Origin of the sequence: Lentzea sp. NPDC004782, from assembly GCF_040609115.1 — a bacterium.
Taxonomy (GTDB): Bacteria; Actinomycetota; Actinomycetes; order Mycobacteriales; family Pseudonocardiaceae; genus Lentzea.
In genome coordinates this window covers 8731-66401 of sequence record NZ_JBEXJN010000041.1, presented here as the reverse complement: position 1 = coordinate 66401, position 57671 = coordinate 8731, and the positions used below count along the sequence as shown (strand labels likewise).

Sequence of the window (57671 nt, the reverse complement as noted above, 5' to 3'; positions counted from 1 at the left end):
GCCGTTCGCTGGCCGGCGTGGGCCAGTTGGACAAGGCCGAGGAGACCGCGGCCGAGACCTTGCGGCTGTCAACGGACGTAGGTGACCTGTGGGGCATCTCCGTCGGCAACTGGGTGCTCGCCGTGGTGCGGCGTGAGCAGGGCTATCTCGAAGAAGCGCGCACACTCGCGGCCCGTGCGGTCTGCAACGCCGAACGCATCAACGACACGTCGCTGCTGCTGCGGTTCTCCACGGAGCTGGCGGACATCTGCCACGAACTGGGTGACGCGGTGGGCGAGGCCGAGGCGTTGCGGCGGTCGGTGGCGGCGTCGCGCACGGCCACCGAGACGTTGCAGGAAGGCCTCGGCCAGGCGTTGGAGCAACGCCGTGTCGCCGTTCAGGCGCAACGGCTCGCGGTGGCCGCGCAGGAGGCCGCGGCACGCGACCCGTTGACGGGCCTCGCGAACCGGCTGGGCCTGGAACGGGCCGCGCAGGCGTTGCTGGAGTCGACGGCGGCGCGCGGCCGGGTGCCGTGGCTGGTGCTGGTCGACGTGGACTGGTTCAAGGGCGTGAACGACGACGCCGGTCACGCCGCCGGTGACGCGGCGCTGCGCGAGATCGCGGCGTTGCTGCGGCGCGAGTGCCGGGCCGACGACCTGGTGGCGCGCTGGGCGGGCGACGAGTTCGTGGTGCTGCTCGGGGACACCGGGCCGAACATGGACGTGGGCCCGAACGTGGCCGAGCGGATCCGCGCGGCCGTCGACGGCCACGACTGGACGATGGTGCTGGGCGCGGTCCGCCGCCCGACGGTGAGCATCGGGGTGGCGGCGGGACCGGCCAAGCTGGACCAGCTGTTCGCGGCCGCGGACATGGCGCTCTACCGCGCCAAGCGCCACGGCCGGAACAGGGTCGAGGTCGAGCCGTCCGCGGACGAGGTCCGCGAGATCGTCTCCGGCAACTAGCTCTCGATGAAGGGCTCCTTCATCCACCTGACGTGGATGAAGGAGCCCTTCATCCACGTCAAGCGATCAGGCCGCCGCGGTAGGCCACCAAAGCGGCCTGCACGCGGTTGACCGCGCCGATCTTGCCGAGCACGGACGAGACGTAGCCCTTCACCGTCGCCTCCGACAGGTGCAGGGTGCCGCCGATCTCCGCGTTCGACATGCCCTGGCCGATCAGCACGAGCACCTCGCGCTCGCGTTCGGACAGGCTCGCCAGCAGCCTGCGTGCCGGCTCGGCCATCCGCTCGCCGTCCGCAACGGCTGCCAGCACCCGTGCCGCCACACCGGGGTCGAGAACCGCGCCACCGCGCGCGAGGTCGCGCACGGCCTTGACGAGCTGTTCCGGTTCGGTGTCCTTCAACAGGAAGCCGGACGCACCGAGTCTCAAGGCTTCCGAAACGTATTCGTCGACGTCGAACGTGGTCAGGATGCAGACGCGCGGAGAGTCCGGCAGGGTCCGCAGCCGCCGCAGCGCCGCGAGCCCGTCCGAGGTGCGCATCCGGATGTCGAGAAGGACCACGTGAGGACGGTGCTGGCGCGCCAGGTCGGCTACCAGGTGTCCGTCATCGCATTCCGCGACGACCTCGATGTCCCCGACGCTGCTCAGGATCATGCGAAGGCCGGAACGGACGAGATCCTCGTCGTCGGCCAGCAGAACCTTGATCACGACGCCTCCCGCATTGGCGTTCCGTGCTCCCACATGTGCGTGATCTTCGCGTACGCACGCCGAAGGTCACGTTAATTCTCAGTTATCTCATCATGTGGTAACGGTTTTTCGAGATGGCGGACGACGTTCACAGTTACCGGAATTGCGCGACGACTTCGCTGAGTAAGCATGTCACCAGGACTTAAGGGCGGCCGCCGGGACACTGAGTGACCAAACCCGAGAATCTCACTTAGTGGAATGTTGTACAAGAAAACAGATACGGCCGGACGAATCGATTGCGATTTTCGTTTCTGCCCATATGAGGGTGCGATGACCTTCTGAACCGATACAGGACCTTCGGGTAGGTCACGAAAACGCGAAGCTCTTTCGCAATAGCGTTACCGGGAAGTAACGTACGTCACAACAGACCCCTGCCCTGCTCGGAGAGGAGCTTCGCACCATGCGGAGAGCCAATCCGGTGACGTCCCTGCTGGCGACCGCCACCGTCACCGCCTCCCTACTTCTCGTCCCGTCCGCGGCCCAGGCCGAGGACGCGCGGACGTCCGCGTTCGCCGCGGACGACTACTGCCTCGGCCAGTGCGGCGACATCGTGCCGCCCGGCAACAACGGCAACGCGACCCTGGCCGACATCCTCGCGCACAAGGCGTTCGGCACCAGGCCCGCGCACTCGGCCGACCAGCTCGGGAAGTACGACGCGCTGTCCTCCGGCTACGGCGGCCTCACGAACGACCAGCTCGCGAACTTCTTCAACGACTCGTCGTTCGGCGTGCCGGCCGACCAGGTCGAGAGCACCGTCAAGCCCCGCGCGGACGTGACCATCGTGCGGGACAAGAAGATCGGCATGCCGCACATCACCGGCACCACCCGGTCCGGCACGATGTACGGCGCCGGCTTCGCGGCCGCGCAGGACCGGTTGTGGCTGATGGACCTGTTCCGCCACCTCGGCCGCGGCCAGCTCTCCGGTTTCGCCGGTGGCGCGCCGTCGAACCGGACGCTGGAGCAGAGCTTCTACAACCAGATCCCGTACACCGAGGCCGACCTGCAGAAGCAGATCGACACCGCGGCGGCGAAGAGCGGTGAACGCGGGCGTCAGGCGGTCGCCGACGTCAACGACTACATCGCCGGGATCAACGCCTACATCACGCAGTCGGTGTCGGCGCGCAACTTCCCCGGCGAGTACGTGCTGACCGGGCACGCCGACTCGATCACGAACTGGAACGACATCCAGCCGTTCAAGGCGACCGACATGGTCGCGATCGCCTCGGTCGTCGGCGGCCTGTTCGGCGCCGGCGGTGGCGGCGAGGTGCAGTCGGCGCTGGTGAAGCTGGCCGCGCAGAACAAGTACGGCGCTGCCGTCGGTGAGCAGGTGTGGCAGGCGTTCCGGGCGGAGAACGACCCGGAGGCCGTGCTCACCCTCCACAACGGACAGTCCTTCCCCTACTCGGCCTCTCCCGCCTCGCCGCAGGGCGTGGCTCTTCCGGACGCCGGCAGCATCACGCCGGAGCGGATGGTCTACGACGAGGTGGGCGGCACGGGCAGTTCCGTGGCTGTCGCCGCCTCGGGTGACGTGGCGAAGGCCCGCGGAATCTTCGAAGACGGTGTCCTGCCTGCCGATCTGCTGAACAAGAAGCACGGCATGTCCAACGCGCTGGCGGTGTCCGGTGCCTACACCGACTCCGGCAACCCGATCGCCGTGTGGGGTCCGCAGACCGGTTACTTCGCGCCGCAGCTGCTCATGCTGCAGGAGCTCAACGGTCCCGGCGTGCGGTCGCGCGGTGTCTCGTTCGCGGGCGTCTCGATGTACGTGCAGCTCGGCCGCGGTGTCGACTACTCGTGGAGCGCCACCTCGTCCGCCCAGGACATCACCGACACGTACGCCGTCGAACTGTGCAACGCGGACGGTTCTCCGGCGACGAAGGCTTCCACGTCCTACCTGTTCCACGGCTCGTGCCTGCCGATGGAACGCCTGGAGCGCAAGAACGCCTGGAAGCCGACGGTCGCCGACGGCACGCCGGCGGGCTCCTACACGTTGGTGATGTGGCGGACCAAGTACGGCCTGGTGACGAGCCGGGCCACGGTCGACGGCAAGGTCGTGGCGTACACGACGTTGCGCTCGACGTACATGCACGAGGTCGACTCGATCATCGGTTTCCAGGAGCTCAACGACCCGGCCGCGATCCGTTCGGCCGCGGACTTCCAGCGCGCGGCCAACGACATCGGTTACGCGTTCAACTGGTTCTACGCGGACTCCCGCGACGTCGCGTACTTCAACTCGGGCCTCAACCCGATGCGGCGGTCCACCGTGGACCCGAACCTGCCGACGTGGGGCCGTCCGGAGTACGAGTGGGTCAACTGGAACGGCGACGAGAACATCGCCTCGTACCTGCCGTTCGCCGGGCACCCGAACTCGATCAACCAGGACTACTACATCTCCTGGAACAACAAGCAGGCGAAGGACTTCACGTTCGGCGGCTTCGGCCACAGCGCCGTGCACCGCGGCAACCTGCTCGACGGTCGTGTGCGCGCTCTGGTCACTTCCGGCCAGAAGGTCACGCGTGCCTCGCTGGTGAAGGCGATGGCCGAGGCCGCGGTGGCCGACCTGCGCGCCGAGCAGGTGCTGCCCGAGCTCCTGCGGGTGCTGGAGTCCGCGCCGCTGGACGCGACGCTGGCGCCGGTCGTGCAGAAGCTGAAGGACTGGCAGCGCTCCGGCTCGTTGCGCAAGGAGACGGCGAAGGGCAGCAAGACCTACGCCAACGCCGACGCGATCAGGATTCTTGATGCCTGGTGGCCGCTCCTGGTGCAGGCCGAGTTCAAGCCGTCACTGGGCGACGGGCTGTACGACGCCCTGGTCAACGCCGTCCAGGTCGACGAGGCACCGTCCGATCAGCACGGCGCCGCGCCGCACAAGGGTTCGTCGTTCCAGTACGGCTGGTGGGGCTATGTGGACAAGGACCTGCGCCAGGTCCTGGGCGACCCGGTCCAGGGAGCCTTCCCGCAGACCTACTGCGGCGGCGGCACGTTGTCCGGTTGCCGCACGGCACTGGCCGACTCGCTGAAGCAGGCCGCGGCCAAGCCGGCCAACCAGGTCTACCCCGGTGACGCCGACTGCGCCGCGGGCGACCAGTGGTGCGCCGACACGATCATCCACCGCGCCATGGGCGGCATCACCCAGGACAAGATCAGCTGGCAGAACCGCCCGACGTTCCAGCAGGTCGTGCAGTTCCCGTCCCGCCGTGGCCAGAGCACCGCGAACCTGACCACCCGTGCGACCGCGTCCGCGTCGTCGCACGAGACGGGCTGGAACAACCTCCCGCCGCAGAACGTGCTGGACGGCAACCTGTCGACCCGCTGGGCCAGCGACTGGAGCGACGACCAATGGATCCAGGTCGATCTCGGCTCTGTGCAACAGGTCGGTCGCGTTGTGTTGCAATGGGAGTCGGCCTACGCGAGCGGCTACCGCATCGACGTTTCCAATGACGGCACGACTTGGCGGAACGTTTTCGCCACAAGTGCTGGCGACGGAGGCGAGGATGTCGTAGCGTTTGCACCACAGGACGCGAGATACCTCCGAATGACGGGTACCCAACGGGCCACGCGTTACGGATACTCCCTGTACGAGCTTGAGGTCTACAGCTTGTAGGCCTTCGAGATGAGGACGCCGATCCACCCCCAGGGGTCGGCGTCCTCAACTTATTCCGGCACCTTCACGCCCTGAACAGGTAGTTCCGCGCAGCCTGCGCGACCCTCGCCGTCGGCACCCACCGGTTGCCCTGCCAGGTGCTCATCCGGTACCCGCGCTCCGTCAGGAAGTCCGCGACGTCCTGAGCCCGGTACCCGAACCGCTCGACGTGCCGTTCCTCGATCTCCAGCAGCAACGCCGGCTTGAACCGCTCGATGGTCTCCGCGCCGCCCTCGAGCACCCGCAGCTCGGCCCCCTCGACGTCCGCCTTGACGAAGTCGAGCCGCGTGATCCCGTTGGCCTCGACGAAGTTGTCCAGCGTGTCCGTCTTCACCACCACGTCCAGGTGCTCGTCGAACTCCTCGTTGGACCCGAGCCCGTTGGCCCCCGCGGTGAGGAACGACCGCCCGGTGACGGGACTCCCGTGCCGCACCGGCACGCTCATGACCTCGCGCCCCTGCCCGTTCCCGAGCGCCACCGAGTGCCGCCGGATGTTGCGCCCCTCCCGCGGCCGCAGCACGTACGACAGCGCCGGATGCGCGAACACCAGCGGCTCCACGCTGTGCACAGTCCCTTGTGGACCGACAAGCCGCGACAACGTCACCGTGTACAGCCCCAAAGCCGCCCCGACGTCGACACAGACGTCCCCGGTCTTCACGATCTTCCCCAGCCCGATCAGCTCCGGCTCGGCGTAGGGCGTGAGCCGGGCGAGCGCCCGCAACCCGGCAACCACAGCGGCACTGCGAAGTTCGGTCAACATCCGCGTGAGCCTAGACGTGCCCGTTCGTGTGCTGCCCGTTCGTGTGCGGTTCCCCCGCCGGCAACCCGATCTGGTCAGCGAACTCCGCGGCCACGCGAGAGCCCCCGTAAACGCTCAGGGCCTTGGCCAGGTGCTGTCGAAGATCCTTCCGATGCGCGTCCTCGAGCTCCGGCAGAGCCCGCTCGACGCTGCTGACCAACGACTCGGCCCAGTGCTGCTCAGGTTCGAGCTGAGCGATCTTGACCAGCTCGGCGAGGTGCCCGGACAACTTGACCGCCTCCTCGACCTGGTACCCGTTGCGCTGCAACCACCAGATCGTGGCCGTGCCGACGTCCGTCAGCACCTCGTCCCGCAGATACCGGATCTCGGCCCGCTCCACGTCCCGCTCGGCCAACTTGAACGTGGAGTTCCGCAACAACTCGATGTGCTTGCGAGCCATCTCCAGATCACCGTCGTCGACGGCAACCCTCACCTGCTCGGCCCGCGCCCACACATGCGTACCCGGAACCTGCCGTTCAGCGGCGAGCTCATCCCCCAACTGATGCTGCAGGGCCGCGTGGTGCACCAACATCGCCTTGCCGCTGATCTCCCGGGCCCGCTGCAGAACGTGGTGGATGGCCGCACTCCGCGGCGAGTTGTGCCGCAACCCGGTGGCCAGGTCCAACCGCCACACCACCGTGAACTTGACCTGGAAGTCCAGCCCGTACACCGCACTGGGCAACGGCGTCTCGAACTCCTGCTGATGACTGCTCGGCGGCGGCACGAACGTGAAGTCCTCCGCACGGCGCGGCACCCGCCGACGCCACCAAGCCTTGAGGGAACCGAGCGGTCCAGGACGGAAGTCGGGCCAAGGTCTGCTCACGCCCTCTCCCTACCTGACGATTCTGCCCGGCAGAAGGTGGCCTGCCTCACTTCCCTCCAACGGCCGCAGGCGTCTCACCTGGCCCCTCACGGTGCGTGAGCGGGGGCGCTGGTCAACTCGGTGGCAGCTGCCCGCTAGACTGCTGTCGCCGGCCCTAGTAGCTCAGGGGATAGAGCATCGGTTTCCTAAACCGTGTGTCGCAGGTTCGAATCCTGCCTGGGGCACCACCTTTCGCCGGGTGAAACTGAGGGCTCTGACCAGTGAAAACAGGTCGGAGCCCTTGGTCTTGAGCCAGCACGCGACCGATCGCGGATAGGCTCGGACCGTGCACAGCAGTCGGCTGTTCGGGATCTTCATCGACACGCCTGTCGCGCAAGCCGGTGCGGCCGCGAGCTTCTGGTCCGCCGCGTTGGGTGTGCCGGCGCGGTCCGTGGCGGGCGAGGAGCAGTTCACGGCCCTGGACGGCGCCGTTCCCGGGTTGACCGTCGACGTCCAGGCGGTCGACGACGCGCCGCGCTACCACGTCGACATCGAGACCGACGACGTCGCGGCGGAGGTCGCCCGGCTGACGGCGCTGGGGGCCGAGCCGGTCTCGCAGTGGCTGGAGTGCCACACGCTGCGGGCGCCCGGCGGGCATCTGCTCTGCGTGGTGCCGGTGCACAGTGATCCCGAAACGTTTCTGAGGCTGGCTCGGGCATGGCCGTGACCCGCTCAAGCTCCTGACCGCACGTGCGCGATGTACGGCGAGTAGGCCGAGAGGTCGCGGTGCGGTTCGTAGGTGCTGAGGTAGTAGTAGTCGGCCACGATGTTGGCCTGTTGTTCGGTGTTGAAGTCGGCGAACGTTTTCCCGGGCAGGCCGTCGGTGCCGCCGTAGTCGTAGAGGCTCTTGGCGAAGAAGCCGGCCATGGCGGTGGGCAGCAGGCCGAGGACGCTGCGGCCGTGTTGGTACTGGTAGGCGTGGGTGAGTTCGTGGACGAGCCAGCGCTCGTAGTTCGCCTGGTGTTGTGGTGTGGTCAGGACGCCCTTGGGGAAGGTGACCAACCGCGGCAGGGTGCGGGCCACACCGAAGCTGCCGAGCAGGCCGCCTTCTGCCAGGTGCAGGGCGCTGATGTCCAGGGCGTCGCCGAACACCTGGCGGGCTATGTCGGCCTCGCGGGATTCGAGGCTGCGGCGGAACGCCATGGCGGTTCTCCTGGTCGGCGGGGTGCCCATCGTAGGGACCGGCAGAAGTACTGGCAGAAGATTTTGTTGTGCCCCAACGGTCATTGACTTCGGGAAACAAGGTTTCCTAATTTGCGGGCATGAGTGAGCCTCCGCGACGCAGGTCACAGTCGAACGGTCCACGTCTTCAGGAGCTCTACGAGGACGCCGCGCGGCGGTACTCGCGGCGTGGGCTCTTCCGGGTTGGTGCTGGTGGGGCGGTGCTGGCCGCCGGGCTGGTGGGGGCGGCGTCCACGCGGTTCGGAGTGCCGGAGGTGTTGCTCAGGAGTGAGAACGCCGGGGCGGCGGTCCGGCCGTTCGGGCGGCATCTCGCGTTCGGGCAGGACCCGTCGCGGCAGGTTGTGGTGTCGTGGCAGGTGCCGGGCAACATTCGGGAGCCGTACCTGCGGGTTGGGACGCGAGCCGGGGAGTACGGGGAGGCGATCAAGGCCGAGGTGCGGGCCCTGACCAGTGACCTGGCCTGGCAGGAGAAGGGGGCGCTCTTCACGGTTTCGCCGCACCTCGGGAAGGCCGTCACGCAGTACTACCTGCACGTGCGGCTGGACGATCTGGTGCCTGACACGACGTACTACTACGTCGTTGGTCATCAGAACTACGAGCCGACAGAGTTCGGCACGTTCAGGACGGCACCCACCACCAACAAACCGTTCAGCTTCACGGCGTTCGGGGACCAAGGGGTTGGCTACAACGCGTTGGCCACCAACAGTCTCATTGCGGATCTGGCGCCGCAGTTCCACCTCGCCATGGGGGACTTGAGCTACGCCAACGACGGCGAGGGCGGACGGCCCGCGACGGACGTCTACGACGCGCGGAAGTGGGACTCGTTCTTCGCGCAGAACGAGTTGGTCGCGGCGGAGATCCCGTGGATGGTGGCGTTGGGCAACCACGAGATGGAGAGCTGGTACGACCGGCACGGGTACGGCGGGATGCGGGCTCGGTTCACGATGCCCGACAACGCCTGGGACGGTTCGACCTGCATCTACTCGTGGCGGTACCTCAACGTCGGGCTGATCAGCCTGGACGGCAACGACATCTGCTACAACAGCGACGCCAACCTCGACTACACCGAGGGCAGGCAGCAGGTCTGGCTCAAGGCCCAGCTGGAGAAGTTCCGGAACGACCCCGAGATCGACTTCATCGTCGTCTACTGCCACCAGTGCACGTACTCGACGTCGGGGAACAACGGGGCCGAGGTCGGCGCGCAGAAGCGGTGGGCGCCGTTGTTCGACCAGTACCAGGTGGATCTGGTGCTCAACGGGCACAACCACGTCTACGAGCGCACGGATCCGATCCGGGCCGGCAAGGGCACCAGGAAGGCGGACATCCGCAGCACCGTCAACCCCGTCAAGGACGGCACCACCTACATCACCGCGGGTGGTGGTGGCGAGAGCATCAACAGCTGGGCGGATTCCAAGGTCGGCGATTCCTACTACGGCAACGTCAAGGACGCCACCGCGACCATGCGGGTCGACCAGGAGGACGGCGAGGAGAAGCTGGTCAAGGTGACCTGGTCGCGGGTTCGGTTCCGCGGGTACGGGCTCGTTGTCGTCGACGTCACGCCGAAAACCACCGGCGCACCTGCCGAGATGAAGGTCCGCGCGCTCACCGAGACGGGTGCGCTGATCGACGAGCTCACCCTCCGCCGCAGCTGAAAGGCCCTGCCATGGCTGAAACTTCACGACGGTCGCTGTTCAAGGCAGGCGCGCTTCTCACCGCCGCGGCGCCGGACGGGCGGAAGGCGCGGCCGGTCGGGCGGCACATCGCGTTCGGTGCCGATCCGGCCACGCAGGTGGTGATCTCCTGGCAGCAGCTGGAGAAGGTCAGCAGGCCGTACGTGCGGATCGCCTCCAGGGCGGGCGAGTTCGGGGCGCGGATCGCCGCGGAGGTGCGCACGCTCAAGACCGAAATCGGCTGGCAGGAAGGGGATCACAGCTTCCCGCCGCACGGGCCGGATCCGATGTACCAGTACTACCTGCACGTCAAGCTCGACGGGCTGAAGCCGGGCACGACGTACTTCTACGTTGTGGGACACGAGAACTGCGAACCCGGCGAGATCGCCCGGTTCCGCACCGCGCCGAGCACGAGCACGCCGTTCACGTTCACCGCGTTCGGGGACCAGGGGTACGGCTACAACGCGCGCAAGCTCACCAGCCTCGCCGCGGACCAGGGGCCCGCGTTCCACCTCGCGCTCGGCAACCTGAGCTACGCCATCCACAACGGCACGCCCAACGTCGAGGGCGGGCATCCCACCACGGACAAGTACGACGCCGCCAGGTGGAACTCGTTGTTCGCGCAGAACGAGTTCCTCGCGAAGAACGTGCCGTGGATGATCACCCTCGGCAACCGCGAGATGGAGAAGTGGTACTCCCCCAACGGCTACGGCGGCGTCAAGGCGCGGTTCACCATGCCGGACAACGCGTGGAACGGCTCGACCGGTGTCTACGCGTGGCGGTACCAGAACGTCGGCCTGGTCAGCCTGGACGGCAACGACATCTGCTACCGCAACACCGCGAACTTCGACCACACCGGGGGAAAGCAGCTCACCTGGCTGAACGGGCAGCTCGCGAGGTTCCGCAAGGACCCGTCGATCGACTTCATCGTCGTCTACCTGCACCACGCCACGTACTCGACGTCCGACGGCGGCGGGGCGGAGAGCGCCGCGCAGCAGAAGTGGGCGCCCGTGTTCGACAAGTACCAGGTCGACCTGGTGCTCAACGCGCACAACCGCGTCTACGAGCGCACCGACCCGATCAGGGCGGGCAGAGGCACGCCCAGAAAGCCGGGAAGCACGGTCAACCCGGCCAGGGACGGCACCACCTACATCACCGCGGGGGCCGGAGGCCAGGCGCTCGACAGGTTCTGCAAGGACGCACCGGAGTCCTATTTGGACCACGAGAACCCGGCCGACGCCACCATGCGGTGCTACAAGAAGAACAGCGCGAGCTCCACGGAAACCGAGGTCACCTGGTCACGGGTGCGCTACCGCGGCTATGGCATCACGGCCGTCGACGTCACCCCGAGGACCAACGGCACCCCGGCCAGGATGAAGGTCCGCGCGCTCGACGAGGACGGGGTGCTGATCGACGAGATCACCATCCAGCGCTAGACACGGCAGCCGCTGACCTGCAATGACAGGTCAGCGGCTGCTGTACGACGCCAAGTCAGTGGTGCAGGGGCGCCCTCGGCCCCAGGTAGAGGCCGCCGTTGACCTCCAGCACCTGCCCGGTGACCCACCTGCTGTCCGGCGTCGTGAAGAACGCGACCGCGTCGGCGATGTCGGCCGCGTCACCGACCCGGCCGAGCGCGACGATCTTCGTGACGCCCTCCGCGGCGCCTGGCACGTCGTCGAGCCAGGTGTTCATGTCGCTGCGGGTGATGCCCGGTGAGACGGTGTTCACCGTGATCCCCCTGTCCCCCAGGGTGTTCGCCAGCGAGCGACCCAGCGCGTTCAGCGCGCCCTTCGTCATGGCGTAGACCGCCTCCGGGATCGCGAACCAGGTGACGCCCGACGAGATGTTGATGATCCGGCTGCCGTCACGCAGCAGTGGCAGTGCTTTTTGGATGATGAAGAACGGCGCGCGTACGTTCACTTGGAAGACGCGGTCGAACTCGTCCGGCGTCGCGTCGATACCGGGGCCGAACACCGCGGCGTTGTTCACGAGCACGTCCAACGGCCGACCGGCGAGGCCCTCGGTCAGGCCGTCGATCAGCTGGTCGACGCCGTCCGGCCGGGACAGGTCGGCCTCCACCGGGAACGCCTGGCCGCCGGCCGCCTCGATGGCGGCGACGGTTTCCAGTGCCGCCGACTTGTTGCTGCCGTAGTGCACGGCCACGTGCGCACCGTCCGCGGCCAGGCGTTCGGCGATTGCCCGGCCGATGCCGCGGGAGGAGCCGGTCACCAGTGCTGTCTTGTCCATGTCGGTCCCCACAGTCGAGTTTGTAAGGGAACGTTCCCTTACAAAGCGGGTACGCTAGCGTGCGGCACGGGTCACGAGCAAGAGGAGAAACCGAGATGCGCCGGACGGCGGCCGAGACCAGGGAGCTCGTCCTCGACGTCGCCAGCCGCCTGTTCTACTGGCACGGCATCCGCGCCACCGGCGTGGACAAGATCGCGGCGGAGGCCGGGGTCTCCCCCAACGTGCTCTACCGCGCGTTCGCCACCAAGGACGACCTCGTCGCGGCTTACGTTGCGCGGTCGAGAGAACAGGCCGAAGCACGCTTCGACGCCGCCGTCGCGAAGGCCGGTTCCGACGCACGTGCGGGCATCCTCGCCATGTTCGACGCGCTCGCCGAGGACATCAGGCCCGAGGTGTTCCGGGGATGCGTCTGCATGATGACGCTCGCCGAGTTCCCCGACGAGGAGCTGCCCGCTCATCGGAGCGCGGTCGGCGCCAAGAGGTGGGTGCGCGAACGGTTCGGCGAACTGGCCGCGCGACTGGGGGTCGCGGAGCCCGAGGTGCTCGCCGACCAGTTGTCGATCATCTGGGAAGGCACGAACAGCACCGCGCAGGCGATGGGCGCGGACGGACCACCAGCCAGCACGCGGGCGCTGGTGACGGCGATCCTCGATCACCACGAAGGTCCACGCGAGGCGGTCACGCCACCAGCCGGGCTGGCAGGCCGGCGGCGATGACCGCGGCGGGGTCGTCGAACTTGACCGCCCGCGAGAAGCGGTCGCCGTCGACCTCCAGCACGAGCAGACCGTCGGCCAGCAGGTCGCCGGACGCGCAACGCCGGTAGCTCGCCGCGGCCGGCTGGCCGTTGCAGCGGGTCGGCACCAGCCGGACGAGCCCCGCGGCGTCGGAAGCACGGCGCTCCAGGAACGGCAGGCACACCCTCACTCCCTGGAACCAGACGGGGTGCGGCACGGCTTCGAGCCGGAAGTCGTCGTGGATGACGGCACGGATGGCGGCGGCGTCCGCGGCCTCGAACGCCGCGATGTAGCGCTCCAGCAGCGCACGCTCCAGCTCCACCGGCGCCGGAGCCGGCACGTGCAGGTCCTCCTCGTCGAGCCGTTTGCGGGCCCGCTGCAGGAGGCTCTTCACCGCCGGAACGCTGACGCCGAGCGTCTCCGCGATCTCCGCGGCCGACCAGGAGAGCACCTCCCGCAGCAACAACGCCGCGCGTTGCCGCACCGGCAGGTGCTGCAGCGCCGCGATCAACGCGAGGCGCACCGACTCGCGCCGCACGACCACCTCACCCGGATCGCCGAGCAGGGCGTCGGGGAGCGGTTCGAGCCACGGGACGGACGCGTCGCTGAAGACGTGGGCGTCCGGATCGCTCGACGGAGCACCCAGCCCGGCGGGCAGCACGCGCCGGCTGCGGTGGTTCAGCGCGGTGATGCAGGTGTTGGTCGCGATCCGGTAGAGCCAGGTCTTCAACGACGAGCGTGCCTCGAAGCTCGAGAGCGCACGCGTGGCGCGCAGGTACGTCTCCTGGACGACGTCCTCGGCGTCGGAGTGCGAGCCGGTCATCCGGTAGCAGTGCGCGACCAGGCCGGGGCGCAGCCGGTCGAACTCGGCCGGCCAGCTGCTGATCGGCGAGATCGCCTCTGCGGACACGGCACACTCCTCTGTCGAACCGGGCTACGGGTTGGACTCCGCGCGGAGCGAAGAGGAATCGGCCGACAACCGCGCGAGCGCATCACCGAAGCCCCCCTGCCGGTAGAAGCGGGGGCCGTACGACACCCGTGCCACCCCCAGCGCCGCCAGCGCGGCCAGGTCTAGCGAGTCGGTGGTGTTGCCGTTGACCGGCCCGGGCACCTCGCCGACGAGTCGCCGCAGGGCATCGCCGGCACCGATCGGGTAGACGCAGTCCGCGCCCGCCCGGAGGTAGCGACGGCCGCGCCGGACCGCCTCGGCCAGCGGATCCCGGATCCCGCTCGACGGCAGGAAGACGTCAATCCGCGCGTTGACGACGATCGGCACCCCGATTTCGTCCGCGGCCGCCCGCACCTGTGCGAGCCGGTCCGCCTGCGCCTCGGCGTCCACGAGACCTCCGGCGCGGTGATCGGTGTCCTCGATGTTGCAGCCGACGACACCGGCGTCCACCAGCGCCTCCACCAACTGGTGCGGCTCCAGGCCGTAACCCGCCTCCGCGTCCACGGTCACCGGAACGGGCACAGCGGCCGCGATCCGGGCGGCGGCCGCGAACATCTCCCGCCACGGCGCCTTCTCCCCGTCGTCGAAGCCGAGCACGTCCGCCACGGCGGCGCTCGAGGTCGCGATCACCGGAAACCCTGCCTCGGCGACCTGCACCGCGCTGGCCTCGTCCCACGCGTTCGGCAGCACGAGCATCGGCCTTCGGTGGAGCGCTCGCAGCAGATCGGCCTGCGTCTTCAGATCGGACATCGAACTACCCCTTCCGACGTTCACGAAGACGTAGACCTCGCCAGGAGGCAGGAGGAATCGGTCTAGCGGCGGCGGTACCGGAGCTCGTTCAGGACGGCGCCGCCCACTGTCTGCGTCTTCGCGACGCCGTCCGCGGTGAAGCCGAGGCGCTCGTAGAAGCGGCGGGCCCGCTTGTTGTCCTCCAGCACCCACACGATCACGTCCGGTTCGTCACCGAGGGCGGCGCGCGCCAACGGCTCGGCCAGGCCGCGCCCCCACGCGGACGGCAGGGAGTAGATCGCGCACAGCTCGAAGGATGCGTCGTCGTCACGGGACGGTCCGGCGGAGGCGAAACCGACCACGTCATCGCCGTCCAGCGCCACCCAGACGCCACCATCCGGGATGACGCGTTCCCACATCGCCGTGCGGTCGTCCACGGAGAGGTTGTCGAGCACCTCGTCCGGGATCAGGCCGCGGTAGGCGCTCTGCCAGGACCGGACGTGCACCGACGCCACCGCGGCGGCGTCGGAGAGGACTGCGGGACGGATCGTCATGTCATCCCCAATGGCATGATCAGGTGTATGCGGATCATCGTCGACGCGGACCCCGGCATCGATGACGCCCTTGCTTTGTACTACCTCCGCGCGCACCCGGACACCGAAATAGCCGCCATCGGCACGGTGCACGGCAACGTGCCGGTCGAGGTCGCCACGGCCAACGCCCTCAGGCTCACCGAACGGCTGAACCTCCAGGTGCCCGTGGCCATGGGTGCGGCGAGACCGCTCGCGCAGCCGCTCATGACCGCGGAGGACGTGCACGGCCACGACGGGCTCGGCGGGCACGCCGGAGACGCTCCCACGACCACCCACGTGCAGCAGAGCGCGGCCGAGCAGCTGGCGAACCTGGCGCGCGAGGAACCCGGACAGCTCAGCCTGCTGGCCATCGGCCCGCTCACCAACGTGGCGCTGGCGCTGCAGATCGAGCCACGTCTGCCGGAGCTGCTCGACAAGGTCGTGGTCATGGGCGGCGCGCTCAACGTGCCCGGCAACATCACGAGCTACGCCGAGGCCAACTTCTGGCACGACCCCGAGGCCGCGGACCTCGTCCTGCAGGCGGGCTTCGAGGACCTCACGATCGTCGGCCTGGACGTCACGATGGCGAACCACGTACCGGGCGAGTGGCTGGAAACGCTCCCGCAGGACAACTACGCGCGGCGGTTCCTGCGGTTCTACGCGGACTTCTACGAGAGCTTCCTGGGCAAGGCCGGGTTCGTCCCGCACGACCCGCTCGCGGCGGCGATCATGCTGCAGCCGGACCTCGCCGGCTACGCCGAGGACCGGTTCGCGATCGAGCTCACCGGCCGTTACACCCGCGGCGCACTGGTCGCCGACCAGCGGTTCCTCGCGGAGGGCAGCCCGTTCGGCCGGGACATCGCGACCGAGCGCACCAAGGCCAAGTACGCCGTCACGGCCGACAAGGACCTCTTCCTCGACCAGCTGAGGCGCGCTGTGACACAACCATGACGAACCACCGACGCGATCCGGACAAACGACCGGGACCGTCGGAGGTATGAACGTCCACTTGAAACGGTGGCTCGCGGTCTCGGGGGCCGCCGTGGCCGTCGCGGCGGGCGTCGTGGTCGGGGGTTCCTACTGGCGGCTGGAGAGCAATCTCACGACCGTCGACCTCGCCAAGGAGATCACCCACCCCAGACCTCCGTCGACGCCCGGCCGCCCGCTGAACATCCTGCTGATCGGCAAGGACGACGGGCGGTCCGACACCGCCATGGTCGTGCAGCTCAACGCCGCGGGCGACCAGGCACGCGTCGTCAGCATCCCGCGCGACACGATGGTGCCCAGGCCGCAGTGCGGGAACAACCCGCCGGCTGCCATCGCCATGTTCAACAGTGCCTTCGCCACGGGCGGTGCGGCGTGCACGGTGGCCACGGTCGAGCAGATGAGCGGCATCCGGATCGACCATTTCATCCAGATCGACTTCAACGGTTTCCGCGACGTCATCGACCGGCTCGGCGGCATCGACCTCACCGTGCCCGAGCCGATCGACGACGAGAAGAGCGGGCTGCACGTGCCGGCCGGGCCGGTCGAACTCGACGGAACGCAGGCGCTCGCATTCGTCCGCACGCGCTACAGCATCGGTGACGGCAGCGACCTGAACCGCATCAAGAACCAGCAGCTGTTCATGCGCGCGTTGAGCGAGAAACTGGCCAACGAGAACTGGCTGGCGAGCCCGCAGAAAACGTTCCAGCTCGCCGACATCCTGACGAAGTCGATCGTGACGGACGAGGAAATCGGGTCGATCGCGAAATTGTCCGACCTCGCGGGAAAACTCACCGCGTTGAAACCGGAGAGCATCACCTACGTGACGCTGCCGACGGAGACGTACCTGCCCGACCCGAACCGCGTTCAGCCCAAGCAACCGGAGGCGGACGCGCTGTGGAAGGCCGCCTGACCTAGCAGGCCGCGCCCTGCCATTCGCTCGGCGACGGCGACGGCCACGGCTGAGGAGACCCCCAAAACTCCTCAGCCGTGGAAGCTTCACCCCAGTTGGCCACTACCACTGTGACGGTCTCCCGGTCTCGTGAAGGACGTGGAGTCGAGGTTGTCAGACCACCTCGTTAGGGTGGGCTGTGGACGGCCTGTCCGGTGCGTGCGTCGCAGCTCAGACGGGCGGTCGGAGTTTTCCGGTCCGGACGAGGTGGAGGCCGCTTGGGACCCCGTGGCGTCTTCGCGGAGCGCTTCGCGCTGCTCTACGCGGAGGCAGGTGACCCACCGCTGAAGCGAGTCACGGAGTCGGTCGCCCGTGCCCGCCGGACGGACGAACAGGGCAGACCGGTTCGCGTACCGGCTCAGCGCGTCAGCGACTGGCGGCGCGGGCGCAACGTGCCCGCCCGGTTCAGCGGGCTGAGCGCGGTCCTGGAGATCCTCGTCGGCGAGGCGCGCAAGCGGAAGCCCCAACCGGTGATCGACGGTCTGTACGACCTCGACGCGTGGCGCACCCTCTGGGAGGAGGCGCTCGCCAGTCCGGTCACCGACGCGATCGCCGACCGGGAAACACCTCCTCAGGAAGACAGCGCGGTCTGCCCGTACATGGGTCTGAGCGCATTCGGGCCGCAGGACGCGAATTGGTTCTTCGGACGGGAAAGGGCGACGAACGCCCTTCTCTCCCGAATCGACGAGAACGGCATCACGATGCTCGTCGGCGCGTCCGGCGCCGGCAAGTCGAGTTTGATGAAGGCGGGTGTTCTGCCGCGCATCGGCAAAGACGCCGTCATCATTTCTCCCGGCACGGACCCGTTGAAGGAACTGGCGCTGCAGGTGCCGGACCTGATTCCCGTGCTGGAGGCCGCCGCCGACTCGGAGGCGCTCGTCGAGTTCGCGCACGAGGTGCAGGTCGCGGTGGGCGACCGGGTGGTGATCGTCGACCAGTTCGAGGAGGCGTTCACGCTCGGCGGCGACGAGAACCGGCTGCGGATCTTCGTGCAGGCCCTGCACGCGGCGGCGGAGAAGACCCCGGTCCTGCTGGGCGTGCGGGCCGACTTCTACGCCCGCTGCCTCGACTTCCCCGAGCTCGCCGAGGCGCTGCAGAACCGGCAGATGGTGCTCGGCGCGATGACCGCGGCCGAGCTGCGCGACGCCGTGACGAACCCGGCCAAGGCGGCGGGCCTGCAGCTCGAAGCGGGCCTGGTCGAGCTGATGCTGCGCGACCTGGGCGCCCACAACCGCCGAGGCAAGGACGCCTACGACGCGGGCGCGCTCCCGCTGCTCAGCCACGCCCTGCTGGTCACCTGGCAGCGCAGGCAGGCCGGTCGGCTGACCATCGCGGGCTACCGCGCGGCCGGCGGCATCCAGGGCGCCGTCGCCGCCACGGCCGAACGCGCCTGGTCCGATCTCGACGAACCGGGCAAGGCCGCCGCACGGCAGCTGCTCCTGCGCCTGGTCCGGGTCGGTGACGACACCCAGGACACCCGCCGCCGGTCCAGCCGCCGCAACCTGCTGGAGGCCAGCGAGAACCTCCCCGCCACCGAACGCGCGCTCGAAGTCCTCACCCGCGCCCGCCTGGTCACCGTCGACGCCGGCAGCGTGGAGATCACGCACGAGGCGTTGCTGCAGGCCTGGCCGCGGCTGCGCAGCTGGATCGACGAGGACCGCGCGGGCAACCTCGCCCGGCAGAAGCTGGAGGAGGACGCCACGACGTGGGCGGCGACCGAACGCGACTCGTCGTTGCTCTACCGCGGCGCACGGCTGGAAGGCGCACGGCAGCAGCAGAACGTCACGGCGATCGCCAAGGAGTTCGTGCGCGCGTCGGAGCGCCAGCACCGCAAGAGCGTCTGGCTGCGCCGCAGCGCCGTCGCACTGGTGTCGGTGTTCGCGCTGATCGCGGCGGGTGCGGCGGTGATCGCCGTGCAGCAGCGCAACGACGCCCAGTACCGCCAGGTCGTCGCGGAGGCCGACCGGCTCACCACGTCCGACCCGTCGCTGTCGGCCCAGTTCCTGGCGGTCGCGCACCGCATGCGCCCGGACGACGAGGCGGTGAACGCCAAGCTGCTCGCCAGCCAGCAGCTCCCGCTGGCCACCCCGCTCTCCGGCCACACCGGCGCGGTCTACCTGACGACGTTCAGCCCGGACGGCACCCTGCTGGCCACGGCGAGCTACGACCGCACCGCGCGGCTCTGGGACGTCAGGGACCGCAGCCACCCCAGGCAGATCGCGGTCATCACGGGCCACCGCGACTGGCTCAGCTCCGCGGTCTTCTCCCCCGACGGCAAGGTCCTCGCGACCACGGGACAGGACGCGACGATCCGGTTCTGGGACGTGACCGACCCGAGCTCACCCAAGGCGATCAAGACGCTGGAGACCGGCAACGGCCCCACCTACCTGCTGGAGTTCAGCCCGGACGGCACGCTGCTCGCGGCGGCGAACGAGGACAGGTCGGCCCGGCTCTGGGACGTCCGCGACCCGGCGAACCCCAAACCCGCCGGCGAACCGCTGCGCGAGCACACCGCCGCGGTCCGTTCGCTCGCGTTCAGCCCGGACGGCAGGACGCTGGCCACCACCGGCGACGACCAGACGATCCGGCTGTGGGACGTCGCCACCAGGACGAGAGTCGGCAAGCCGATGACCGGCCACACCGCCGGCATCCACACCGTGGCGTTCAGCCCGGACGGCAAGCTGCTCGCGAGCGGCGCCGACGACAAGATCGTGCGGCTGTGGGACCCCGCCACGCAGAACCCGGTGGGGCAACCGCTCGGCGGGCACACCGGACCGGTGTGGTCGGTGAAGTTCAGCCCGGACGGTCTCGTGCTCGCCTCCGGTGCCGCCGACGCCACCGTGCGGCTGTGGAACCTCAGCAACCCGGCCGCGCCGAGCCTGCTCGGCCGCCCGCTCTCGGCACGCGGCGCCAACCTCTTCGCGATCGGCTTCAGCCCGGACGGGGGCGCGCTCGCGACCGGTTCGCTGGAGAACGCCGTGCAGCTGTGGTCACTGCCGCGCTCGATGCTGCTCGGCCACAGCCTGCACGTGCCGACGCCCGCGTTCAGCGCGGACGGCAAGCTGATCGCGACCGGCTCGAGCGACAAGACCGTGCGGCTGTGGGACGTGTCGGACCGGGGTCACCCGAAGCAGGCCGGGCCGCCGCTGCTCGGGCACGAGCGCACCGTCAGCACCCCGGCGTTCCGGCCGGACGGCAAGGTGCTCGCCACGGCCGCCGGTGACAGAACCGTGCGGTTGTGGGACATCGCCGATCCAGCGCACGCGAAACCGCTGGGCGAACCGCTCGTGCTGCCGAACCGGTTCGCGGCGGTGGTGGTGTTCCGCCAGGACGGCCAGGTGCTGCTGACCAACGACGACGACGAGTCGGTGCGGTTCTGGGACGTGCGCGACCCCGCCCGGCCGGTGCCGATCGGCGAGCCGCTGACCGGCCACGACGGCTACGTCAACGACGCGGAGTTCAGCCCGGACGGCCGCACGCTCGCCACCGCGAGCAGTGACCGGACGGTCCGCCTGTGGGACGTGAGCGACCTGGCCAGGCCGAGGCTGCTCGGCAAGCCGATCGACGACCCGCAGATCGTGAACCGGGCGACGTTCACCCCGGACGGCAAGACGCTGATCGTCGCCGGCCAGAACAGGGTGATCCGGTTCTTCGACGTGCGCGACCTGGAGCACCCGGTGCAGATCAGCGAGCTGCACGGGCACACCGGCACGATCAGCACGCTCTCGGTCAGCGCGGACGGACGGATGCTCGCGACCAGCAGCGCGGACCGGACGTTCCGGCTGTGGGACATCACCGACCCGGCCAAGCCGGCCGACCTCGGCCAGCAGATCACCGGCGACTGGGCGGCCGAACCGTTCGTCCAGTTCGCACCGCAGGGCCGGATGCTCGCCACCGGCAACGCGGACGGGGTCGTGCGGCTGTGGGACCTCGACGTCGGGCGCCAGGTCGACCGGATCTGCGACGCCACGCGGAACGTGCTCACGCGTGAGCTGTGGGCGGAACGCGTGCCGCAGCTGACGTTCCAGGACCCGTGCGCGCAGCGCTGATCACTCCCAAGTGGAGAGAAGCGGCTCACCGGCTGCACCCCATCGGTTACTGTCCGCGCCATGCGTCTTCTTGCTCGGGTCGGCAGCTTGCGCGCGGTTGTCGCGGTGACCGTGGGGTTCATCGCGCTCAACATGCTTCTCGTGGTGCTCGGGAACGTCACGGACTACGGCACCAACGAAGCCTTCGTGAAACACGTCCTCGCCATGGACACCACGTTCGGCAAGGAACTGAAGTGGCGGGCGATCACCAGCCCCGCCGTCGTCACGATCGTCTACGTCGCGATCATCGTGTGGGAGGCCGTCTCCGCGGTCCTGCTGACCGCGGGCACCATCGCCTACCTCCGCGACCGGGAGGACAGCGCGCGCAAGTTCGCGTCCGCCGGTCTGCTGATGATCGTGGCGCTGTTCCTCGGCGGCTTCATCACCGTCGGCGGTGAGTGGTTCGCGATGTGGCAGTCGAAGGACTGGAACGGCATCACCGCCGCCCTGCGCATGGTCACCATCGCGGGCTTCGCGCTGATCCTCGTGCACCTCAACCCGCGTCGGGCCACTCCGTAGTCGGCTCGACGCAGAACACCGGCCCGACCCCGGCGTCGGCGCCGAGCTCGTTCCACCAGTCCAGCTGCTCAGCGTCCTCGATCGTGTCGACCACCACGAGCCCACCGGCCTCGTGCACGAACACGACGAGGTCGCTGAGCACGTGCGACACCAGCTCATCGGGCTTCTGCGCGCGCCCCTTCACCCGCACGGCCGTGACGCCGAGCTCGCGCACCAGCTCGATCTCCGCCGTGGACCCGGTGAAGTCCCGCGCCCCGATGTGAACCCCCATGTCCGACAGCAGGTCCAGGTTGTCGGCAGCCTCGCTGTCCTCCGACGCGAGCACGTGCACCGGAAAGCCAAGCAACAGCCGCGCGGCCGGCAGCCCGGTGTCCGCCAGCACCCGCCGCACGTCCCGCACCAGGTCCGGACTGTTGGCCATGCCCGCGGTCAGGCACACCGCGAGGATCTCGTCGTGCCCGCAGGCCGTCTCGGCGGCCCGCCGCAACATCCACTCGCCGAGCGGCAACATCAACCCGGTGTGCTCGGCCATCGACACGCACTTCTCGTGCGGGATCAGCCCGACGTCCCGGTGCCGCCAGTTCAGCTCGGCCTCGACGCAGATCCGGCCGGACCCGTCGAGCTTCATCACGGGGTTGAACACGACGTCGATCTCGCCGCTCTCCCACGCCCCCGGCATGACCGCGGCGAGCGCGAACTCCTCCTGCTCCCGCTTGTCCTGCGTGGCGTCGTGCAGCCCCCACTGCCGCCGCCCGCTGCGCTTGGCCCGCCGAAGCGTCATGTCCGACGCCCTGAGCACCTCGGCCGGGTGCTCCCCGGGAGTCAATCGGGGCAACACGCCGATGGTCGCCGACACCGCCACCCCGTGATCACCGAAGTAGACCGGTTCGGCCAGTTCGTGCTCGATCATCCGAATCGTCGTGTCGACGTCCGGCGTCTCGGGCCCGTTCTCCACGAGCACCGCGAACTCGTCGCCCTCGAGCCGAGCGACCATGGCCTTCTCACTGGCGAAGACCGCGGACAGCCGCTCGGCCACGAGCTTCAGCACCTTGTCGCCGATCTCGCGCCCGAGCCCGTCCGTGATCACCGCGAACGCGTCCAGATCGAGGTGGTACAGCGTCACCCCGTGCTCGATGTCGCTGTGCAGCAACGACTCCAGCCGCGTCGTCAGGTACTGCCGGTTCGGCAGCCCGGTCAGCGCGTCGTGCAACGACTGGTACTGCAGCCGCCCGCCGAGCAACGTCAGCTGGCTGTCGTCGTCGATCATCACGACGAAGTGCTTCGGGTTGTCCTCCGCGTCCTTCTGCACCGTGGCCGCGAGCAGCACCCGGAAGTGCTCACCGTCCCGGTCGATCAACCGGGGCCGCTCCTCGACCCGCCGCATCCGCCCGTACTTCAGTCCCGCCAGCGCGTCGTTGACGAGCGGCAGGTCGGCGGGAGCGATGAGGTCCGTGAGCGTCATCCCGGCAACGTCATCCCGCCGGAGGATGTTGCACAGCGCCGCGTTGGCCCGCTCCAGCTCCCCGTCCAGACTCACCATGGCGATCCCGGTGGACGAGTGCGCGAAGATGTCCTCGAACCGCTCCTCGCTGGCCTGCAGATCCAACTGCACCGCACGGTTCGCCCTGAGCAGCGCCTGACTGACGCTCTCCTGCTGCTCCAGCACGAACGCCTGGATGGCACCGGTGTACGCCGCCGACACGGCCCCGATGACCAGCGCCGCCGTGTGCGCGTCGGCCCCCTCCTGCGCCACGAAGGCCGCCAGAACCTCAACCGACTTCCGCAGACTCTCGGCACCAACGCAGTGGATCTCCACCAGCCTGGTGCCCACCTGACCAGCCGCAGCCGGATCCTGGGCCAACGCCTCAGCCACCAGGTTCAACAGCTCACGCAGCTCTTCGGTCAGCTTCGCCGCCGACAGCGGTATGTACGCAGTGCGACTGACCTTGATCGCCCAGTCGCGCGCCAGTTCGTCACGCCCCATCGGGCGTGACGGTCTCGCGTCGTCCTGGCTCGGCAATCGATCCACCTAAGACCTGCTCGGCGAGCAACGGTGCGGAAGCCTACCGCCAGCAAACCACACCGTCCCAATGCGCGGGGCTCTTCGCCCCAACGGGCGTACAGGGATCTCGCAGCGTCACAACCTTTACTCGCTCAATCGGAGCAATTTTCCCACGAGAAGGCGCACTCGAGGTGCCCACGATCGGGGCACAGGCGCCAACCGGTCTCGACGGTGCGGCAGGCGGCTCGTTCTCGCCCTATCCCCCGACGATGTGCCGCAACTGAGCCAGCAGATCCGACCGGGACGTACTCCCCAACCGCTGCCGCATCCGGGCCATGTGGTGCTCAACGGTCTTGGCCGAGATGAACAACCGATCGCCGACCTGCTTGTACGTCATCCCTTCCAGAACCAGCCGAGCCACCTCCCTCTCCCGATCACTCAGCTTCCCGGCGTCCTCGACCGCCCCGGCGGGCTCGCTCTCCCCAGCACGCCGCGAAGAAACCGCCCGCCCCTGCAACAACCGGGCGCAGTCGAGCAACCGGACCATCGCCTGCCGGTCAGCCGTCCGAATCGCGGCCTGCCCGGCCAGCCGAGCCGCGTCCCACCACAACCCGACGGCGTGCAGGCTGCGGGCAGCCATCTCGACCCGGTCCGGATCGACCTTCCCCGCCACCACGTCGAGCCAGCACTCGGCGGCAACGGAGACGATCCCGCAGTACCGCGAGTGCTCCCGGCTCGACGCCAGCGCCGCAGCATGCTCCTCGGCCGCGGCGGTGTTCTCGTCGATGATCGCCGCGTGCAGCAGGCTCCAGTGCAGCTGGGTGGTCCACAACGGCGGATTTCCCAGCGACTTCAACAGCCCCAGCGCCTGCCTCAGGTGCGGCGCCAACCGGTCCTGGTCCCGCAGCCGAGCCGCGGCCGCGGCGAACTCTCCCAACGGCAGCAACGAAAACAGGTCGACCGGATGCCGGAGCACGGCCTCGCAAGCCTGCTCCCACGTGCGCCGCAGGGTGGCGAGGTCGCTGTTGCGCCGGGCCACCCCGACTTCCAGGGCGACCGCGAAGATCCAGTCGCGTGGCTCGAAGGCCCCGCGCACCGACATCAACCCTTCGCGGGCGACGGCGAGGTTGCCCCGCAACATGTGCAGCCAGGACTGCAGCAACCGGTGCCGCACCGACATCAGCACACCACCGGTCGCGGACTCGACCGCGCGGTCCAGCACCGACTCGGCGACGTTGGGTTCGCCGCAGTGCACGGCCACCAGAGCGGCCAAGGCGGCCGGGCTGTCCGGCAGCAGCACCGCTCCGCCGGCGGGTTCGAGCATCGACGAGGCACGCACCAAAGTGGACAGAGCGGCGGTTTCGGCGCCGTAGACCGACTGCCGGACTCCCTGCAGCATCAGGGAAGCGGCCCCGCCGAGCATCGTCGGCGGCTGCGGCGGTGCCTCGTCGAACCGGTGCCCGGTGCCGATCAGCCCGATCCCGGCGAAGGCGGCGGCGTACGGCGTGGCGGCCCAGCGGAACAGTTCGGTACTCCTGGCCAGCTGGCCCCGGTGCGCCAGGGCGACCGCCGCGACCTCGGCGGCCGTCCGCCGGTGCGACGAGTCGGGAGCGCTGATCACCTGGTCGGCCAGGCGCAACGCGGCGTCCAGGTCTCCGGACATCGCGGCGGCCGTGGCCCAGGAAGCAGCGGTCTCGGCAGAGGGTGCCCCACCACCGGTGGAAGCCGCGAACAACCGGGCGGCCAGCGCGGGATCGGAGGCGAGCGCCTCACGGGCAGCAGCCGCGAAGATCGGTCCGCCGATGCCGGTGTCCAGCAACGGCCGCACCAGCTCCAGAACCGGTCCGCCGCGTTCCAGCTGCAGTTGGGCCAGCTTCTGCCGCACCGCGATCCGACGCTCGGCACGCGTCAGTGCCCCGACCGCCCGGTGCGCCAACGGCAGCAAGGTGCCGTCCTCGGCGAGCATCCCGGTGGCCCGCGCGGCCTCGATGATGTCGCTGACCTCGTCGAAGTCCTTGTCCAGCAAGGCCGACAGCAGGTCCAGCCGCTGAGCCGCGCCGGCCTCGGCGGCCAGCAGGAACTTCTGCAGGTCCGCGTCCAGCCAGTCGAGCTCCGAGCGGAACGCGGACAGCACCTCGGCCGAGACCTCGGACACCGCCCCGAGCCGTTCCACGAACGCCGGTACGCCACCGGTCTGCGCGAAGACGAAGTCCACCACGGGTTTGGGTGCGTGCAGGAACTCGCGGACCTGCTCACGCGAGAACGGCGCCAGCGGCACGACCACCGCGCCACGGGTCAGCTCGGCCAGTGCCGAACGCCGCGGCCACGGCCGGTAGGCCAGCACCAGCAACGGTTCCGCGGCCAGCGCGCGCAGGGAGGCGTCGTCCAGCAGGTGCGCGTCGTCGACCACGCGCACCGCGGAGTTGGTGATCTCCTCCAGCACGGCTGTCTTGCCGTGACCACCGGGCGCCGCGACGACAACGCGCAGGCGGGTGCCCTCGGCGGCGTCGTTGATCCGGTCGAGAACACCTCGCACGGAAGTGTCCAGCACCAACCTGGCTCGCGTGGGCACGCTCAACGGCCATCCTCATCGAGTTTGTCGGACTTGTCGGATCGGGAGCCGGACCGGCGGCCGACGGGGTTCAGCGCGTTCGCCACGCGCTTCACCCGGCGCGGCGGCAGCTCCAGCGGGGACACGTCCACCGGCGGACGCGGCGGCGGCGCGGTGAACTCGTCGTCGTCCGGACTGGTGATCTCGCCGACCGGGAACCGCAGCGACGCCTCGCGGGTGTGGACCAGCACGGACGTGTCGAACGGCTCCGGCTCGGCTTCGGGACCGAGGACGACCAGTCGCGCGGCCACGGCGGCGCCCTTCGCGACCGAGAGCTCCGGTGCGGCCTCGGCCAGCACGCGGCAGTCGACCGCGGACGACAGCGCGTCGCCGATCATCGGCATCCGGCAGCCACCGCCGACGAGCAGCACCGCATCGGGCCGAACAGCGCCCAGCGCGCGCATGAAGGTGCTCACCAGGTGATCGACGGAAGGCCGGATCTCCTCGGCGAACTCGTCGCGGGTGATCTCGACGCCGCTGATTACGACCGACGGTCCGAACGTCCGCTTGGCCGCCTCGCACTCGGCGACCGACACGACACCGTCCTTGCCGAGCCGGCTGCGGACCAGTGCGGCCAGCAGGTCGTCGAAGTCGGCGCCGGTGTGGTGGTCGACGCCCTCGACGTGGTTGACCAGCTCGAACGTGCGGCCCTGCGTGCGCCGCACCACCGAGGCGGAGAACGCGTGGCTGCCGAGCGAGAACACGGCCAACGACGAGTCCGGCACCACGCGCGAGCGCACGGCGTGGTTCTCCGCGGCCGCGAGCGGTTCCGGCACGAGCGTCACGTCGTGCACCCCGACCGCACGCAGCGCGCCGTAGAGCTGCCCGCGCCGATAGGGGCCCCACCCGGCCGGGTGACTGACGGCCACGTGACGAGGCTGTTCACCCTCCCGGGCGACCACCTCACCGATGACCCACATGATCAGCAACGCGGTGAGCTCCTCGGCCGGACAGGTCTCCGGACCCAGCGAGAACGGCACCGCGTCACCGACTCTGCGGGCGAAACCGGTGGCCGTCCAGCCGACGGCGCCGAGCTCGCCCACCGAGAACGTCCCGGCGTCCGTGAGCTGCAGAAACGACGGCACGACCAGGGCGACCTCGGCCTCCCTGGCACCGTCGAGGCGGCACACGGCAGCAGTCGTGCGGGTGGTCCCGACATCGACTCCGAGTACGTACGCCAAGTCTCTTCCCTCACCTGTTCGCAGGAGCGACCAGTACCTACACGGGTGAACGAGAGGCACTCAAGCAGTGCCCCTAATCCCCTAGGGGGTCAACGAGCGTCACCCGTTCAGGGAACGGGGATCTACTGGGAGTGATCCCCGATGTTGGGGAGGGACCCGCTCTCATAGTTTTTCGGCACACACCGATTGATACGTGCTTCAACAGGAGAGTCCCTCAGATGATCGAGTCGACCAGCACGCTCCACGACTTCGTGCTCAACCTCCTCAGCGACCCGGCCCTCAAGGCCGCGTTCGCCCACGACGCCCAGGGCACGCTGGAGCAGGCCGGCCTGGCCGACATCACCGCCGTGGACGTGCAGGAGGTCATCCCGCTGGTCCTCGACCTGGTTCCCGCCGTCGACGGTCTGCCCACCGTCGAGGGTCTCGACCTGGCGCTCCCGACGGACTCGCTGCTCGCCCAGGGCCCGCTCGGCGCCATCAGCCAGCTGCAGGCGGTCACGTCTCAGCTGACCTCGTCGGGCGTGAACCTCAGCGACCTGCACACCTCGACCGCCAGCGTGCTCGCGGTCGACGAGCACGGCCTCAACCTGGCCGCGGCCAACAAGACCCTCGGCGCGCTCACCTCGTCCAGCGTGGGCCTCGGCGGCGACTTCTCCGCCGTCAACGACGTGACCTCCGTCCTCGACCACACGGCGTCCCCGGTCACCGGTGCCGCCCTCGACGTGGCCGACACCGCGACCTCCACGGTCGACGGCACGCTGGCGACCGCCGGCCACGCCGTTCCCGGTGCCGACGGCCTCCTCGGCCACCTCGGCGGCGTGACCGGCCTGGCCCACGACTCGCTGGGCGTGCTCGGTGGCGCGGACGCCGGCCTCGGCTCCCTCAACGTCTCCGGCCTGAACCACATCACCGACGGCCACGTCGGCGTGCAGTCCATCGACACCGTCAACCAGGTCACGCACACCGCGACCGGCACCGTCGACACCGTCACCGGCGTGACCCACACCGCGACCGGCCTGGTCGACCACACCGCCGGCGTCGGCAACGTGGTCAACACCGTCACCGACGTCGCGCACCACGCGCCGGTGGTCGGCGACCTCGACCTGCACGGCCTGCTCGGCTGAGCCACCCTCCCCATCGCGGACCGGCCCTGTCTCACGTGGACAGGGCCGGTTCGGCGTCTACCAGGCAAAACCGGCATCGCGGTCCACGCGGTGAGCAACGTCACCGCCGCCGCGAACAGCCCCGTCTTCCCCGAACGGAACCGGTCTTGCGTTCGAGACTTTCACCCAAGGGGGTGAACACGGCACTATGAGTCAGGTGATGGCACCGCCCTGGCTCGACGTGCTCGACGACACGATCGACGCCTGCGTCACGCACCGGAGGCCCGACCTCGAGGCCCGGCTGCGCGAAAAGCGGGCTCAGCAGCTCGACCCCAAGTTGCGCGTTCTCGTCGTAGGCGAGTCCAAGCAGGGCAAGAGCCAGCTGGTCAACGCTCTGCTCAACGCCCCCGTCTGCGCGGTGGGCGACGACATCACGACCACCGTGCCCACGTTCGTGCAGCACGCCGAGACCCCGTCGGCCGCGCTGGTCCGCAACGCCTCCGCGCGCGGGTCGATCTTCCACACGCCGACCGAGCGCATCGCGGTCCCGATCGAGCAGGTGACCAAGCAGGTCTCCACCGCCCACTCGCAGCACGTCGTGCGCGCCGAGATCGGCATCCCGCGCGCGTTGCTCGACAACGGGCTGGTCCTGATCGACACCCCCGGAGTGGGTGACACCCGATCAGCGCACACCGCCAGCACGTTCGCGACGCTGATGCAGGCCGACGCCGTACTGCTGGTCTCCGACGCCACCGGTGAGCTCACCGCCGCGGAGATGGCGCTGCTCAAGAAGGTCATGGAGGCCTGCCCGAACGTCACCGTGGTCGTCACCAAGATCGACCTGGTGCCGGCCTGGCGCAGCGTCGTGGAGCGCAACAAGGCCCTGCTCGCCCGCGCCGGCATTCCGGCCAAGCTCATCCCGGTGTCGTCGGCGCTGCGGCTGCGGGCGGCGAAGACCGGCGACCAGCGGCTCAACACCGAGTCCGGTTTCCCCGAGCTGCTGGCCTGCGTGCAACGCGACATCGTGGCGAGCGCCGACCTGCTGGCCCGCCGTGCCGTCGCCGTCGTCGCCTCCAGCGCGATCTCCCAGCTCGTCACGCCGTTGCGGGAAGAGCTGACGGCCCACGACTCGTCGCACACGGCGGCCACGATCTCGACGCTGCAGGAAGCTCAGCGACGCGTCGACGAGCTGCGGCGCCGGTCCGCCCGTTGGCAGAACGTGCTCAACGACGAGATGGCCGACCTGATCTCCGACGTCGAGTACGACCTGCGCGACCGCACCCGCAAGATCCTGCGCGAGGTCGACAAGACCTACGACGAGGCCGATCCCGCGATCGGCTGGGACAAGTTCGAGCAGTGGCTGGAGGACAACCTCAACGAGGCCGCCACCACGAACTTCGCCTGGCTGATGGAACGCGCGGAGTGGGTGGCCGCGAAGGTCGCCAAGAACTTCCCCGTCTACCGCGAGGACCTGATCCCCGGTTCGGTGCTGCCGGACGACCTGCTGGAGCCGGTCGGCAAGCTGGACAAGCCGAAGATCGAGCCGTTCTCCGTGCCGCAGAAGCTCTTCACCGGTCTGCGCGGCTCGTACGGCGGCGTGCTGATGTTCGGCCTGGTCACCTCGCTGGCCGGGCTGCCGCTGATCAACGTGGTCTCGCTCGGCGCCGGTGCCCTGTTCGGCGGAAAGTCCATTTTGGACGAAAGTGACCAGAGGCTGAAGCGCCGCCAGGCCGCCGCGAAGGCCGCCGCGCAACGGCACGTGGACGACTTCTTCATCAAGTTCTCCAAGGACGTCCGCGACGCCGGCCGGCACATCCAGCGCTCGCTGCGCAACCACTTCAGCACCCTCGCCGAGGAGCTGCAGGAGACGTTGCTGGAGTCGGCCCGCAGCGCCAAGCGCGCGGTGCAGGACGACCAGACCGAGCGCGAACGCCGGTTGCGGGAGGGCCGCAAGGAGCTGGACAAGCTGATCACGCTCTACAAGCGGGTGCAGGCACTCGGAGGCCCGGCGATGGAGCTCACCGCGTGACCCTGGACCGCGTCGTCTGGTCGATGCTGCAGGAGGCGCTGGCCGTCTACCGCGACAGCCCGCGCGCCACCGGCTGGTTGCGCTCCCACGTCGAGCGCTACACCGAACCGGTCCGCATCGCCGTCGCCGGGCGTTCCCGCATCGGCAAGTCCACTGTGGTCAGTGCGCTGATCGGCGACGAGTTCGCACCGTTGAGCTCCTTCGTCTGGTACCGCAGCGGCACTGAACCGAGGGCGCACGTGTTCTCCGGTCCCGGCCGCCCGCACGAGGTCGCGGTGAGCAGGCGGGGCGGCAGGCACCACGTCGAGATCGGCCAGTTCGACCGCGCCGACCGCGTCGTCGTCGAGTGGCCCGCACGGACGTTGCGGGACGTCGTGCTGATCGACACTCCGTCCGAGGCCACGCCGGAGCAGGTGCTGGGCGAGGCGGACGCGTTGCTCTACCTGATGCGGCACGTGCAGGACGACGACCTGAAGTTCCTGCAGGCGGCCAACGACCACCCGATCGCCAGGGTCTCCAACGTGCACACGGTCGCGGTGCTCGCCCGCGCCGACGAGATCGGCGCGGGGCGGATCGACGCGTTGTCGTCGGCCAAGCAGATCGCCCGCCGCTACCGCCGTGACGTGGCCGTGCAACCGTTGTGCCAGAACGTGGTCTCGGTCGCCGGGCTGCTGGCCGTGGCCGCGAAGACGTTGCGCGAGGACGAGTTCGCGGCGCTTCGCGTGCTGGCTTCGCTCGGCCGCGAGGAGCTCGAGGACCACCTGCTGTCGGCGGACCGGTTCGTCGGCGAGCAGTTCCCGGTGCCGATGGAACCGGCCGTGCGGCAGGCCTTGCTCGAACGGTTCGGCATCTTCGGCGTCCGGCTGATCACCGCGCTGATCCGCCAGGGCTTCGACACGCAGGTCAAGCTCACCGGCCAGCTCGTGCAGCGCAGCGGCCTGGGCGAGCTGCGCGACTCGATCGCGATCCACTTCACCGAGCGCCGCGAGATCCTCAAGGCGCGGTCGGCGTTGCTGGCGCTGGACGTGCTGTTCCGGATGGAGCCGCGGCAGAACGCCCGCAAGCTGATGGCCGACCTGGAACGGGTCGTCGCCTCCGCGCACGACTTCCGCGAGCTGCGGCTCGTGGCGGCGTTGCAGGCCGGGCGCACGAAACTGCCGGCCGAGCTGCAGGCCGAGGCGTTGCGGCTGGCCGGCGCCGAGGGCACCACCCCGTTGGCGCGCCTGGGTTTCGACTACGAGGCCGATGTGCGCGAGCAGCGGGAGGCGTTGCTCGACGCGCTGGTGCGGTGGCAGGCGCAGGCCGCCGACGTGCACGCACCGAACGACCACCGCCGGGCCGCGCAGGTCGTCGTGCGCACCTGTGAGGGGCTCCTTCCGCAGCTGCGCTGAGGCACCATGGATCACATGGAACTCGTGCGTTGGGCAGACGAGCACTTCGAGCACCTGCTGCGCTGGGCGACCGATCCCCGGATGACGAGGTACGTCGGCAACGGGAAGCCCTGGACCCCGGAGTACGTGGCCGAACGACACGAACAGGCGTTGCGGCACTGGGAAGAACACGGCTTCGGTCTGCACGCGGTCGTGGAGGACGGCGTGGTCGTCGGGATCGGCCAGCTGGTCGCCCGCCGCCCGGACGAGATGGAGATCGGCTACTGGGTCGACGCCGACCACTGGGGCCGCGGACTGGCCAGCCGGATCGCCGCGGAGCTGCGGGACAAGGCCCTCGCCGTCAAACCCCGCGTGTTCGCGGGGCATCAGGCCGAGAACGTCGCGTCCGGACGCGTGCTGGAGAAGGCCGGGTTCAGGTACGCCACGAGCAAGTACGCGTTCGGCAGGCTCCAGCACGGCTACACGTTGGGAGAGGGCATGACCGACCAGGGCGTGCTGCGCTACAGCGCGTTCACGAAGGACCCGGCGGGCGGCAACCCGGCCGGTGTCGTGCTCGACGCGACCGGCCTGTCCGACGACGAGATGCTCGCCATCGCCGCGAAGGTCGGCTACTCCGAGACGGCGTTCGTGCTGCCGCGGGACGGGCGCGCGTTCGACGTCCGGTACTTCAGCCCCGAGGCCGAGGTGCCGTTCTGCGGCCACGCGACCATCGCCACGTCGGTCGCCCTGGCGGAACGGATCGGGGACGGGCCGCTGACGTTCCACACGCCGGCCGGGGAGATCAACGTGGAGACCACCGCCGGCACCGCGAGCCTGACGAGCGTGCCGACCAGCACGTCCGAGGCGGACCCGGAACTCGTCGGCAAGGCGCTGGAAGCGTTGGGGTACGAGGAGATCGGTGAAGGTCCGGTGCACGTCGGCTTCGGCGGCGCCCGGCACCTGCTGATCCCGCTGAAGTCCCGCGAACAGCTCGCGCACCTCGACTACGACTTCAACGCGTTGCGCGACCTGATGCTGGCGCACGACCTGACGACCGTGCACCTGTTCTGGCGCGAGTCCGCCGACCTCGTGCACGCCCGCGACCCGTTCCCGGTCGGCGGCGTGGTGGAGGACGCCGCGACGGGCGCTGCCGCCGCCGCGTTCGGCGGCTACCTGCGCGACCTCGAAGGACCGCAACGGTTCGTCATCAGCCAGGGCGAGGACATGGGCAGGCCGTCCCGGCTGGAGGTCGACGCCACGCGCGAGGACCGCCGGGTGACCGTCACGGGCGCGGCGGTCGTCATCCCTTGACGGGGTTCGACGCTGCTGCCGCGGAGCGCAGGGTGCGCGGCAGCAGCGTCGAACCGAAGGGGTGCGCACCCTCCCGCGCCGGACCTCTGGCGCTGCCGCAAGCGCCGGGCCGGATGACTGACATCACTATGGCCCGATCGAAGGGTGGCGGCGCATTCAGAACGGGGATACAAGGTCTTTATGCCCGAGCTGGAGCTCCGCCACCTCCGCGCGGTTCGCACCATCGCCGAGGAAGGCAGCGTGACCAGGGCCGCGACGCGGCTCGGACTGACCCAACCCGCGCTCAGCGCCCAGCTGCGCACCGTCGAGAGACTGGTCGGCGGCCAGCTGTTCGACCGGTCGCGCAACGGCTGCGAGCCCACGGACCTGGGCAGACGGGTGCTGGGCACGGCACGGCTCGTGCTCGACGAGATGGCTCAGCTGATCAGCACCACGAAGGAGACGAACCGGCGCGGACCGTTGTTCCTGGGCTGCATCCCGATCCTGTACTTCGCGAAGATCGTGGAGAACCTGCGGCAGCTCAACGCCGATGTGCGCGCGGAAGTGCGGCCGTCGTCGTCGGAGATCGTGGACATGCTCGAAGCGGGCCAGGTGCACGTGGCGTTGTTCGAGTTCTTCGACGGCATGCACGCGCGCGACCTCGCCGGCATCGAGCTCCGCAAGCTCGTGACCGAACCGGCGTTCGTCGCGCTGTCGGAGACCGACCCGCTGGCCGACCAGGAGGAGATCGACCTGGCCCAGCTCGCCGACCGCGACTGGGTGACCCCGCCCAAGCAGCACATCGGCAGCCGCACGCAGCTGTTCCAGGCCTGCGCGGACGCCGGGTTCGTGCCGCGGCTGACCCACCACACCGGCGAGGCGAGCATGGCCCGCGGGCTGGTGGCGGGCGGTTGCGTGTCGTTCGCCGCGGCGCCGTCCCGCACCGGGGAGGGCATCGTGATCAGGCGGCTGCGCGGGATGCCGCTGATGACGGACATCTTCGTGGCGACGCGGCGGGACTCGCCGGTGGCGGGGCGGGCGCACGAGGTGTTCGCGTGCGCCGCCGACGCCTACCGGTCGGTGCTCGACCGCAACCCGGAGTACCGCAAGTGGTGGGACGCGCACCCCGAGGCGCATCCCGAGTTCAACTAGATCGAGCACCCGGCACGCGCGGGGACGCTACGACCACGCCGGAGACTCGCCGGAGTGTCGACAGGTAGACATCGGGTCAGTCACTCGAATGCGCAGTGAATGATCTCACTAACCCCCTAGGAAATCCTGCTAGACATCGGATGGGTCACGATTAGGGGGCGCAATCTGGCCCCTCGCCCTGGCACAATGGACCAATGGCCCAACCGTTTACCGACGAAAGCCATCCGGCGGAGCCCTATCCGGGCACACGTCCAGACCACTGTTTCGTTCACGTCGACGAAACGGGCTGGCCAGTGCGACCGGACCTCAGGATGGAGTCGGGCTGGCGGGTTGAGCCGGAGAACATCGATCTAGACCAATGGCTGGCGAACCGCGGCGAACCGCCGCTGGCGGCCCGAATGCCGGTGCTCGGCTACGGTTCGAACGCCAACCCCAGCAAGGTCACCTGGCTCCGCGAGGAGCTCGGACTCGAAGGCCCCGCGGTCGTGCTGCGCGCACGGTGCGAGGGCCTTTCTGCGGTCTGGGCCGCGGGCATGCGCGCGCGTGACGGCCAACGCCCCGCGACCCTCGCGGCGGCACCCGGCCACGTCGAGGAGCACTCCGTCTGGTTCGCCACGCCCGAGCAGCTGCGCGTCCTGGACCGCTGCGAGGGCCGCGGACTGCGCTATCGCCTCGTACGCCTGCACACGGGCCGTGTGGTGCTCTACAACGGCGGTGTCGTCGACAGCGTGCTCGCCTACACCGCGGGTTCCAAGAAGCGGATGCCCATCCTCGTCAACGGCCGTATGGTCCGGTGCGAGGACGTCTCGCAGCGACACGCCCTCGTGCTGGGCGGGAGGCCTGCCTTGACCGACGGACTGGACGTGACCGAGGTGCACGGCGACCCGTCGGCCGACGACTGGCCCGAGCTGCTGTTCGTCTACGGCACGCTCCAGCCGGGCGCAAGCGCTTGGCACCTGATGGAGCCGCACGTCGTGGAGTCCGAGGAGACCCACCTGCCCGGTACGTTGTTCGACACCGGCCTGGGCTACCCCGCACTGCGTCCCGGCGTCGGCCTGGGCGTGCCCGGTTTCGTGCTGCGGCTGCGGTCGCCCGAGGAGGCACTGCCGCTGCTCGACGAGTACGAGGGCGACGACTACCGGCGCGTGCGCGTGGTGCTGCCGGACGGCCGGATCGCCTGGACGTACCTGTGGACCGCGGCGGTGAAGGGCATGTCGGTGCTGCCCAACGGGTGGGGCGTCAACCAGGTCAGGTGAACTTCCATGCCGGGCACGGGACTCACGAGAGGCTGACGGCGTGCGGAAGCTGACCTTTGCCATGAACGTGTCCCTGGACGGTTACATCGCCGGGCCCGGCGGCGAACTCAGTCGGAGCGCGCCGAGCGACGAGCTGTTCCAGTGGTGGTCCGACCGGGTGGCGGCGACGAGCCTGGCGCTGTACGGGCGCAAGCTGTGGGAAGCGATGAGCTCTCACTGGCCGACTGCCGCCGAGCAGCCCGGCGTGACACCGGCACACGTCGAGTACGCCCACCGCTGGCAGGCCATGCCGAAGGTGGTGTTCTCCTCCACGATCGGCACGGTCGGCTGGAACGCCCGCCTGGTCACCGGCGACGCGGTCACGGAGATCACCCGGCTCAGGGCCGAGGACGGCGAGCCCATGGACATCGGCGGCGCCACCCTCGCCGGGGCGGCGACGAGGGCCGGGCTGATCGACGAGTACGTGCTGGTCACCGCGCCGGTCCTGGTGGGCGGCGGCACGCCGTTCTTCACGACCCTGGACGACCGGGTGAACCTGAACCTGGTGGAGACCAGGAAGTTTCCCGACGGCGTGATCCTGACGAGGTACGAGACCAGGCGCTGAGTGCCCGGCAACCCATCTCCAGCCCATCGAGTGAATTACCGGCACGTTGTGTGGCCGAGTTGATATTTGGGCACATCCTTCGGTGGTAGGAGGTGCACCCATGACTCGACGGTTGACGATCGCTTGCGGCCTGCTGGTGCTGGCTTCCGCGACGGCCTGCGGCGGCAGAACCTCGGACACCGGCACCCAGACGATGCCGACGTCGACCCCGCCGTCGTCGACCTCCAGTTCCACCGCCGCCCCCGCCAACTCCGGGGCCGCCGCTCCGGCCGTGAAGCGCTGCGACTCGTCCACGCTGAAGGGCCAGGTCGAACCCACCGACGCCGGCGCGGGCAACCGGTACGGCAAGTTCGTCGTCACGAACGCCGGCACCGTGCCGTGCACGTTGAACGGTTACAGCGGTTTCCAGCTGGAGAACGCGTCCGGCGCGGTGCCGACGAAGCTGGAGCGCAAGGCCGATCCGGGTCCCGCCGCACTGACGCTGGCGCCGGGCGGCAAGGCCTCCGCGAACCTGCACTGGGGCGTAGTGCCGTCGGGCAACGAGCCCGTCGACGGACCGTGCCAGCCCGAGCCGTCGAAGGCCGCGGCCATCCCACCGGACGAGACGGTGCCGCTGACCGTGCCGTGGACGTTCGGACCTGTGTGTTCCGGTGGCCGGATCGAGATCAGCGCGTTCTACGCTTCCTAGATGGACGCACCCGGATGGCTCGCCGTGCTGACCCACGGCGAGCGCATCGCCTTTGCCTTGCACACCACGGGAGTTCCGACCGTGGTGACCGAGGACGTGGCGTCGGCGGTGCGGGACGCCCGGCTGCCGGTCGTCCTCATCGGACACTTCACCGGCGCGCCCGCCGCGGTGCGGTACGCCCAGACGCGGGCGGGCATCGCGGCGCTCGTGCTGGTGTCGCCGGTGCTCGGCATGTGGGACGGCGCGTCCGACGAGCTGGCCGAGCTGATGGACGAGGTCAACTTCGGCCCGGCGCTCGGCGACCTGCCGACGTTGTGGCTGCACGGTGCGGACGACGAGATCGTGCCGATCTCGGACACGCGGGCGGGAACGGACCGGATCCGCGGGTCGGCGTTCGAGGAGCAGATCGTCGAGGGGCTGCTGACCGACGGGGAGGCCGTCACGCGGGTGCTGGCGTTCGTGCGGAAGGTCGTCTGACACCATTTCGGGCGTGGACGACCTCGTGCTGCTGATCACCGTGGTGGTCGAGGCGGCGGACGAGCAACAGGCGCGTGCCGCGTGCGACGCGCTCATCAGCCGTACCGGGGCACAGGTCGTGGACGCCCGCGACTGCTCGGACGAGGAGCCGGGGTGCTGGGCGGTCGTGATCACCGAGCCGAGTGCGGAGAAGGCCACCCACAACGTGTCGGCGGCGCTGGCGCGGGCGGTTCGCACGTTCGTGCGCGGGCTGGGCGACGGGTTTCCGACGCCACGGGTGGCGTGCGAGCCGCCGACGGCCTGGACCGTGCTGGACGACCCCGAGTTGATCAGCGGACTCGTGCCGGGTGCCGAGCGCGTCCTGGTCGAGGCGTGGGCCGGAGATGACCCGTTCGGTGCAGGCACTCCGCGTGACAACTCACCCGCGAGGCCGTCTTGATTCACCCGGCCGGTCGGCAGGTGTCCACAACGGGGTGTAGGCGGCTTTGTGAGGGTCGCTACACGTGTGGTCAAGGGGCCAGGGCCGCGCCTAACTGATCATTAAATCAAGGCCCGTTCGAGTGGATTCAGGCATCCACCCAGTTAGCCGATCTTCGCTCTCAACTGTGAAAATCACGCCACAATCTCTACTGAGGGTGGTTGTACGACCGCTCTGTTCCGGGAGGGTTCGGGAGCCGACATGGCCAGCATCGAAGAGGTCCGTGCCGCAATTGCCCAGGCGATCGACAAGGCGAGCCAAAGCCAGTCGGCCCTCCAACAGGCGGCTGAGCTCGCCGAGGACGCGCAGCAACTGCTGACATCGGTCACACAGGGCTCCGTGCAGGCGGACGTCGAGACGACGAACGCCCAGTTCGCCCAGGTCGTGTCCGGTGTGAGCGAGCTGCAGAACTACCTCGGCGCGGGCATTTCCGGGGCCGAGGGCATCAACAGCAGGCTTTGATGGCATCCATCGCCGAGGTTCGTGCCGCGCTCGAGCAGGCGAGCGAGATCCTGCGTGAGTCGTACCGCAGTGTGCGTTCCGCGCAGGAGGGCCTCGACGAGGCCGTCGCGATCCTCGCCGAGTCGAGCGAGAACCACCACGAGTCGCTGCTTCCACCGGAGTTCGTGCGTGCCAAGGAAAGATTCCCCGATCAGTTGGAGCTGATGGTGGGAACCCTTGAGCGCATCCAACGACTCACCGTGGAGCTGTGATGAGCAGGCGGGACGATCGTCGACGGAGGATCGAGGAAGCCTTCGCGGAGTTCCAGCGCGCCGTTTCGGCCGCGCTGGGCTCCGTGGCGCGCGAGCACCGGGCGCTCGCCACCGAGCACGCGAAGGACATGTTCGAGTTCACGGTGCGCGGCATGGGCATCGACAGAGCGATCCGCGACGCCGCGCTCGCGAACGTGACCCCGTTCCTGGTGGTCGACGAGAAGCGCGAGCAGAACCCGCGGCAGGCGCCGCTCTCGATGGCCCAGTTCGCGGAGCGGCTCGCCCAGATCAAGCACGACTGGCAGCAGTCGTACCACCAGTGGACGTCCTCGGGTCCGGACCAGCTGACCGCGCTGGTGAAGTCGGTCGCCGCCGGACCCGCGTCGTGGCCGCACGAGTCGTGGCTCGGCACGCCGGGCACGCACGACGGCAGCGAGGGCGTGCCGGAGCTGTGGCGGATCGGCACGGGCGTGGTGACGTCCGCGCCGGAGGCCCAGCCGTTCCCGGTGGCGGTGCCGCTGCTGGACCAGGCGCACCTGCACATCTCGTCCACTCCGGACAGTCGCCAGCTCGCGGACACGCTGGTGGAGAACCTGTTGCTGCGGGTGCTGTCGCACTTCCAGCCGGGTCTGGTGCACGTGCACGTGTGGGACGTCGGGCAGCTGACGGGGTCGTTGCCGGGGCTGTACCCGTTGACCCGCGCCAACCTGCTGACCGTGCACGACCCGGCGCGGTTGCACGAGCTGCTGAACGAGCTGTCCGAGCACATCCGCCAGGTGCACACCAAGGTTCTGGTGGACGGGCATCTGAGCGTGCGTTCTGTCAGCGGTGAGGGCAGGCGCACCGAGCCGTGGCGGATCGCCGTGCTGTTCGGCAACCGCAAGGCGTTGAAGGAAGAGCACCAGCAGCAGCTGCAACGCGTGGCGCGCAACGGGTTGGCGTGCGGGGTGCAGCTGTTCATCGTCGACATCCCGATCACGATCAACTCGCCGGTCGAGACGGTGGCGTTGCGCGGCGACGGCACGGCGTTCTGCACGATGACCGGCAAGCAGGTGACGGTGACGCTGGACCCCGCTCTGCCGCGCACGCTCGTGCCGCGTGCGTGTGCCGCCATCGCGGAGAAGCGCGAGGAACGCCGGACGCGCATGAGCACGTTCGGCGACCTGCTGCCCGAGCGGCTGTGGACCGAGACCTCGGCGGCTGGAGTCGTTGCGCCCGTTGGGTTCGACGACGGTGAGCCGGTCTGCGTGCACCTGGGCGACACCTCGCCGCACGCGCTGGTCGGCGGCCCGTCCGGTTCCGGCAAGACGAACTTCCTGTACGCGATGCTCGGCTCGTTGTGCGCGCGGTACTCGCCGGACGAGCTGGAGCTGTACCTGCTGGACTTCAAGGAAGGCGTGTCGTTCGCGCAGTTCGCGCCGGGCCGCAAGGACCCGTCGTGGCTGCCGCACGCGCGACTGGTCGGCGTGAACGTCAACACCGACCGCGAGTTCGGTGTCGCGCTGCTGAAGTTCCTGGCCGACGAGATGCGCCGGCGTGCGGACGCGGCCAAGCAGCACGAGGTCACCAAGCTCGAACACCTGCGCGCGGAGGACCCGAACGGCCGGTGGCCGCGGATCGTCGCCGTGATCGACGAGTTCCAGTACCTCTTCGGCGAACGCGACCAGGTCACCGCCGCCGCGACCCAGCTGCTGGAGGACGTGGCCAGGCGCGGTCGCTCGCAGGGCATCCACCTGGTGCTGTCGTCGCAGGACGTCTCGGGCATCGAGGGGTTCTGGGGCAAGTCGGCGATCTTCGAGCAGTTCACCGTCCGCATCGCACTGCCCAAGGCCCGCCGGGTGCTCGCCGAGCCGCAGAACGACGCCGCCGTCGAACTGCCGCGCTGGCACGCGGTGATCAACCACGAGTCGGGTGTGAAGCCGGGCAACGAGATCTGCCGGGTGCCGGACTCGACGTCCAAGGGCACGATGGACTTCCTGCAGAACGAGCTGTGGCGCCGCAGTCCCGGCGAGGCCCCCGGTCTCTTCGACGGAAGCAAAGTGCCCTTTCTCGACGCGCTGCCGGACTTCCTCGAACTGCGGCCGGGCGACGCTTCGCCTACCGTGCTGCTGGGACAGGTGATCGACGTCGCGGGCAGCGCGGCACGGGTGCGGTTCGCCCGCACGCCGGGCCGCAACATCGCGGTCATCGGCTCCGTGGTCCAGGACGCGGCCGCCGTGCTCGGCGGAGCGGCCGCGTCACTGGGCAGGCAGCACGAGCCGCACGAGGCCGCGTTCACGCTGGCGTGCCTGGTCGACGAGGCCATGCCCTCCGTGCTGCACCTGGCGAAACGCCTGAGTGCGGACGGCCACGACGCCTCGGTGATCGGCATCGACGGCATCCGCGAGCTGCTGGACCGCACCGCGGCCCGGTTGCAGTCGATCAACACCGGCACGTCCGACACGCCGCCGTCACCGCACTACCTGGTGCTCTACGGCGTCGACGCGGCGCACACGCTGCTGGAGCAGAAGGATCCGGCGACGCGCGCGTCCGGTGTGGACAGCCTGCGCACGGTTCTCAAGCACGGCCCGGAGAACCGCACGCACGTGCTGGGCTGGTGGCGCGGTGTCACGAGGCTCAAGGCGAGCCTCCCGCCGGGTGTGTACGACGACATCGGCGCCTGGGTGGCGTTCGACGTCCAGGGCAAGGAGCTGCTGTCGCTCGGACCTGAACAGGTCATGGCCTGGTCGCCGCGACCGCGCCGCGGCCTGTTCTTCGACCGGTTCGAGCACTCGCGACCGCAGGTGATCATCCCGTTCGACACAGGAGAAGCCTGATGAACCCGATGATGACGACCAGGTTCGAGTCGGTCCCGTCGCAGCGTCAGAGCGAGGAGGTGATCGAGGTGCCGGCGTTGCCAGAGAACGTTTCTGCCGTTGAGCGCTACAAGGAGATCATCGCCATCGCCACGGACGCCGCGGCCCGCCAGCGCAAGCTGGACGAGGTGCGGTGCGCCGAGCTCGCCGAGCGGATCGCCGCCACCCAGCAGGAGATCGCCGAGGTCCGCGACCGCGAGAGGGTCGTCCGCATGGGCGCCGCCCTGCACTGGGAGCAGGCCGTCGAACAGCTGTGGAACGAGCGCTGGCTGCAGATGGTCACGCCGCCGCTGCCCGACGAGTCCGTTCCGCCGCGTCCCCAGAGCGAGTACAACCGGGCGATGGACGTCGCGTACCAGGCGCTGGAGGACTCGCTGGCCAAGCGAACCCTGTTGCGCCGCAAGCAGAAGGACTGAGTGCGCCGCTTACGCACCACCGCCGACGTCCTGGACGCCTCCGCCGACCCGCTGATCAGGTGGGCGGCGCAGGCGCTGTCGGCGGGTGGGGCGGCCTGGGAACACCGAGGCGCCGTGGCCGTTCACGCGCCCGCGTTGACCCGTCGCCGCCGGCTCGTGCTGTCCGGCCCGGTGGAAGGAGTCGCGTCTCTGCTGGCCGCGCACGGCCGCGGCGTGGAGCTGCGGCCGCTGTTGGACCGGCCGCTGGCCCACGAGGTCGCCGCCCTCATGCCCACACCGTGGGTGGAGGACAAGCCGTTCGGCTGGATGGACCGCTCGGGCAGCCTGGACCTCCCGGACGACGCGGAGTGGCTGTCCACGACGGACGGCGTCACGCCGCTGCTGCGCGCGGCCTTACCTGAATCGTGGGCCTGGCCAGGCGAGACAGGCGTCCGCCGGTGGGCGGGCGTGCACGTCGGCGACACCCTGGTCGCCACCGCGGCCGAAGCCTGGTCGTCCGCCGATGTCGGTTTCATGATGGGCGTGGCCGTCCATCCGTCTCACGTGGGCAAGGGCCTGGGCCGGCGCGTCTGCCAGTTCGTCACGTCGTCGCTGCTCACCCTCTACGGCACGTGCGCGCTCTTCGTGGAGAACTACAACGCTCCGGCCATCGCCCTTTACCGCAAGCTCGGCTTCGCGTACCGGGACATCACCACCCTTCTTCCTGCGGTCTAGCTCACAACCCGGAACACTCCTCCACGGACGGCTGTTGAACCGGATAATTGATCCGCAAATCTTGGATGGAGATGGTTCGACCATGACCAGCACCGCGCTCGAAGTCCGGCTCGCCGCCCGCCCCAACGGCTGGCCGACGGAAGACACCTTCGAGATCGCCGAGGTCGACATCCCCACCCCCGGCGAGGGCCAGATCCTCGTCCGCAACGTGTTCATGAGCGTCGACCCGTACATGCGCGGCCGGATGAACGACGTGAAGTCCTACGTCCCGCCGTTCCAGGTGGGCCAGCCGCTCGACGGCGGCGCGGTCGGCGAGATCGTCGCGGTCGGCGAGGGCGTCTCCGGCCTGGCCGTCGGCGACAGCGTCCTGCACGGCCTGGGCTGGCGCGAGTACGCCGTCGTCGCCGCCACCCACGCGGTGAAGGTCGACCCGTCCATCGCTCCCCTCTCCGCCTACCTCGGCGTCCTGGGCATGCCTGGTCTCACCGCCTACGCGGGCCTGCTGGCCACCGCCGAGTTCAAGGAGGGCGACGTCGTCTTCGTCTCGGGCGCGGCCGGTGCCGTGGGCCAGCTCGTGGGCCAGATCGCCCGCCTGAAGGGCGCCTCGCGCGTCATCGGCTCCGCCGGCTCCCCCGAGAAGGTCAAGTACCTGGTCGAGGAGCTCGGTTTCGACGCCGCCTTCAACTACAAGGACGGCCCCGTCGCCGAGCAGCTCGCCGCGGCGGCCCCCGACGGCATCGACGTCTACTTCGACAACGTGGGTGGCGAGCACCTCGAAGCCGCCATCTCGTCCCTGAACGTCCACGGCCGGGTCGCGATCTGCGGCGCCATCGCCCAGTACAACGACACCGAGCCGCCCGCCGCCCCGCGCAACCTGGTCCAGGTCATCGCCAAGCGCCTGACCCTGCGCGGCCTGCTGGTCGGCGACCACAAGGACCTGCAGCAGCAGTTCGTGACCGAGGTCGGCGCCTGGATCGCCTCCGGTCAGCTGAAGTACTCGGAGACCGTGATCGAGGGCGGCGCGCGCCAGGCCCCGTCCGCGTTCCTGGGCATGCTGCGCGGCGACAACACCGGCAAGATGCTCGTGCGCTTCTGAGCTGCGCAACGCGGGGGCCTTTCGTTACCCATGAGGTAACGAAAGGCCCCCGCGTTTCCGTCAGAGCAGCTTGCCGGGGTTCAGGATGCCGGTGGGGTCCAGCTGGGCCTTCACGGCTCGCAGGACGTCGAGGCCGATCGAGCCGATCTCGCGTTCCAGCCAGGGCTGGTGATCGCGACCCACCGCGTGGTGGTGGGTGATCGTGCCGAGCCGTGAGATGGCATCCGACGCGGCGACCTTGGCTCGTTGCCACTGGCCCACCGGATCCGCGAGATCTCGTGGAACGAGCACGGTGAAGTACAGCGAGGCCCCCGTCTCGTAGGCGTGCGAGATGTGGCACATGATCACCGGGTCGCCCAGTTCCCCGGCCAGTGCCGACCGCACCGCGTCCCGCAGCTCGGACACGCGTGACCAGTGCGTGGCGGTTTCCAGCGTCTCGACGCACACCCCGGCGTCCAACAGCGCGTCCCGCTGCCGCGGTCCGTTGAACCGTCCGTGCACCCAGGCAGCCCCCATGGCCCGACCGAGCCGGACGACCTTCTTGCCGCTCAACGCGCTCATGGTGGCCGACCGGGACCGGCACTCCCACCCGAGGATCACCAGGCACGGCCGCTTGATCCCCCGCAGCCGCAGGTACTTCTTCACCGTCGCGGCCCTGGGTCCCGCCAGCTCCAGCGCCACCTCGGTTTCGTCCACATCGGACAGCCGGGTGACGTCGGCCGGCACCCCGTCCTGGGCCAGGGTCCGCACGAGGTCGACCCCGGCTTCCCAGCCGTCCACGACGAACCCCTCGTACCGGGGCGCGTACGGCTTGGGCCGCACCCGCACGGACACCTCGGTGATCACCCCGAAGAGCCCTTCGCTGCCCAGCACCAGCTGCTTGAGGTCAGGGCCGGCGGCCGAGGCCGGCGCGGTCCCGACCACCCACTCCCCCACCGGCGTGGCCATCCTGACCGACTCCACCATGTCCTCGAACCGGCCATAACCGGAGGAGGCCTGGCCGGCGGACCGCGTGGCCGCGAACCCACCGATGGTGGCCCGTTCGAACGACTGCGGCACGTGCCCGAGCGTGAAACCGTGCTCCCCCAGCAACCGTTCGGCCTCCGGCCCGGTCACCCCGGCCTGCAGCACGGCGACCCTGGACACCGGATCGACGGAGACCAGCGAACCGAGGCCTGCCAGGTCCAGCGCCACGACGGCGGACTTGGTGCCGCGCAAGGCTTCCACGCCACCCACCACGGACGTGCCGCCGCCGTACGGGACCACGGCGACGTCGTGCTCGACACAGACCTTCAGGACCTCGACGACCTCGTCCGGCGAAGCGGGCTGCACGACGGCGTCGGGAACAGCCGGGGTGCCGTGGCCTCGATGACGCAGCAGGTCCAGGTACGAGAGCCCACCGGCGCGGGCGAGCCGGTCCTGCGCGTCGGCGGACACCGTGCAGACGGCTTCCAGCGCGGTGAACGCGTCCGCCGACAGCGCCGACTCCGGTGCTGTCAGCGGAACCTCGGTGAACGGCTCGCCCAGGCCGACGCGCTGACTCAGCCAGGCCAGCGCATGCGGTGGCAACGGCGTGGTTTCGGAGGTCCATCGGGCCCTGGTCACTGCTACAGTGTTACACATGACGTCTCAACGTCACACCCACGACGCGCTGCTCGACGCGACCCGTGAGTGTGTTCTCGAGGTGGGGGTGCGTCGCACCACCCTCACCGACGTGGCAAAACGCGCCGGCGTGAGCCGCATGACCCTGTACCGCCGCTATCCGGACGTCGACCACCTCGTCCGCGCCTTGATGACCAGGGAGTTCGCCGCACTGCTGGAGCAGGTCGAGCGGTCCGCCCGTCGCGGCAACGCCCGCGAGCAGCTGGTCACCAGGGCCGTGGAGGCGATCAAGGCGCTCTCGGGCAACCCCCTCATGCAACGGGTGCTGCAGCTCGACGCGGAACTGATGCTGCCGTACCTCACCGAACGTCTCGGCAGCACGCAGCGGCTGGTGGAGCAGTTCCTAATCGGGCAGATCGAGGCCGGGCACCTCGACGGGTCGATCCGGTTCGGTGACGCCAAGACGCAGGCCCGCGTGGTGCTGCTGACCACGCAGTCGATGGTCCTCTCCACGAAGCCCGCCACGTCCGGGCTCGACTTCACCTCGCTGCTGGACGAGCTGGCCAGGCAGCTGGACGGAGCTCTGCGACCGTGAACACGTCCCTGAACGCCACCCGCCGCTTGAAGGACCTCCAAGCCGCACAGCGGGAAGTGGCCGACGTCCTCGTGATCGGCGGCGGCGTCACGGGCACGGGCGTCGCGCTCGACGCGGCGTCACGCGGCCTGAAGGTCGTGCTGCTGGAGGCGCACGACCTGGCGTTCGGGACGTCCCGCTGGTCCAGCAAGCTCGTCCACGGCGGCCTGCGCTACCTCGCGAAGGGCGACGTGAAGCTCGCCCACGAGAGCGCGGTCGAGCGCGGCATCCTGATGACCAGGACGGCACCGCACCTCACCCGCACGCTGCCGATGCTGTTCCCGTTGCACGCGGGCGCGAACCACTTCGTCATGGCCGGTCTCAAGGCGGGCAACGCGCTGCGCATCAGCGCCGGCACCCCGGCCAGCGTGCTGCCGCGCCCGCGCCGGGTGCCCAAACACGAGGCGCTGGCGCTGGTCCCCGGCCTGAACCCGGAGAACCTCACCGGCGGGCTCCTCAACTACGACGGCCAGCTCGTCGACGACGCCCGCCTGGTCGTGGCACTGGCCAGAACCGCCGCCGGCTACGGTGCCCGCGTCATCACCCGAGCGAAAGTCCTTACGCTGCAAGGCGATGGCGCCGAAGCGCAGGACGCCCTGACCGGCACCACGTTCAGCGTCAGGGCACGTGCGGTGATCAACGCGACGGGCGTCTGGGCCGGCACGCTGGCGCCGGTGCACCTGCGCCCGTCCCGCGGCTCGCACCTGGTCGTGGACGCGGAAACCGTTGGCATCACGGGAACAGCGCTGACGATCCCGGTCCCGGGCGAACGCAACCGCTACGCGCTCCTGCTCCCCCAGGCGAACGGCCGCGTGTACCTGGGCCTCACCGACGAGCCGGTCGACGAGATCCCGGACGTGCCGGCGGTTCCGGAGTCCGATGTGAACTTCCTGCTCAGCACCGCTTCCGGTGTCCTGCAACGGAACCTCACCAGGGCCGACGTCATCGGCAGCTACGCCGGCCTGCGCCCGCTGCTGGAGGCCGAGGGCCAGACCGCGGACCTGTCCCGCCACCACGCCGTCCTCCGGGCCCAGAACGGCGTGATCACGATCGTCGGCGGCAAGCTCACCACCTACCGCAAGATGGCGGCGGACGCGGTCAACGCGACAGGTCTGACGCAGATCCCGTGCCGCACCAAGGACATCCGCCTGGTCGACGACCGGCCGCACCCGACCACGCCGATCGCGCCGGGCGTCACCGAGGCCGACGTCGTCCACGCGATCCGGCACGAGGGCGCGCTGGACGCCGACGACGTCCTCGACCGGCGCACCCGCATCGGCCTGGTGCCGGCGGACCGGGAGAAGGCCGCACCGGAGATCGCGAAGCTGCTGGCCGCGGTGTGACGAGGGGCGTCTGCAAGTACCTCCAACCTTCGTGTCGGTGGTACTTGCAGACGCCCCGAGCGCAAGGACTCAGCTCACTCGCCGATGACCGGCTTCGCGGCCTTGGGCGGGTCGACCAGGGCCTCGCCCTCGATCCGCACCTTCCGCTTGTGCTCGTTGCTGCCGCCGCCCTGCTGATGACCGGCACCGGCACCCATCGGGGCACCGCCCATCATGCCGCCGCCCGCACCACCGGCACCGCCACCGGGACCGCGCGGAGCACCGCCGCCTGGGGCACCGGCAGGACCGTGCCCTGCGGCCCCACCGGTCGCCATGACACCGGCCGCGCCACCGAACTGCGTCGCCTGCGTGCTACCGGCACCACCGCCACCGGCCGGGCCGCCGAGGCCCGCGGGCATGCCGCCGCCACCGCCGCCTCCCACGCCCTTCGGGATGGCACCGCCACCGCCGCCACCACCGCCACCGGCAGCGGACAGGGACGCGCTGTGGTCGGTCGTCGGCCGGTACCAGTCCGCGTGCGTCGTGACCGGCGTGGCACCGATCGACGGAGGCTTGGTGACGCCACCGGCGGTCGTGGTCGTGTCGGTCTCCCAGTGACCGGGCACCCACCGGCCGTGGCCCGGTCCAGCGCCGGTACCCGTGCCCGTGCCGACACCGACACCCGTGCCGGGCGGGACGTAGCCGCCACCGCCACCCGCACCGCCGCCGCCACCGGCACCGCCGTGCTGAGCGGCAGGGGGCGTGTAGACGGGACGGACGGACGGGCCGGCGCCGACACCGGGCCCCTGCCCGTACGGCCCCTGGTACCCGTCGGAGTTGCCGCCGCTGTAGCCGGGGCGGACGTTGCTCAGGCCGTCGCCACCGGTGTTGTGGCCCTGCGTGTAGTCACCGGCGCCGCTGGTGAACGTCCCACCGGCACCGGAGTGCGCCTGGTTCTGCTGGTCGCTGCGGAGGCCGTCGAAACCACCGGCGGTGGGCCGGTTGATGCCACCGCCACCGGCACCGCCGGCACCCTTGTGCGCCATCGAGGAGATCGCGTCGATGACCTGCTCGGCGATCTTCGCGATCGAGGAGACCTGCTTGACCAGGTTCATCAGCTTCTGCACGGAGCCGACGAGCTTCTGCAGGAAGTCGGCCAGCTTCTTCGCGTACTTGACCGCGGTCGTGACGATGTCCGCGATCGCGCCCGCGATGGCCGCGCCGAACGTCAGGAACGACGCCGCGAGCCACTGGATGATCTTCATGACCATGTCGGACACGGCCTGGGAGATCATGTCCATGATCATCTTGCGGACGGTGCCGACGAGCTGGCCCGCGCCCTCCACCGCGCCGGCGATGCCGTCGACGGCCTTGGACAACGTCTCCAGGCCGCCCGCGTGCTTCTTGGCCGCGGCGCGGTAGCCGTCGGCCGCCCTGCCCTGCCACTCGCGGGTCTGCGTGACGCAGATCTTCTCGTACTCCTGGGCGATGCCGTGCACCTGCTCGCCCGCCGAACGGAACGACTGCGCCATCTTCGAGATGGACTCGGGGCTGCCGAGCAGGACGTCGAACGGCTCGCGCAGGAAGTCGACGTGCTGGATCGCCCAGCTGAAGCCGGCGGAGAGGAAGCCGCTCAACGGGTTCGAGGCCATGCCGACGATGTCCATCGCCGTGTTCGCGATGCCGAGGCCCGCGTTGACCCAGTCCCCCCGCTCGATGGAGGAGTAGGTGTTGGAGATGTTGCTGATCAGCTGCTGAGGGTCGGTGCCCTTGGCCTGCGACGCGGGGGCGGTCATCCCCGGCCTCCCTTGAAGCCGAACATGTTGTCGAGGTCGACCTGCTCGTACTGCTCGATGGTCTCCTTGAGCCCGATGCCCATGTCCATCAGCGAGTTGGCGGCCTTGCCGAGGCCGTCCTGCGACAGTCCGGCCTGCTGGAGGATGTTCTGGGCCAGGAACCCGAGGAAGACGCCGAAGGCCTGGGTGGTGAGCGCACCCGGATCACACGTCTCGGTGGCCTTGCGCATCCGCTCCATGAGCCGGTCCACGTTCGCGGCGTGGGATCTCAGCTCATCGAGATCGATGTTGAAGTGTGCTGACTGCATCGCCTACCCCCTCCTGCACTCAGGCCATGACGTCGGGCGGGTTGGTGAAGTACTCGTCGTCGGGCCGCGTGTCCTTGCGCTCCAACTCCGACTTCGGTTCTTCCTCGTCGGTTCCGTCGCCCGCGTATCCGTTCGGCATCTGCGCCTTCACGAACTCCAGCGCCGGGCTGTCGCCGACGAAGTCCGTCATGATCTGGACGACGCGGCCGGAGGCGTCCCGCTGGGCCTTGGCCGAGGCGGCCAGCACCGCGGAGGCGATCTCGCTGGGGTCCATGCCGCGCGCTTCCGGCTTGATCTGCAGGTCGGTCAACACGCCTGTGGCGTTGACGGTCACCGTGATCAGTCCGTCCGGCGAGCTGGCGCTTCCGCCCACACCGCCGAGCTGGTCGCGGGCCTGCTCTGCCTGCTGTTTCGCCTGCTCGATCTTCGCCCCGTACTGCGCGAGCCACTGATCGGGGTCAATGGGCTGCATGGTCACCCCCGTTGAGTGAATTGGTCGTTCGTTCGATTCGCCGTAGACGCCCGTATCGTTTCACTCGTTCCCTGCCCACCGATACTTTGAGTCCGATTACCGCCATCCGGACCAACGAAGGGGTGCACCGTGCCTGAGGGGGTGCTGGAGATCGACCGGATCTCCAAGCGCTACGGGGAGGTCGTCGCCCTGCGGGACATGTCGTTCGACGTGCGCGCGGGCGAGCTCTTCGGGTTCGTCGGCAGCAACGGCGCCGGGAAGACCACGACCATGCGAATAGCGCTGGGCGTGCTCGCCGCCGACTCCGGCGAGGTGCGGTGGAACGGCAGAGCCGTCGACCTGGACACGCGCCGCCGGATCGGGTACATGCCGGAGGAACGCGGTCTCTACCCGCGCATGAAGGTGCTCGACCAGCTCGTGTACCTGGCCGAGCTGCACGGCATGACCACCAACGACGCCCACACGAGCGCGGAGAACTGGATCGCCCGCCTCGGCCTGCGCGACCGCCGCACGGACGAGGTGCAGCGGTTGAGCCTCGGCAACCAGCAGCGCGTGCAGCTCGCCGCCGCGCTGGTGCACGAGCCGGACGTCCTGGTGCTCGACGAACCGTTCTCCGGCCTGGACCCGGTGGCGGTCGACGTGATGAGCCACGTGCTGCGCGAGAAGGCGTCCTCCGGGGTGCCGGTGGTGTTCTCCAGCCACCAGCTCGACCTGGTGGAACGGCTGTGCGACCGGGTCGGCATCGTGAGCGCCGGTTCGATGGTCGCCAGCGGAACGGTGGATGAACTTCGCTCCGGCGGGGTGCCGCGGCTGGTCGTTGAGTCGCCAACGACCGACTGGACTGTCACGCTGGACGGTGTGCGGGTGATCGAGAAGAACGGGACGCGCTGCGTGCTGGAGCTCGCCGGCGGCGTCGACGACCAGACCGTCCTGCAGGCGGCCCTCGCCGCCGGCCCCGTGCACGAGTTCTCCCGCCAGCGCCCGACGCTGACGGAGCTGTTCCGCAACGTCGTGACCACCGAGGCGAGGAGCGCATGACGTCGGCCCGAACGGTCTCGTTGGTGGCCCGGCGCGAGTTCGTCACGAAGGTGCGCACCAGGTCGTTCCTGATCGGCACCGCGGTGATCATCGCCGTGCTGGCCGGGTACGTGGTGCTGCAGTCGGTGCTGTTCGACGACCAGCAGCGCAGCGTCGTCGGGCTCTCCGGCCAGGCGACCCAGCTCGCCGATCCGTTGCGGGAGAAGGCCAGGTCGTTCGGCGTCGACGTCGAGACGCGGGACGTCACGACGATGGGCAACGCCGAGCAGCAGGTCCGCGACGGGTCGCTGGACGCCCTGGTGACGGGTGCGCCGCCGGCGTTGAAGATGATCGTGAAGGGCTCCGGCGACCAGGTCCTCACGACGGTGCTGAACGACGTGCTGCGCCAGCAGGTCCTGGTCGCGCAGCTCGCCGAGGCCGGCATCTCACCGCAGCAGGTCGCGCAGAACCTCGCGAACGTCAGCGTCGCCGTCACCGCGCTGGAACCCGTTGACCCGCAACGAGGTCAGCGTCTCGCGATCGGGCTGATCGTGGCCGCGCTGCTGTACTACTCGCTGCTCGTCTACGGCACGATGGTCGCCCAGGGCGTGGTGGAGGAGAAGTCCAGCCGGGTCGTGGAGATCCTGCTCGCGACGGTGAGACCGTGGCAGTTGTTGCTGGGCAAGGTGATCGGGCTCGGCGCGGTCGGGTTGCTGCAGCTGCTGGTGATCTCCACGGTCGGCCTGGGGCTGTCGTCCGCGTTCAACGTGGTCGACGTGAGCGCTCTGGGCGGCACGGCGCTGTTGACCGGCGTTCTGTGGTACCTGCTCGGGTTCTTCTTGTACGCCACGGTGTTCGCGGCGGCGGCGTCCCTGGTGTCGCGCCAGGAGGAGCTGCAGTCGGTGCTGACGCCGATCAGCATGACGATCATCGTGGCGTTCGTGGCCGGCATCAACCTGATGATCGGCAGTCCGTCCGGCCCGACCGTGACCGTGCTGTCGCTGCTGCCGCCGTTCGCACCGATCCTGATGCCGGGCCGGATGGCGATGGGCGTGGCCACGACCTGGCAGGTCGTGCTGGCCGTCGTGCTCGCGCTGGCGGCCATCGCGGCGATCACGTGGCTGGGCGGCAAGGTCTACGCGAACGCCGTGCTGCGGACCGGCGCTCGCGTCAAGCTCCGCGAAGCTCTCAAGATCTGATGGCCTGGTAGCGGTCGAGCGCCACCTGGCGTTCGACCGCGTGGTCGACGATCGGCGGCAGGTCGAGGCTGTCCGGCGCGTACTTGCGCACGTACGCGCCGTCCGGGTCGAACTTCCTGGCCTGCGCCAACGGGTTGAACACGCGGAAGTAGGGCGCGGCGTCCGTGCCGCAGCCCGCGACCCACTGCCAGTTGTGCTGGTTCGAGGCGAGGTCGCCGTCGATCAGGTGCTTCATGAAGTGCCGGGCGCCCCACCACCACGGCAGGTGCAGGTCCTTCACGAGGAAACTCGCCACGATCATGCGCACCCGGTTGTGCATGAAGCCTTCCCGCAGCAACTGACGCATCCCGGCGTCGACGATCGGGTAGCCGGTGCGGCCGTTCTTCCAGGCCTCGAACAGCTCCTGGTCCTCGTCGTGCTTCATCCGGTCGAACCTGCGGTCGTAGTTCTCGCGCGCGGTCTCCGGCCGGTGCCACAGGACGTCGGCGTAGAACTCGCGCCACGCCAGCTCGCTGCGGAACGTGCCGTCGCAGTCCTGCAGCAACGTCCTGGGGTGCAGCACGCCGAACCGCAGGAACGCCGACAGCCGGCTCGTGGCGTCGAGGTCGGGGCGGTCGCGGGTGGTGTCGTAGTCCGGCAGGCGTTCGTCGCGGAACTGCTCCCAGAGCTTCCGCGCGTCCGGGAGTTCCTCTTTCGCAGCAGGGATCTTCGCGCTGCGCCCCGGCCTGATCCAGTCCAGAGTGGACGCTGACGTGTCCGCGGGAGCGCGCCAGCCGTGCTCCAGCCAGGCGTTGCGGAACGGCGTGAACACCTTGAACGGCGTTCCGTCCTGTTTGCGCACCCGGCCGGGCGTGACGGCGTACGGCGAGCCGGAGCGGACGAGTTCGATGTCCCCCAACGCTTCTTCGACGGCCTCGTCGCGGCGCCGCCCGTACGGAGCGCAGTCCGCGGAGATGTGGACGCTCCCGGCACCGATTTCCCGCGCGATCCGCGGAACCGTCTTCACCGGGTCGCCGTGCACGACCATCAGCCGGCCACCGAGCTCGTCGTTCAAAGCGTGCAAACACCGGTGCAGGAAATCGATTCGCGGCTGTCCCGACGGTTTCAGCAACCTGTCGTCGAGAACGAACAATCCGAGCGCGCGAGGCGACCTTTCCGCGGCGGCGAGAATGGCTGGATGATCGGATGTCCGCAAATCCCGGCGGAACCAGACGAGCGATGGGGAACTCACCGCTCGACGCTAAAGCGAACGGGGCGCGCCTGCATGACAGGCGCGCCCCGTGCGGGTGAAGCGGTGTGGCTCAGCGGTTCTCCATCGCGATGAAGTCGCGCTCGGTCGGGCCGGTGTAGATCTGCCGCGGACGGCCGATCTTCGTGGCCGGGTCGTTGATCATCTCGCGCCAGTGCGCGATCCAGCCGGGGAGACGGCCGAGCGCGAACAGCACGGTGAAGAACTTGGTCGGGAAGCCCATCGCCCGGTAGATCAGACCCGTGTAGAAGTCCACGTTCGGGTAGAGCTTGCGGGAGATGAAGTAGTCGTCCGCCAGGGCCGTCTCCTCCAGCTGCTTCGCGATGTCGAGCAGCTGGTCGTCGGCGCCGAGCTTGCCGAGGATCTCGTCGGCCGTCTTCTTGATGATCGCGGCACGCGGGTCGTAGTTCTTGTAGACCCGGTGGCCGAAGCCCATCAGGCGGACGCCGTCCTCCTTGTTCTTGACCTTGTTGACGAACGACGCCACGTCGCCGCCGTCGGCCTTGATCTTCTCGAGCATCTCCAGCACCGCGCTGTTCGCACCGCCGTGCAGCGGGCCGAACAGGGCGTTGATGCCCGCGGAGATGGACGCGAAGAGGTTCGCCTCGGACGAGCCGACCAGGCGCACGGTCGACGTGGAGCAGTTCTGCTCGTGGTCGGCGTGCAGGATGAACAGCAGGTCGAGCGCGCGGACCAGGTCCGGGTCGAGGTCGTAGGCCTCGGCCGGGAAGCCGAAGGTCATCCGCAGGAAGTTCTCCACCAGGCCAAGCGAGTTGTCCGGGTAGAGGAACGGCTGGCCGATCGACTTCTTGTAGGCGTAGGCCGCGATCGTCGGCAGCTTCGCGAGCAGGCGGATCGTGGAGATCTCGACCTGGTTGGCGTCGAACGGCGACAGCGAGTCCTGGTAGAAGGTCGACAGGGCCGACACCGCGGAGGACAGCACCGGCATCGGGTGCGCGTCACGCGGGAAGCCGTCGAAGAAGCGCTTGAGGTCCTCGTGCAGCAGGGTGTGCCTGCTGATCTTCTGCGAGAAGTCGTCAAGCTGGGCCTGGGTGGGCAGCTCGCCGTAGATGAGCAGGTAGCTGACCTCGATGAAGTTCGACCGCTGGGCCAGCTGCTCGATCGGGTACCCGCGGTAACGCAGAATGCCGGCGTCACCGTCGATGTAGGTGATCTCGGAAGAGCAGGAGGCCGTGTTGACGAAACCGGTGTCCAGGGTTACCAGACCGGTCGTCGCCAGCAGTTTGCCGAGATCGATGCCGGAGGCGCCTTCGGTCGCCGGCACCACCTTCATCTCGAGCTCTCCGCCCCCGTGGCGCAGCGCGACGGTCTGGGTGTCGTTCGGCGCAGTCGTCGCGTCGGGCATTCAAGTCCCTCTCAACGCTCGGACGGGGTGGCGGCAGGTCGCACGGCCTGCCGTCGTCTCGGACCACCCCGTTGGGATCTGAGTCTTCTAAGTTCACTCACGCTAGTCGGCGGAAGGCCCGCCTCGCAGCAGCGGTGTGAACCGATTCTGAGAGATGGGACCGGCATCACATCCGTAATGCCAGTTTCTAGCGCGGCTACCTCACGGTAGTCCGTTTCCCGGCTTTATCCACCCAGCGCAGCGGTGAGTTCGCTCGCAAAGGGGGGTTCCGCGCCCGCACGGGAACATGTGATCGCCGCCGCAGCACCCGCGAAGGTCAATGCGTCGGTCCATTCCTCGCTGCCGAGTGCGCGCACCTTCTCGACGCTCAAGGCGTCGTGGTCGTGCAGCCACGCGAGCAGGGCACCCTGCACCGTGTCGCCCGCCCCGATCGTGTCGACCACGTCCACCTTCACCGGCGGCACGTCGACCCGGCCCGTGGCGGTGATCACTGACAGACCTTCGCCACCTCTGGTGAGCACGACCGCGGCCGGCCCCTGTGAAATCCACGTCCTTGCGATCTCGATCACGTCCCGAAGATCGTCACTGCCTTCAGCCAGCCACTGCGCGTCCTCGGCGGACACCTTCAGCAGCCCGACGTCCGGCAGCCACGACCGGAACCGCGCCCGATAAGCGCCCGGATCGTCGATCAGCCCGGCCCGGATGTTGGGGTCGAGCGCGGTGAGCAAGCGCTTGCTCTCGCGCCTCAGGACCTTCTCGTAGACCGAGGCACCGGGCTCCAGCACCAGCGACAGCGTGCCGAACGACACGGCCCGCACGTCGGCGGGCAACGGGCCGGGGTCCTCCACGAGCCGGTCGGCCGTGCCGTCGACGTAGAACGAGTAGCGCGCCGAGCCGTCCTCGGCGAGCCCGACCACGGCGAGCGTGGTGTTCTCCGGTCCGCGCTGGACGAGGTCCGTGCTCACGTTCGACGCGTGCAGCCGCTTGATCAGCTGCTCCCCGAAGTGGTCGCTCGACACCCGCGACAGGAAGCTCGTCGGCACGTCCAGCCGCCCGAGTGCGACGGCGACGTTGTACGGCCCGCCGCCCAGCTTCGGCGCGAGCGGGGCGAGTTCGTCGTCCCCCACCGGCACCATGTCGACAAGTGCCTCACCAGCAACCACGATCACTTCTGGCTCCGTTCTCTCTGAAGCCCATCCAACAACAGTTCGCCGAGTGCGGTGAACGCCTCGGCATCGGAAACACCTGCCCGTTTCGTGAGAACTCCGGTCTGGATGCTCTCGATGAGCAGCCCGGCCATCTCGGCGAAGAGCGTGGCGTGCACCTCGCGGAACACGTGCGTCTGCACACCGTCCTGGATGAACGCCTTGATGCGCTCGGCCGCGGCGCGCGCGTTGCGCTCGTAGGTGGCCCGCGTCGGCGGGAAGTCGGACACGTCCGCGATGAACGCCGCCGAGGCCTTCGACAGCTCCTCCGCCGCCCCGGCGAGGTAGCTGCCGATGCGTTTGCGCACGTCAGCAAGGCCCACGATGCGCTTCTCGATCCGCTCGGCCGCTCCCTTGAAGTACCGCCCGACCACCCGCACGGCCAGCTGCTCCTTGCTGCCGGCGAGCGCGTAGAGCGTCGACTTGGAGCAGTGCAGCCTGCCCGCGATGTCATCCAGCGTGAGATGCCCGAAGCCCTCGGTGAGGAACAACGCCTCCAACCGGGTGAGCAGCTCGGCCTGCCGCTGCGTGAGAGCCCGCGTCATGTGCCGACCTTGCCACATTCACTGGCTGGTGTACTGACGTACGTCCTACAGTACTGCTACCAGTACACACCGGAGGTCGACGATGCCCGCCGAGCGGCTGCTCCCCACCCAAGAGGCCGAAGACCTGATCGCGCTGGTCAGGGAGATCGCGCGGGACGAACTGAAGCCCCACGCCGCGGACGCCGAGGAGAACGAGAAGTTCCCCCGCGAGGCGTTCCGCCTGCTGGGCAGGGCCGGTCTGCTGGGCCTGCCGTACGCCGAGGAGTTCGGTGGCGGCGCGCAGCCCTACGAGGTGTACCTGCAGGCCCTCGAAGAGGTCGCCTCGGCGTGGATGACGGTCGCCGTGGGCCTCTCCGTCCACGTCATGTCGTGCTACGGCCTCGCCACGTTCGGCACCCGCGAGCAGCAGGACCGCTGGCTGCCGGAGATGCTGGAGGGTGAACTGCTCGGCGGTTACGCCCTGTCCGAGGTCCAGGCGGGCTCCGACCCGGCGGCCATGTCGACCCGCGCGGTTCGCCAGGGCTCCGAGTACGTCGTGAACGGCACCAAGGCGTGGATCACCCACGCGGGCGTCGCCGACTTCTACACGCTCATGGCCCGCACGTCCCCGGACGGCGGGCGGGGCATCTCCTGCTTCCTCGCGCCCGGCGAGACCCGCGGCCTCACCGCCGACACCCCCGAGCGCAAGATGGGGCTGACCGGGTCCATCACCGCACAGCTCCAGTTCGACGACGTCCGCTTCGAGGCGGACCGCCTGATCGGCAACGAGGGTGACGGCCTGAAGATCGCACTGTCCGCATTGGACTCCGGCCGGCTCGGCATCGCCGCCTGCGCGGTCGGCCTGGCCCAGGCGGCGCTGGACGAAGCCGTGGCGTACGCCAAGACGCGCACCCAGTTCGGCCGCCCCATCATCGAGTTCCAGGGCCTCGAGTTCCTGCTGGCCGACATGGCGGCCGCCGTCGAGTCGGCCCGCGCCACGTACCTCCACGCGGCCCGCCTGCGCGACCGCGGCCGTCCGTTCCGCCGGCAGGCGTCGATCGCCAAGCTCGTCGCCACCGACGCGGCGATGAAGGTGACGACCGACGCCGTGCAGGTGCTCGGCGGCGCGGGCTACACCCGCGACTTCCCGGTGGAGCGCTACATGCGCGAGGCCAAGGTCCTGCAGATCTTCGAGGGCACCAACCAGATCCAGCGCCTCGTGATCGGCCGCAGCCTGCGCTGACGTCCACGTCGATGAAGGGCGCCTTCATCCACCTGACGTGGATGGGGGCCCCAAAAAACACCCCCACGAGCTGTGTGGGGGGGAAG

At 69.4% G+C, this 57671-nt stretch carries 50 protein-coding genes and 1 tRNA gene (1 of these 51 running past the window's edge); 32 read left to right on the top strand and 19 right to left on the bottom strand.

Annotated elements, in window-relative coordinates; genetic code table 11:
• Positions 1-941, top strand: partial view of a diguanylate cyclase gene (locus ABZV40_RS31805; RefSeq protein ID WP_355449774.1) — the 3' portion only. Its footprint begins 559 nt before the window's first position; only the last 941 of its 1500 coding nucleotides appear in the window; its start codon lies beyond the left edge, outside the window; its stop codon occupies positions 939-941.
• Between the two features lie 58 nt (positions 942-999).
• On the opposite strand, the gene ABZV40_RS31800 is transcribed toward ABZV40_RS31805, so the two are convergent.
• Positions 1000-1647, bottom strand: a complete 648-nt coding sequence (locus tag ABZV40_RS31800; RefSeq protein WP_112270441.1) for a response regulator transcription factor — start codon at positions 1645-1647, stop codon at positions 1000-1002.
• Positions 1648-2086: 439 nt separating this feature from the next.
• Between ABZV40_RS31800 and ABZV40_RS31795 the strand changes: the two genes are divergently transcribed.
• Positions 2087-5287 (top strand): penicillin acylase family protein, encoded by a 3201-nt coding sequence (locus ABZV40_RS31795; RefSeq protein WP_355449771.1) that lies wholly within the window; start codon positions 2087-2089, stop codon positions 5285-5287.
• Positions 5288-5351: 64 nt separating this feature from the next.
• Here the strand turns inward: ABZV40_RS31795 and ABZV40_RS31790 are convergent, their stop codons facing one another.
• Together ABZV40_RS31790 and ABZV40_RS31785 are read right to left on the bottom strand one after the other, a co-directional pair.
• A complete protein-coding gene (locus ABZV40_RS31790) occupies positions 5352-6086 on the bottom strand; it encodes an FkbM family methyltransferase (protein WP_355449768.1) in 735 nt (244 codons plus the stop codon).
• A gap of 10 nt (positions 6087-6096) precedes the next feature.
• Positions 6097-6948 carry a hypothetical protein gene (locus ABZV40_RS31785; RefSeq protein WP_355449765.1) on the bottom strand — a complete coding sequence of 284 codons (852 nt, stop codon included), beginning with the start codon at positions 6946-6948 and terminating at the stop codon, positions 6097-6099.
• A 151-nt stretch (positions 6949-7099) separates the two neighbouring features.
• Here ABZV40_RS31785 and ABZV40_RS31780 point away from each other — a divergent pair.
• Both ABZV40_RS31780 and ABZV40_RS31775 read left to right on the top strand, forming a co-directional pair.
• Positions 7100-7175: transfer RNA gene (locus ABZV40_RS31780), tRNA-Arg, on the top strand.
• Between the two features lie 98 nt (positions 7176-7273).
• On the top strand, positions 7274-7654 hold the full coding sequence (locus tag ABZV40_RS31775; protein ID WP_355449762.1) for a VOC family protein: 381 nt from the start codon (positions 7274-7276) through the stop codon (positions 7652-7654).
• Between the two features lie 5 nt (positions 7655-7659).
• On the opposite strand, the gene ABZV40_RS31770 is transcribed toward ABZV40_RS31775, so the two are convergent.
• Positions 7660-8130 carry a hypothetical protein gene (locus ABZV40_RS31770; RefSeq protein ID WP_355449759.1) on the bottom strand — a complete coding sequence of 157 codons (471 nt, stop codon included), beginning with the start codon at positions 8128-8130 and terminating at the stop codon, positions 7660-7662.
• Between the two features lie 119 nt (positions 8131-8249).
• Here ABZV40_RS31770 and ABZV40_RS31765 point away from each other — a divergent pair, with 119 nt between their 5' ends.
• Both ABZV40_RS31765 and ABZV40_RS31760 read left to right on the top strand, forming a co-directional pair.
• Positions 8250-9821 carry a metallophosphoesterase family protein gene (locus ABZV40_RS31765; protein WP_355449756.1) on the top strand — a complete coding sequence of 524 codons (1572 nt, stop codon included), beginning with the start codon at positions 8250-8252 and terminating at the stop codon, positions 9819-9821.
• 11 nt (positions 9822-9832) lie between these two features.
• Complete coding sequence (locus ABZV40_RS31760; protein WP_355449752.1) at positions 9833-11275, top strand: metallophosphoesterase family protein; 1443 nt, start codon at positions 9833-9835, stop codon at positions 11273-11275.
• 55 nt (positions 11276-11330) lie between these two features.
• Here the strand turns inward: ABZV40_RS31760 and ABZV40_RS31755 are convergent, their stop codons facing one another.
• The gene (locus ABZV40_RS31755; RefSeq protein ID WP_355449749.1) at positions 11331-12086 is read right to left on the bottom strand and encodes an SDR family oxidoreductase; all 756 of its coding nucleotides are present in this window, start codon (positions 12084-12086) and stop codon (positions 11331-11333) included.
• Between the two features lie 95 nt (positions 12087-12181).
• Here ABZV40_RS31755 and ABZV40_RS31750 point away from each other — a divergent pair, with 95 nt between their 5' ends.
• Positions 12182-12802 (top strand): TetR/AcrR family transcriptional regulator, encoded by a 621-nt coding sequence (locus ABZV40_RS31750; protein ID WP_355449746.1) that lies wholly within the window; start codon positions 12182-12184, stop codon positions 12800-12802.
• Here the strand turns inward: ABZV40_RS31750 and ABZV40_RS31745 are convergent.
• From ABZV40_RS31745 to ABZV40_RS31735, 3 genes are all read right to left on the bottom strand, one after another.
• Positions 12765-13730 (bottom strand): RNA polymerase subunit sigma-70, encoded by a 966-nt coding sequence (locus ABZV40_RS31745; RefSeq protein WP_355449743.1) that lies wholly within the window; start codon positions 13728-13730, stop codon positions 12765-12767. The two genes, ABZV40_RS31750 and ABZV40_RS31745, sit on opposite strands and share 38 nt — an antisense overlap.
• Positions 13731-13754: 24 nt before the next feature.
• A complete protein-coding gene (locus ABZV40_RS31740) occupies positions 13755-14519 on the bottom strand; it encodes an isocitrate lyase/phosphoenolpyruvate mutase family protein (RefSeq protein WP_355449741.1) in 765 nt (254 codons plus the stop codon).
• 62 nt (positions 14520-14581) lie between these two features.
• Positions 14582-15052, bottom strand: a complete 471-nt coding sequence (locus tag ABZV40_RS31735) for a GNAT family N-acetyltransferase (RefSeq protein ID WP_355449738.1) — start codon at positions 15050-15052, stop codon at positions 14582-14584.
• Positions 15053-15079: 27 nt separating this feature from the next.
• Between ABZV40_RS31735 and ABZV40_RS31730 the strand changes: the two genes are divergently transcribed.
• The 4 genes from ABZV40_RS31730 (at position 15080) to ABZV40_RS31715 (ending at position 21613) form a co-directional block, all read left to right on the top strand.
• On the top strand, positions 15080-16021 hold the full coding sequence (locus tag ABZV40_RS31730; protein WP_355449736.1) for a nucleoside hydrolase: 942 nt from the start codon (positions 15080-15082) through the stop codon (positions 16019-16021).
• A gap of 46 nt (positions 16022-16067) precedes the next feature.
• The gene (locus ABZV40_RS31725; protein ID WP_355449733.1) at positions 16068-16967 is read left to right on the top strand and encodes an LCP family protein; all 900 of its coding nucleotides are present in this window, start codon (positions 16068-16070) and stop codon (positions 16965-16967) included.
• A gap of 257 nt (positions 16968-17224) precedes the next feature.
• Positions 17225-21055, top strand: a complete 3831-nt coding sequence (locus ABZV40_RS31720; protein WP_355449730.1) for a hypothetical protein — start codon at positions 17225-17227, stop codon at positions 21053-21055.
• Positions 21056-21115: 60 nt separating this feature from the next.
• A complete protein-coding gene (locus ABZV40_RS31715; protein WP_355449727.1) occupies positions 21116-21613 on the top strand; it encodes a DUF2165 domain-containing protein in 498 nt (165 codons plus the stop codon).
• Here the strand turns inward: ABZV40_RS31715 and ABZV40_RS31710 are convergent.
• From ABZV40_RS31710 to ABZV40_RS31700, 3 genes are all read right to left on the bottom strand, one after another.
• Entirely contained in the window at positions 21588-23597 is a 2010-nt protein-coding gene (locus tag ABZV40_RS31710; RefSeq protein ID WP_355449724.1) for a diguanylate cyclase, read from the bottom strand. The two genes, ABZV40_RS31715 and ABZV40_RS31710, sit on opposite strands and share 26 nt — an antisense overlap.
• Before the next feature lie 274 nt (positions 23598-23871).
• Positions 23872-26187 carry a LuxR C-terminal-related transcriptional regulator gene (locus ABZV40_RS31705; RefSeq protein WP_355449721.1) on the bottom strand — a complete coding sequence of 772 codons (2316 nt, stop codon included), beginning with the start codon at positions 26185-26187 and terminating at the stop codon, positions 23872-23874.
• Between the two features lie 2 nt (positions 26188-26189).
• On the bottom strand, positions 26190-27407 hold the full coding sequence (locus tag ABZV40_RS31700) for an Hsp70 family protein (protein ID WP_355449718.1): 1218 nt from the start codon (positions 27405-27407) through the stop codon (positions 26190-26192).
• Between the two features lie 218 nt (positions 27408-27625).
• On the opposite strand from ABZV40_RS31700, the gene ABZV40_RS31695 reads away from it, so the two are divergent.
• The 16 genes from ABZV40_RS31695 (at position 27626) to ABZV40_RS31620 (ending at position 43648) form a co-directional block, all read left to right on the top strand.
• Positions 27626-28531 carry an IniB N-terminal domain-containing protein gene (locus ABZV40_RS31695; RefSeq protein ID WP_355449715.1) on the top strand — a complete coding sequence of 302 codons (906 nt, stop codon included), beginning with the start codon at positions 27626-27628 and terminating at the stop codon, positions 28529-28531.
• Positions 28532-28718: 187 nt separating this feature from the next.
• Complete coding sequence (locus tag ABZV40_RS31690; protein ID WP_355449712.1) at positions 28719-30539, top strand: dynamin family protein; 1821 nt, start codon at positions 28719-28721, stop codon at positions 30537-30539.
• Complete coding sequence (locus ABZV40_RS31685) at positions 30536-31930, top strand: hypothetical protein (protein WP_355449709.1); 1395 nt, start codon at positions 30536-30538, stop codon at positions 31928-31930. Before ABZV40_RS31690 ends, ABZV40_RS31685 begins: the two co-directional genes overlap by 4 nt.
• A 15-nt stretch (positions 31931-31945) precedes the next feature.
• Entirely contained in the window at positions 31946-33220 is a 1275-nt protein-coding gene (locus tag ABZV40_RS31680; protein WP_355449707.1) for a PhzF family phenazine biosynthesis isomerase, read from the top strand.
• A 180-nt stretch (positions 33221-33400) separates the two neighbouring features.
• Positions 33401-34351: a LysR family transcriptional regulator gene (locus ABZV40_RS31675; protein ID WP_355449704.1), complete on the top strand. Its 951-nt coding sequence runs from the start codon at positions 33401-33403 to the stop codon at positions 34349-34351.
• A 311-nt stretch (positions 34352-34662) separates the two neighbouring features.
• Positions 34663-35607, top strand: a complete 945-nt coding sequence (locus ABZV40_RS31670) for a gamma-glutamylcyclotransferase (protein ID WP_355449701.1) — start codon at positions 34663-34665, stop codon at positions 35605-35607.
• A gap of 40 nt (positions 35608-35647) precedes the next feature.
• Positions 35648-36211, top strand: coding sequence for a dihydrofolate reductase family protein (locus tag ABZV40_RS31665; protein ID WP_355449698.1), 564 nt, complete (start codon positions 35648-35650; stop codon positions 36209-36211).
• Positions 36212-36311: 100 nt separating this feature from the next.
• On the top strand, positions 36312-36899 hold the full coding sequence (locus tag ABZV40_RS31660; RefSeq protein WP_355449695.1) for a DUF4232 domain-containing protein: 588 nt from the start codon (positions 36312-36314) through the stop codon (positions 36897-36899).
• Positions 36900-37376 (top strand): hypothetical protein, encoded by a 477-nt coding sequence (locus tag ABZV40_RS31655; protein WP_355449693.1) that lies wholly within the window; start codon positions 36900-36902, stop codon positions 37374-37376.
• Between the two features lie 13 nt (positions 37377-37389).
• Positions 37390-37815: a hypothetical protein gene (locus ABZV40_RS31650; protein WP_355449690.1), complete on the top strand. Its 426-nt coding sequence runs from the start codon at positions 37390-37392 to the stop codon at positions 37813-37815.
• A 240-nt stretch (positions 37816-38055) separates the two neighbouring features.
• Positions 38056-38316 carry a hypothetical protein gene (locus ABZV40_RS31645; protein WP_030467713.1) on the top strand — a complete coding sequence of 87 codons (261 nt, stop codon included), beginning with the start codon at positions 38056-38058 and terminating at the stop codon, positions 38314-38316.
• On the top strand, positions 38316-38567 hold the full coding sequence (locus ABZV40_RS31640) for a hypothetical protein (protein ID WP_030467714.1): 252 nt from the start codon (positions 38316-38318) through the stop codon (positions 38565-38567). Before ABZV40_RS31645 ends, ABZV40_RS31640 begins: the two co-directional genes overlap by 1 nt.
• Positions 38567-41383, top strand: a complete 2817-nt coding sequence (locus ABZV40_RS31635) for an FtsK/SpoIIIE domain-containing protein (protein WP_355449686.1) — start codon at positions 38567-38569, stop codon at positions 41381-41383. The genes ABZV40_RS31640 and ABZV40_RS31635 overlap by 1 nt, the downstream gene beginning before the upstream one ends.
• The gene (locus ABZV40_RS31630) at positions 41383-41838 is read left to right on the top strand and encodes a hypothetical protein (protein WP_355449683.1); all 456 of its coding nucleotides are present in this window, start codon (positions 41383-41385) and stop codon (positions 41836-41838) included. Before ABZV40_RS31635 ends, ABZV40_RS31630 begins: the two co-directional genes overlap by 1 nt.
• Positions 41839-42552 (top strand): GNAT family N-acetyltransferase, encoded by a 714-nt coding sequence (locus ABZV40_RS31625; protein ID WP_355449680.1) that lies wholly within the window; start codon positions 41839-41841, stop codon positions 42550-42552.
• A gap of 82 nt (positions 42553-42634) precedes the next feature.
• Positions 42635-43648: an NADP-dependent oxidoreductase gene (locus ABZV40_RS31620; protein ID WP_355449677.1), complete on the top strand. Its 1014-nt coding sequence runs from the start codon at positions 42635-42637 to the stop codon at positions 43646-43648.
• Between the two features lie 60 nt (positions 43649-43708).
• Here ABZV40_RS31620 and ABZV40_RS31615 read toward each other — a convergent pair whose 3' ends face one another.
• Entirely contained in the window at positions 43709-45271 is a 1563-nt protein-coding gene (locus ABZV40_RS31615; RefSeq protein WP_355449675.1) for an FAD-binding oxidoreductase, read from the bottom strand.
• Here ABZV40_RS31615 and ABZV40_RS31610 point away from each other — a divergent pair.
• A complete protein-coding gene (locus ABZV40_RS31610; protein WP_355449672.1) occupies positions 45270-45845 on the top strand; it encodes a TetR/AcrR family transcriptional regulator in 576 nt (191 codons plus the stop codon). The two genes, ABZV40_RS31615 and ABZV40_RS31610, sit on opposite strands and share 2 nt — an antisense overlap.
• Positions 45842-47227 carry a glycerol-3-phosphate dehydrogenase/oxidase gene (locus ABZV40_RS31605; RefSeq protein ID WP_355449669.1) on the top strand — a complete coding sequence of 462 codons (1386 nt, stop codon included), beginning with the start codon at positions 45842-45844 and terminating at the stop codon, positions 47225-47227. The genes ABZV40_RS31610 and ABZV40_RS31605 overlap by 4 nt, the downstream gene beginning before the upstream one ends.
• 74 nt (positions 47228-47301) lie before the next feature.
• Here the strand turns inward: ABZV40_RS31605 and ABZV40_RS31600 are convergent, their stop codons facing one another.
• The 3 genes from ABZV40_RS31600 to ABZV40_RS31590 are packed head-to-tail and all read right to left on the bottom strand — an operon-like array spanning position 47302 to position 49782.
• The gene (locus ABZV40_RS31600; RefSeq protein ID WP_355449667.1) at positions 47302-49002 is read right to left on the bottom strand and encodes a hypothetical protein; all 1701 of its coding nucleotides are present in this window, start codon (positions 49000-49002) and stop codon (positions 47302-47304) included.
• Positions 48999-49310: a hypothetical protein gene (locus ABZV40_RS31595; RefSeq protein ID WP_355449664.1), complete on the bottom strand. Its 312-nt coding sequence runs from the start codon at positions 49308-49310 to the stop codon at positions 48999-49001. Before ABZV40_RS31595 ends, ABZV40_RS31600 begins: the two co-directional genes overlap by 4 nt.
• A gap of 19 nt (positions 49311-49329) precedes the next feature.
• Positions 49330-49782 (bottom strand): YbaB/EbfC family nucleoid-associated protein, encoded by a 453-nt coding sequence (locus ABZV40_RS31590; RefSeq protein ID WP_355449661.1) that lies wholly within the window; start codon positions 49780-49782, stop codon positions 49330-49332.
• 129 nt (positions 49783-49911) lie between these two features.
• Between ABZV40_RS31590 and ABZV40_RS31585 the strand changes: the two genes are divergently transcribed.
• Together ABZV40_RS31585 and ABZV40_RS31580 are read left to right on the top strand one after the other, a co-directional pair.
• Positions 49912-50820, top strand: coding sequence for an ATP-binding cassette domain-containing protein (locus tag ABZV40_RS31585; RefSeq protein ID WP_355449658.1), 909 nt, complete (start codon positions 49912-49914; stop codon positions 50818-50820).
• Entirely contained in the window at positions 50817-51998 is a 1182-nt protein-coding gene (locus tag ABZV40_RS31580; protein WP_355449655.1) for an ABC transporter permease, read from the top strand. Before ABZV40_RS31585 ends, ABZV40_RS31580 begins: the two co-directional genes overlap by 4 nt.
• On the opposite strand, the gene ABZV40_RS31575 is transcribed toward ABZV40_RS31580, so the two are convergent.
• The 4 genes from ABZV40_RS31575 to ABZV40_RS31560 form a co-directional block, all read right to left on the bottom strand.
• Positions 51988-53229 carry a deoxyribodipyrimidine photo-lyase gene (locus ABZV40_RS31575; protein ID WP_355449652.1) on the bottom strand — a complete coding sequence of 414 codons (1242 nt, stop codon included), beginning with the start codon at positions 53227-53229 and terminating at the stop codon, positions 51988-51990. The two genes, ABZV40_RS31580 and ABZV40_RS31575, sit on opposite strands and share 11 nt — an antisense overlap.
• A 70-nt stretch (positions 53230-53299) precedes the next feature.
• Complete coding sequence (locus ABZV40_RS31570; protein WP_355449650.1) at positions 53300-54613, bottom strand: citrate synthase; 1314 nt, start codon at positions 54611-54613, stop codon at positions 53300-53302.
• A 224-nt stretch (positions 54614-54837) separates the two neighbouring features.
• Positions 54838-55782 carry a carbohydrate kinase gene (locus ABZV40_RS31565; protein ID WP_355449647.1) on the bottom strand — a complete coding sequence of 315 codons (945 nt, stop codon included), beginning with the start codon at positions 55780-55782 and terminating at the stop codon, positions 54838-54840.
• Entirely contained in the window at positions 55779-56363 is a 585-nt protein-coding gene (locus tag ABZV40_RS31560; protein ID WP_355449644.1) for a TetR/AcrR family transcriptional regulator, read from the bottom strand. The genes ABZV40_RS31565 and ABZV40_RS31560 overlap by 4 nt, the downstream gene beginning before the upstream one ends.
• A gap of 82 nt (positions 56364-56445) precedes the next feature.
• Between ABZV40_RS31560 and ABZV40_RS31555 the strand changes: the two genes are divergently transcribed.
• A complete protein-coding gene (locus tag ABZV40_RS31555) occupies positions 56446-57585 on the top strand; it encodes an acyl-CoA dehydrogenase family protein (protein WP_355449641.1) in 1140 nt (379 codons plus the stop codon).
• Positions 57586-57671 lie beyond the last annotated feature (86 nt).

What these genes read in the sequence shown, in the direction of transcription:
- ABZV40_RS31795 (WP_355449771.1), top strand. Translation starts at nt 2,087, where the DNA reads ATGCGGAGAGCCAATCCGGTGACGTCCCTGCTGGCGACCGCCACCGTC.
- ABZV40_RS31790 (WP_355449768.1), bottom strand. Translation starts at nt 6,086, where the DNA reads ATGTTGACCGAACTTCGCAGTGCCGCTGTGGTTGCCGGGTTGCGGGCG.
- ABZV40_RS31770 (WP_355449759.1), bottom strand. Translation starts at nt 8,130, where the DNA reads ATGGCGTTCCGCCGCAGCCTCGAATCCCGCGAGGCCGACATAGCCCGC.
- ABZV40_RS31765 (WP_355449756.1), top strand. Translation starts at nt 8,250, where the DNA reads ATGAGTGAGCCTCCGCGACGCAGGTCACAGTCGAACGGTCCACGTCTT.
- ABZV40_RS31760 (WP_355449752.1), top strand. Translation starts at nt 9,833, where the DNA reads ATGGCTGAAACTTCACGACGGTCGCTGTTCAAGGCAGGCGCGCTTCTC.
- ABZV40_RS31755 (WP_355449749.1), bottom strand. Translation starts at nt 12,086, where the DNA reads ATGGACAAGACAGCACTGGTGACCGGCTCCTCCCGCGGCATCGGCCGG.
- ABZV40_RS31750 (WP_355449746.1), top strand. Translation starts at nt 12,182, where the DNA reads ATGCGCCGGACGGCGGCCGAGACCAGGGAGCTCGTCCTCGACGTCGCC.
- ABZV40_RS31740 (WP_355449741.1), bottom strand. Translation starts at nt 14,519, where the DNA reads ATGTCCGATCTGAAGACGCAGGCCGATCTGCTGCGAGCGCTCCACCGA.
- ABZV40_RS31735 (WP_355449738.1), bottom strand. Translation starts at nt 15,052, where the DNA reads ATGACGATCCGTCCCGCAGTCCTCTCCGACGCCGCCGCGGTGGCGTCG.
- ABZV40_RS31730 (WP_355449736.1), top strand. Translation starts at nt 15,080, where the DNA reads ATGCGGATCATCGTCGACGCGGACCCCGGCATCGATGACGCCCTTGCT.
- ABZV40_RS31725 (WP_355449733.1), top strand. Translation starts at nt 16,068, where the DNA reads ATGAACGTCCACTTGAAACGGTGGCTCGCGGTCTCGGGGGCCGCCGTG.
- ABZV40_RS31715 (WP_355449727.1), top strand. Translation starts at nt 21,116, where the DNA reads ATGCGTCTTCTTGCTCGGGTCGGCAGCTTGCGCGCGGTTGTCGCGGTG.
- ABZV40_RS31710 (WP_355449724.1), bottom strand. Translation starts at nt 23,597, where the DNA reads ATGGGGCGTGACGAACTGGCGCGCGACTGGGCGATCAAGGTCAGTCGC.
- ABZV40_RS31695 (WP_355449715.1), top strand. Translation starts at nt 27,626, where the DNA reads ATGATCGAGTCGACCAGCACGCTCCACGACTTCGTGCTCAACCTCCTC.
- ABZV40_RS31690 (WP_355449712.1), top strand. Translation starts at nt 28,719, where the DNA reads ATGAGTCAGGTGATGGCACCGCCCTGGCTCGACGTGCTCGACGACACG.
- ABZV40_RS31680 (WP_355449707.1), top strand. Translation starts at nt 31,946, where the DNA reads ATGGAACTCGTGCGTTGGGCAGACGAGCACTTCGAGCACCTGCTGCGC.
- ABZV40_RS31675 (WP_355449704.1), top strand. Translation starts at nt 33,401, where the DNA reads ATGCCCGAGCTGGAGCTCCGCCACCTCCGCGCGGTTCGCACCATCGCC.
- ABZV40_RS31670 (WP_355449701.1), top strand. Translation starts at nt 34,663, where the DNA reads ATGGAGTCGGGCTGGCGGGTTGAGCCGGAGAACATCGATCTAGACCAA.
- ABZV40_RS31660 (WP_355449695.1), top strand. Translation starts at nt 36,312, where the DNA reads ATGACTCGACGGTTGACGATCGCTTGCGGCCTGCTGGTGCTGGCTTCC.
- ABZV40_RS31655 (WP_355449693.1), top strand. Translation starts at nt 36,900, where the DNA reads ATGGACGCACCCGGATGGCTCGCCGTGCTGACCCACGGCGAGCGCATC.
- ABZV40_RS31645 (WP_030467713.1), top strand. Translation starts at nt 38,056, where the DNA reads ATGGCCAGCATCGAAGAGGTCCGTGCCGCAATTGCCCAGGCGATCGAC.
- ABZV40_RS31640 (WP_030467714.1), top strand. Translation starts at nt 38,316, where the DNA reads ATGGCATCCATCGCCGAGGTTCGTGCCGCGCTCGAGCAGGCGAGCGAG.
- ABZV40_RS31635 (WP_355449686.1), top strand. Translation starts at nt 38,567, where the DNA reads ATGAGCAGGCGGGACGATCGTCGACGGAGGATCGAGGAAGCCTTCGCG.
- ABZV40_RS31630 (WP_355449683.1), top strand. Translation starts at nt 41,383, where the DNA reads ATGAACCCGATGATGACGACCAGGTTCGAGTCGGTCCCGTCGCAGCGT.
- ABZV40_RS31620 (WP_355449677.1), top strand. Translation starts at nt 42,635, where the DNA reads ATGACCAGCACCGCGCTCGAAGTCCGGCTCGCCGCCCGCCCCAACGGC.
- ABZV40_RS31610 (WP_355449672.1), top strand. Translation starts at nt 45,270, where the DNA reads ATGACGTCTCAACGTCACACCCACGACGCGCTGCTCGACGCGACCCGT.
- ABZV40_RS31615 (WP_355449675.1), bottom strand. Translation starts at nt 45,271, where the DNA reads ATGTGTAACACTGTAGCAGTGACCAGGGCCCGATGGACCTCCGAAACC.
- ABZV40_RS31600 (WP_355449667.1), bottom strand. Translation starts at nt 49,002, where the DNA reads ATGACCGCCCCCGCGTCGCAGGCCAAGGGCACCGACCCTCAGCAGCTG.
- ABZV40_RS31595 (WP_355449664.1), bottom strand. Translation starts at nt 49,310, where the DNA reads ATGCAGTCAGCACACTTCAACATCGATCTCGATGAGCTGAGATCCCAC.
- ABZV40_RS31590 (WP_355449661.1), bottom strand. Translation starts at nt 49,782, where the DNA reads ATGCAGCCCATTGACCCCGATCAGTGGCTCGCGCAGTACGGGGCGAAG.
- ABZV40_RS31580 (WP_355449655.1), top strand. Translation starts at nt 50,817, where the DNA reads ATGACGTCGGCCCGAACGGTCTCGTTGGTGGCCCGGCGCGAGTTCGTC.
- ABZV40_RS31570 (WP_355449650.1), bottom strand. Translation starts at nt 54,613, where the DNA reads ATGCCCGACGCGACGACTGCGCCGAACGACACCCAGACCGTCGCGCTG.
- ABZV40_RS31560 (WP_355449644.1), bottom strand. Translation starts at nt 56,363, where the DNA reads ATGACGCGGGCTCTCACGCAGCGGCAGGCCGAGCTGCTCACCCGGTTG.
- ABZV40_RS31555 (WP_355449641.1), top strand. Translation starts at nt 56,446, where the DNA reads ATGCCCGCCGAGCGGCTGCTCCCCACCCAAGAGGCCGAAGACCTGATC.